The sequence below is a fragment of the Stenotrophomonas sp. YJH_SMC_6 genome, assembly GCF_059371335.1.
This window is the reverse complement of the sequence record NZ_JCAFUM010000021.1, coordinates 1-45138: the sequence shown is the minus strand read 5'-3', so window position 1 is coordinate 45138 and position 45138 is coordinate 1. Positions and strand designations below refer to the sequence as shown.

Sequence of the window (45138 nt, the reverse complement as noted above, 5' to 3'; positions counted from 1 at the left end):
TGGCGACGGGCAATGGCTTTGACCGATGTGGAGGTCTTGCAGGCCTCTTTGGCGACCTGCAGTTTGAAACGTGCGTCGTATCTGTTCATGCATCCCTCGGGGTTGGATCTGACGTCCAACTCCCGGGGGTCACTTCATGGAAGGGTTTACGGCGTCTCCCGCAACCGGACCCACCCCGCCATCCCTCAGGAAACCAGCTTCTGCTGTTGCTGTTGCTGTTGCTGTTGCTCTGGATCGTAGCGGGTGCAGGGCGCAGCCCTGCCAAACCCCTACCCCCTGGCCATTGCCTGCCACCACTGCGACAACAGCTCCGGCCTGCGCAGGCGCTCGCGCCACCAGCGCAATGCGGCGCCATCCTCGCCAGTGCGCCAGGCCAGCCAGAAGGTCTCCTCCGGCTTGTGTTCCTCCACCTCGCGGATCACCAGCTGGCCGCGCGCCACCGCAGCGCGCGCGCACGGTTCGGGCAGGAAACCGAAGCCCACGCCTTCGCACTGCAACTTCAATTTGCTGGCCATGTCCGGCACCGTCAGCATCTCCTGCCCCATCAACAAGCCGACCGTGCGCGGCAGCAGCCTGCGCGCGGAATCAGAGACCGCGATCGCGCAGTGCTCGACCAGCTGCTCGCGACCCAGCACACCCGGCACTGCGGCCAACGGATGACCGGGCGCGACCGCGAACACGAACTCCACCGTGCCCAGCGGCTCGACCACGTAACCACCGCCACTGGGGCCCTCACCCGGCGCACCGACCAGCAGGTCGGCACGGCGGTCCAGCAGGGCCTCCCAGGTGCCGGACAGGGCCTCGCCGATCAATCGCAGACGGGTCGGTGCCTCGGCCTCGCGAAACGCGGCGATGTCCGGGCCGAGCAGCCAGGTCGGGAACACCGAATCCACCGCCAGCGTCAGTTCGGTCTCCCAGCCCGACGCCACCCGGCGCACCCGCAGTTCCAGCTCGCGGGCGGCGCGCAGCAGGTGCCGGCCTTCGTCCAGCAGCGCGCGGCCAGCCTCGGTCGGCTCGGCGCGCGGACCGACCCGGTCGAACAGCTGAACGCCCAGGTCCTCCTCCAGCTTGGCCACGGTGTAGGAGATGGTCGAGGGCACCTTGTGCAGGGCTTTGCCGGCGCCGGCAAAGGAGCCGCGGCGGTCGATGGCATCCAGGATCTGCAGGGCATCGAGGCTGAGCTTGAGCATTCGAATTTTTCGATGATGGCTGTCAAAACTATCCGTTTTTCAAACCCAAGGCGCAAGCGGATACTTCTCTCCAACGGGGAAACACAGCGGCTGCCAGCCCACCCCGCCCCATCGAAGCCATCGAACAAGGAGATTCCATCATGCTGCAGATCCGCAAGAGCGCTACCCGTGGCCTGGCCGAGCATGGCTGGCTGTCCTCGCGCCATACCTTCTCCTTCGCCAACTACTACGACCCGCGCTACGTCAGCTTCGGCCCGCTGCGGGTGATCAACGAAGACAAGGTGATCGGCGGCCAGGGCTTCGGCACCCACGGCCACAGCAACATGGAAATCATCTCCTACGTGCTGGGCGGTGCGCTGGAACACAAGGACTCGATGGGCACCGGCTCGGTGCTGCGTTACGGCGACGTGCAGCGCATGAGCGCCGGCAGCGGCGTCACCCACAGCGAGTTCAACCATTCCGCCGACGATACCGTGCACTTCCTGCAGATCTGGATCTTCCCGGACACCGAGAACATCACGCCGTCGTACGAGGAGACCCACTTCGCACCGGAGACCAAGCGCGGCCAGCTGCGCCTGATCGCTTCGCCGGACGGTGCCGACGGTTCGCTGCGCATCCACCAGGATGCCCGCATCTTCGCCACCATCCTCGATGGCGGCCAGAAGCTGCACCATGCGCTTGGCAACGGTCGTGGCGCCTATGTGCAGGTGGCCCGTGGGCAGCTGCAGGTCAACGGCATCACCCTGGAAGCCGGTGATGCGCTGCAGGTCAGCGACGAAGCCCAGCTGACGCTGGAAAACGGCAACGATGCCGAAGTGCTGGTGTTCGACCTGCCGCTGTAACCACATCGCCCGCGATGCTGCAGAGCATCGCGGGCGCATCTGCGTCAGAACCTGTAATTCAAGCTCAACCGCACGTTGCGCGGCTCACCCCAGGTGTAGGTGCTGTACCAGTTGAAGATCGTGTAGTAACGCTTGTCGAGCAGGTTGTTGACGTTGACCGTGGCCGACAGGCGATCGTTGAACTGGTAGCGCGCCATCGCATCGAGCAACCAGTACGGCTGCGTGCGATGCACCACCTTGGCCCGCGTGGCCGGGTTGGTGATCTCGCCGAAAGTCGAATCCTGCCAGCGTGCGCCACCACCCAGCGTCAGCCCCTGCCAGGCGCCACGCAGACGGTAGCGGGTGTGCAGGCTGAACTGGTTCTCCGGTTCCAGCGTGGTCACCTTGGTGCCCGCCTGGCGGGCAATCTTGTGGGAGAACCCACCCTGCACCTGCCAGCCGTCGGCCAGCTGACCCGACATTTCAAGCTCGTAACCCTTGGTGCGCACGCCCATCAAGGCGCGGTAGGCATCCTGGCCATCCGGTGTCTTGCCGCCGGTAGGCTGGGCGAAGTTGTCCTGATCAAGCTGGAACAGCGCCGCACTGGCATTGAGGCGTCCATCGAAGAACTCAGCCTTCAGGCCAACCTCGTAGCTGCGGCCCTCCAGTGGATCCAGTGCCTTGCCCTGCTCGTCACGCTCGCCCTGCGGCTTGAAGATGGTGCTGTAGCTGGCATACACCGAGTAATGCTCGCCGAGGTCGTAGACCACGCCGGCATAGGGCACATGGACGCCGGTCTCTCGCGTGTCCGGCGAGCGGTAACTGGCCAGGCGGCTGCCGACGATCAGCTTCAACGGATCGGCCAGATCGAAGCGGCCAACCACGTACAGCCCATTCTCGCGGGTCACTTCATTGTTGTCATAGGTGCGCTGCCACTGCGGTTCGGCAATGTCGCCATTCCAGCTTCTGTAGTCCGGCACGGTATCCGGGAACCCCGCCTGCGGGCCGTAGCCGGTATTGGTCCAGCGCTTGCGCGAGGCACTGCCACCGACCACCAGCTCATGCTCGCGGCCGAACAGGCCGAAATGCCCGCTCACATAGAAGTCGGCGGCATTGCTGACGGTCTTGCCGACGTACTTGCCGAGCCACAGGCTGACGCCCTCGCCGGTCAACGGGTCAGGATTGCCGGCAGCGGCACCGGCCAGCGCGGCGTCATAGCCGTTGACCTGGTGGTTGAGCTGCAGCTTGGCAATCCAATCGTTGGCGAACGTGTGCTCCAACGTGGTGAAACCGGTACGCACGTACTGGCGCCAGCCGGCCCATTGCGCACCATTGTTGAACGAGCGCGGCATGCGGTTGAAGTTGCCGGCGCTGTCCAGCAGCGGAATGCCGCCCCACGTCGACCCCTTCGGGTCGCTGTCCATCACGTCGCCACCAACCGACAGCAGCGTGCGTTCGCCCAGATCGGCTTCCAGCACGGCATAGCCGACCTTGCTGGTGCGCTGGTAGTTGTCCAGGTTGGAGTGCTTGTCTTCCCAAGCCCCCACGGCACGGCCACGCACGCGGCCATCGGCAGTCAGCGGACCACCGACATCGAGCTCGGCGCGGTAGTCGTCCCAGCGGCCGACACCCAGTGAGGCGCTGCCGGCGAAGTCCTTGCCCGGCTTCTTGCGCACCAGATTGATGGTCGCACCCGGATCGCCCATGCCGGTCAACAGGCCGGTCGCGCCCTTGAGCACCTCGATGCGGTCGTAGATGGCGGTATCGCTGAGCGTGTTGCCGGCGGAGTACGCCGAATTGCGCGACATCGGAATGCCGTCGTACTGGAAGTTCTGGATCGCGAAGCCGCGCGCGTAGTACTCGGTGCGTTCGCTGTCGTAGGTGACGATGCTGACGCCGGGGGTCACCCGCATCACGTCATCGATGCCGTGCAGGCCGAAGTCATCCATCTGGGCGCGGGTGATCACGCTGATGGTCTGCGGGGTCTGCCGTGGCGTCAGCACCAGGCGGGTCGCGGTGGCAATAGTGCCGGGCGTATAGGCGCCGCTGCCCTCGGTGATGGTACCGAGCAGGTTGGCCGTGACCTGCACGGTCTGCAGGGTCTGTGATGCAGGCGCCTGCGAATCCTTGGCTGGATCCGTACTGGACTGCGCAACAGCAATACCGCTGCTGCCCAGAGCAGCGATCAGCAAACCCCGGGCCAGCGCCTGCGGCAACGCGCGGCGACGCGGCAAGGGGGACGGCGTAGGGACAACAGGCACAGACAGCACGGCAGGACCTCCACGATAGGGTGGGATCCTCTGGCGGCGGCTGGAGGGAAGAGAGGGACGCGGCCGGACAGCCGCGGCGCAGGAGTGTACTCCCCTGCGCCGCGGCTGTCGCGCGGAGTGCTGGCGCGGGATCAGCCGCCGATGGCGGCGCAGGCCTCCAGGATCAGCGCGGTCACTTCCTTCGGCTGCGAAGCCAGCGAGGCATGGCTGGCATCCAGCTCCAGCAGGCGCTTGGGCTGCATCCTTGCGGCCATGGCCTTCTGGTTTTCCGGCGCGATCATGCGGTCCTGGCGGGACAGCTGGTACCAGCTCGGCATGTGCTTCCACGCCGGGTCGCTGACCGCATCACCGAAGGTGCTGGCCAGCGGTGCCTTCTGGGTAACGGCCATCACCCGGCCTTCGTCCTCGCTCAGATCCTGGCAGAAGCTCTCATGGAACTTGTCCGCACGCAGCCACAGGTAGCCATCACTGTCAGGTGCCAGGTTCGGCGCCGCCTCCGGCAGGTGCTGCTGGGTGATGCCACCGGGACTCTCGCCGGCATCAGGCGCGAACGCGGCGATGTAGACCAGGCCCTTCACGTTGGGCTCGTTACCGGCCTGGCTGATCACCGCGCCGCCATAGGAGTGGCCGACCAGCAGCACCGGCCCGTCAATCTGCCGGATCATTTTCCGGGTGCGCCCTGCGTCGTCGGCCAGCGAGGTCAGTGGCAGTTCCACCGCCTGCACACGGTCGTGGCCGTTGCGATGCAGTTCCAGGATCACCTTGGCCCAGTGTGCGGCCCCGCCCCAGAAGCCGTGGACGAGGAGGATGGTCGGTGTCGTGCTCATGTACAGGTCTCCGGCAGCGGCCGGCGGAATGCAGACCGTGCAGCCACTGTCCGCGCGTGGCGTTAATCGCTGGTGACGCAATCGGGTCACTGCAATCGTATGCGTCGCCCGATGTCGCGCATGGCACTTGCCGAGCCGACCTGAAAACGTTTCCATAAACGTCCCTTGGAGCTTCGCATCGCGCATGACGCCTTCATCCCCACGTGCCCAGCAGCACGCCACCCGCGCCGCCTTCTTCATTCCCGGATTCGCCACCGCCGCGTGGGCGCCCATGGTGCCCTACGCCAAGGCCAAGGCCGGACTGTCCGACGCCAGCCTCGGCGCCGTGCTGCTGTGCCTCGGGCTCGGCTCACTGCTGGCGATGCCGTTGGCGGGTGCGCTGACCGGGCGACTGGGCTGCCGCCGGGTGATGGTGATCACCTGCGCGATGATGCTGTGCGCCCTGCCCCTGCTGGTGCTGGCGCCTTCGCCGGTGGCACTGGGCGCGGCGCTGTTCGTGTTCGGCGCCGGCGTCGGTGCGCTGGATTGTGCGATGAACATGCAGGCGGTCGCGGTCGAGCGCGACGCCGGGCGCGCGATGATGTCCGGCTTCCACGCCTTCTACAGCATCGGTGGCTTCGTCGGCGCCGGCTGCATGACCGGCCTGCTGATCCTGGGTACACCGCTGTGGCTGGCCGCGCTGGTTTCGGTGGCGGCACTGCTGCTGGTCGCGGTGCTGTCGGCGCCGCACTGGCGCCCGCAACGGATCCTGCACGAAGGCCCACTGCTGGCGCTGCCGCACGGCGTGGTGCTGTTCATCGGCGTGCTGGCCTTCGTGGTGTTCCTCGCCGAAGGCTCGATGCTGGACTGGAGCGCGGTGTTCCTGGCCGAAGTGCGGCAAGTGCCGCGTGACCAGGCCGGCGCCGGCTTCGCGCTGTTCACCCTGGCGATGACCGCGATGCGCCTGTTCGGCGACGGCATCGTCGAGCGCCTCGGCCGCACCCGCACCCTGGTCTTCGGCGGCATCACCGCCGCAGCAGGCTTCACCCTGGCCACGCTGGTGCCCTCGTTCCCGGTGGCGCTGGCGGGGTATGTACTGGTCGGGCTGGGCTGCGCCAACATCGTGCCGGCACTGTTCTCGATGGCCGGCCAGCAGCGGGTGATGCCGGAGAGCATCGCCATCACCGCAGTCACCACGCTGGGTTACGCCGGCATCCTTGCCGGTCCGGCAGCGATCGGTGCACTGGCACACGGCACCAGCCTCGGCTTCGCCTTCCTGTGCGTGGCCGCGCTGCTGCTGGGCGTCGCGGCGTCTGCCCGCTCGCTGGCACGACGGGTGGCCTGACAGAAAAAGGGGACGGAGGGGATTAAGTCGTTTATGGCCCAGCTGTGCGGGAAACGACTTAATCCCCTCCGTCCCCTTTTTTCAGCGGTGGGCCAGCCACTCGGCCTGGGCCGGCAGCTGTGGGGCCGGGCAGGCGCTCTTCGGGTGGTGTTCGTCGCGCGCCATCCAGTCATCGACCACGCCGGCCAGCAGGTCCAGCCGCAGCGGCAGGGTGATGTGGTCCTCGCCGCGCATCTCGATGTAATGCGCGCGCGGATTGGCCTGGGCCAGTTCGCGGCCCTGGCTGACCGGAATGTGCTGGTCGCCCTGCCCGTGCAGCAGCAGCACGCAGGCGTGGGTATCGGCCAGCGCGCGCGCTACATCCACGCGGTCCAGATCGACGTCGATACGGCGGCTGGCGGCGGCGATCACCTGGTTGATGTCCTGGCCGCCGTAGCGCCAGCGCGCGTACGACGCCATCGCCTGCGCCTTCAGGCCTTCCGGCTGCAGTCCCATCAGGTGTGGAATCATCGTGCGGATCGCCACACCGGCATTGGCGAACGATTCCATCGCCACCACCCCTTCCACCTGGTCGCCGAGCTTGTCGGCGGTGAATACCGCTGTGGCGGCGCCATAGGACACGCCGAACAGGTACAGCGGGCCGGTGACTTCACCACGCGCGCGCAGCTCGCCGATCACATCCACCACATCGTCGGATTCATAGGTGCCATAGCCCGACGGCCCGGTACCGGACTGTCCATGGTTGCGCAGGTCGAGCGTGACCACGCGGTAGCCGGATTCGGCCAACTGCAACGACCACGGCAGCATCGAATCACCGTTCATCATCCAGCCGTGCAGCAGCACCACGGTACCGCGCGGTGCCTGCGCGCGGAACGGCTGCGGTACTGCCAGGCTCAGGCCGGTATCCAGCGGCAGGCCGTTCTCGTGGCGCTGCGGCAGGTAGTGGTAACGCGCGCCGTAATCGCCAGGATCGAACACACGCCAGAAGATCGGCACGCCATCGCGGCCCGGCGCGAAGCCGTGGCGATTGGGCAGTTCGGCAATGGCCGCGGCAATGCGCGGACGATCGAGCAGGGTCGATACGCCACCCGGCGCGATCAGCCGATCGGCAAGCGAGGTGGACGAGGCATTGATCGAGGACGAGCATGCAGCCAGCCACAGGCCGGCGCACGCCAGCAACCACAGCAGGCGCTTCATGGGCAATCGGGGAAAAGGCGCGACAGCGTGGCAGGTTAGCGACGCGCGCGTGGGCCATCTATCGCGCATGGATGACGGCTTGATGACAACGCAGGAACGATTCAGCTTGGTGTACAAGCTGTATCTGTTCAGTCATTGATCCGGATCAATGAACGCGCGCGCGGGATTGCCCACAGTGCCGCCATGCGCACCTCGTTCAAGCTCGCCATTGCCCTGGCCGCCACGCTGGCCGCCGCCTACGGCGTCGCCCGCACCACGCCCTACTGGTTCGCACCGCGACAGGCCGCGCAGGTCGACATCCACGATCCGGCATTGATCGCGCAGGGACAATACCTGTCGCGCGCGGCCGACTGCGCGGCCTGCCACACCGCGCCCGGCGGCAAGCCGTTCGCCGGTGGCCTCGGCATGCAGACGCCGATGGGCACGATCTACTCGACCAACATCACGCCCGATCCGGACACCGGCATTGGCGCCTACGACTACGCCGACTTCGAGCGCGCGGTACGTCGCGGCATCCGCCACGATGGGCAGCCGTTGTATCCGGCCATGCCGTACGCCTCGTACGTGATCGCCAGCGACGCCGAGATCAAGGCGCTGTACGCCTACTTCATGGGCTCGGTGCAACCGGTGAAGCAGGACAACGCCGACAGCACGATCCCGTGGCCGGCCAATATGCGCTGGCCACTGGCCTGGTGGCAGCTGCTGTTCGCACGCCCGCGCACGTTCAACCCGGATCCGTCGCTGGATGCCAGCCAGCAGCGCGGCGCCGAACTGGTGGAAGGCCTGGCCCACTGCGGTGCCTGCCACACGCCACGCGGGTTGGCGTTCCAGGAAAAGGCGATGGCCGATGATGGCAGCCGCCAGTTCCTGTCCGGCTCGGTGCTGGAAGGCTGGTATGCGAAGAACCTGCGCAATGAATCGACCGGCCTGGCCAGCTGGAGCGAGGGCGAGATCGTCGACTTCCTGCGTACCGGCCGCACCGATCGATCGGCGGCGTTCGGCGGCATGGCCGACGTGGTCGAGCACAGCACGCAGTACCTGTCCGACGCCGACCTGCTGGCGATGGCCCGCTACCTGAAGCAGCTGCCCGCCCGCGAAGGACGCAGCGCACAGTGGTCGCCCGGTACCGACACCACCACCGCCGCACTGCGCAGCGGCGACTACCGCGTGGCCGGTTCGCTGGCCTATGCCGAGCACTGCCAGGCCTGCCACCGCGCCGACGGGCGCGGCATGCCGCGCGTCTATCCAGCCTTGGCCGGCAACTCGATCGTGTTCGCCGATGACCCCAGCTCGCTGGTGCAGGTGACCTTGATCGGCGGCCGCACGCCGCATACCCCGCATGACCGCATGGCCTTCACCATGCCCGGCTTCGAGCAGCTGCCGAATGCGCAGCTGGCACAGATCCTGACCTTCATCCGCAGCAGCTGGGGCAACCACGCCAGTGCAGTGAGCGAGGTCGACGTGGCGCGCATGCGCCGGGTGGTGCGCGACAAGCCGGTGCACTACGTTCCGCAGGAGGCCGCACGATGAAACGTTCGCGCAAACGCTCCCGCCTGCTGATCGGCAGTGCGATCACCCTCGTGCTGCTGGCCGGCGCCGGTACCCTCGCTTACCGTCATCTGTACCCGGACCTGGATGCCGCCGTGGCCAGCACGATCGATATCCTCGATGCGCAGGGCAAGGTGGTCGGCCACTACCATGCGCCCAGCGCCGAAGAAATCGCCGGGCTCGGCAATGCCGAATCGGTGATGCTCGGCCGCCGTATCCTCAACGAGACCGCACGGCTGCTGCCGGACAATGTCGGCAACGATCTGAACTGCAACTCGTGCCACATGGCCGAGGGCAAGCGGCCTTTCGGCAATCACTACTTCAATACCGGCGGCGGCGCCTATCCGCGCTACATGCCGCGTCCGGGCAAGGTGATCGGGCTGACCGAGCGCATCAACGGCTGCCTGCAGCGTTCGATGAACGGCAAGCCGCTGCCGAAGGACTCGCCGCAGATGCGCGCGATGCTCGATTACATGACGTGGTTGAGCAGTCCTGTGCCAGAAGGTGCAAAGGTAGCCGCCCCCAGTGAGGGACCGATCGACAGCACGCTGACCCCGGACCCGGTCCGCGGCCAGGCGCTGTACGCCGTGCAGTGCGCCGCCTGCCATGGCGACAACGGCGAAGGACGGCGCGACGACAGCGGTGACATCGCCTTCCCGCCGCTATGGGGCGACCACAGCTTCAACATCGGCGCCGGCATGGCGCGCCTGTACAAGGCCGCCGGCTTCGTCAAGCACAACATGCCACCGGCGGTGACCCGCGAGCCCCCGCTTGGGCAGCAGATGATGCCCGACCAGGATGCGGTGGACATCGCCAGCTACTTCATCAACCAGCCGCGCCCGGACTTCGCCAACAAGGCCAAGGACTGGCCACGCGACCCGAAACCCAAGGACGCGCGGTACTGACAGGCAGGCGGCCGGGGGCGTCGGCCGTCACACAACACGGTTCCTGCATCTCTACGTCATGTCGATGTCATTGGTGCTGTCGACACTCGGGGGCTTCTCTCCCCCCAAGGTCCGGTATCGATGCGAACGATTGCGCGCTTTCCCCGTGTTTCGCTGCTTGCCCTGCTGATCGCCCCCACCCTGGACGCCCTCGCAGAAGCACCGCAGGGCGATACGGGCGAAGCGCGCAGCAGCGATGCGCGTACCCTCGACCAGGTACAGGTGATCGGCCAGGCCACCAGCTATGCGAAGACTTCGGTGCGTGCGGAAACGCTGAACCGGCAGACCGTGATGAGCAGCGTCAACGACGCGCTCAACGAGGTACCTGGCGTGGTGGTCAGCGAAGCCGATGCCACCGGCTCGTCGGTGTGGGGTACGCAGATCAGCATGCGTGGCTTCGTCACCAACCGCGACACCCAGCAGATCGGCACCACCATCGACGGCCTGCCCAACGGCGGCTCCGGCTACGGCGGCGGCTCGCTGGCCAACCGCTACATCGACACCCTCGACCTGGAGACGGTGGAAGTCAGCCAAGGCACCGCTGACATCTCCTCGCGCTCGAACGAAGCACTGGGCGGCACGCTCAACTTCCTCACCAGCGATCCGCTGCAGGACAGCCGCCTGCGCTTCGTGGTCGGCGCCGGTGACAACGAGGCGCGCAAGTACTACGTGCGCTACGACACCGGCCTGCTCGGCGGCCACACCCGCGCGTGGATCAGCGCCTCCTCGTCGAAGGTGCACGACTGGATCGACGGCACCGGCCACGCCAGCAACGACCACATCGCCGGCAAGTTCATCACCGAACTGGATCGCTGGACCCTGACCGGCTACCTGTCCTACAACGATGCCGACGAGCCGGAATACACCAGCGTCTCACCGAAGGGCTTTGCCACCAATCCGGATCGCGACAACCTGGTCGGCACCCTCACCGGCATTCCGTATCTGGACCAGAACTACCGTTCCGGCTCGCGTGCGCTGCGCGAGAACACCTTTGGTTACCTGCGTGCGGCCTTCGACGGCGGCAACGGGTTCAAGGCCTCGGTGGCCGCCTACGGGCACCGCATGCAAGGTCGTGGCGACTGGCTTCCACCTTACCTGGCACAGGTCAGCGATGAGGGTGCGGGCCGCCCCGAATCGGAATATCTCGGTGGCAAAACCGTGTACGGCGGCAGCAACCGCGGCCAGATCTTCTTCGTCAATCCCGATGGCAGCGCCGCGCAGCGCCTGGCCAGCTGCACCCCGCGCCTGGGCTTCACCGCCGAGTACGATCCGAACTGCTACGCGGGCAACGTGCTGGGCGCGCAGTCCTACCGCCACACCCACTACGACAACGACCGCATGGGCGTGACCGCCGACGTCGAATGGCGGCAGACCTTCGGTGCGATCGACAACACCATCCGTGGCGGCCTGTGGGTGGAGAAGCTGGACCGTTCGGCACGCCGTGACTGGCACCGCCTGCTCAACGTCGGCCAGGACATCGCCTTCGACCATCAGCCGTACTGGGTGCAGTTCGAGGACAAGTACAAGGTTGACGAGCAGATGTACTACGTCGAGGACGTGGCCCGCTTCGGGCCGTTCAGTGCCCGCCTGGGCGTGAAGCAGTTCTTCGTCGACCAGTCGCGCCGCCGCGTGATCGGTGCCAGCGAGCACGTGAAATCCGATTCCAGGTCCGATCCGCTGCTGTCCACCGGCTTCACCTGGGCACCGGGCGTGGAAGGCATGGAGCTGTTCGCCGGCTTCTCGCAGAATTTCGCCGCCATTCCTTCAGGCGTACTTGGCGAAACCGACCCGCAGCGCTTCCGCAATGTCGAACCGGAGACCGCCGACAACATCGAAGTGGGCATGCGCATCAGCCGCTGGCCGCTGACCGCCTCGGTGACCCTGTACAACATCAAGTTCGACAACCGCATCGTCTACCTGCCGGCGGGCTTCGTCAGCGGCATCGACTACCTGGGCGAGACCGACGGCGTCTACGAGAACTTCGGTGGCGTGGAAAGCAACGGCCTGGAAGCGGCGTTCGGCTATGGTTGGGACAATGGCTGGCGGATCAACGCGGCCTACACCTACAACCGCTCCAAATACCTGGGCAGTGGCAATGCCGCACGCGATACCCAGCTGGGCATCGTCGACGGTGCCAAGGTGATCGGCCAGCCGGAGAACACCCTGGTGCTGTCGGCCGACTGGCAGGGCGCCAACTGGAACTTCGGCCTCTCCGGACGGTACCTGGGCACGCGCTACCTTGATGCCGCCAACGTCAACAAGCTGCCCTCGGCCACCGTGTTCAATGCCAACATCGGTTTCGACCTGCAGGGCCTGTCGCCGCGCCTGAAGGGCATGGGTGCCAACCTGGTGGTGAGCAACCTCACCGATAAGCGGTATCTTGCGGGGGTGGACGGCCGCGACAACGCCTTCATCGGCGCCCCGCGCACCGTCGGCATCTCCTTCCGCGTGGACCTGTGAGTGAGCCCGTGACCGATATCGGCCGACGCCGGTTGTTGCAGGCCGGCGTTGCCGCCGGCCTTGCCCCGCTGCTGCCCAGCATCGCCCGGGCCGCAGCGATCGCCCCCGCCGCGCAGACGCGCAGCCTCGAAGACCTGCAGCACATCGTGGTGTTCATGCAGGAGAACCGTTCGTTCGACCACTACTTCGGCACGCTGCCGGGCGTACGTGGTTTCGGTGACCGCTTCGTGGCCCCGGCCGCCGCGCTGCAGGCCGGTGGCCGCGCGCGCAACCTGTGGCTGCAGCCCGATGCCAGTGGCACGCGGGCGATCGCACCGTTCCCGCTGGATACCGCCGCGCACTTCGGCTACATGCGGGTGGAAGGCACGCCGCACACCTGGCCCGATGCGCAGCGCGCCTGGGACCACGGCCGCATGGGGCACTGGCCGAAGGCCAAGCAGAACCACTCCATGGGCTACTTCCAGCGCAGCGACATGCCGTTCCAGTTCGCGCTGGCCGATGCGTTCACGATCTGCGACGCCTACCACTGCGCCATGCAGGCCGGCACCAACCCGAACCGGGTGTTCCTGTGGACCGGCCACAACGATGCACAGGCCCGCGCCGGCGGCCCGGTGATCGCCAACTCGCATGACAACTTCCCCGAACACGGCGGGCATCCGGCGTCCTACCGCTGGACCAGCTATGTCGAGCGCCTGCAGAAGGCCGGCGTGTCCTGGCAGATCTACCAGGACATGGCGGACAACTTCACCGACAACCCGCTGGCCGGCTTCGAGGCGTTCCGTCGGGCGTACAGTGCTGCACCCGGGCATGACCCGCAACTGCGCGCACGCGGGGTCAGCACCCGTGGCCTGCCACAGCTACGCCAGGACGTACTCGACGGGCGCCTGCCGCAGGTCAGCTTCATCATCGCCGACGCGGCCGGCAGCGAGCACCCCGGACCCTCCAGTCCGGCGCAGGGCGCGGCCTATACCGCGCGCGTGCTGGATGCGCTGACTGCCGATCCGGAAGTCTGGAGCCGCACCGCCCTGCTGCTGATGTTCGATGAGAACGACGGCTTCTTCGACCACATGCCGCCACCGGCACCGCCTTCGCCGGTGGATGGCGGCTGGGCGGGTGCGTCCTCGGTCAGTACCGAGGGCGAGTACCACCGCCATCCCGCGCCGGGCGACGAGAAGTACGATGCCGCCGAACTGCGCGGCCGCCCGTATGGACTGGGCCCGCGCGTGCCGCTGTATGTGATCTCGCCGTGGAGTCGGGGTGGCTGGGTCGACTCGCAGGTCTACGACCACACCTCGGTCATTCGACTGATCGAACGCCGCTTTGGCGTGCCCGCACCGGATATCTCGCCGTGGCGCCGCGCGGTCTGCGGCGACCTCAGCAACGCCTTCGACTTCGCCCAGCGCGATACCCGCCCGTTCGTACGCGGCCTGCCCGACGTGAGCGCGGTGGCCGCACGCGCCGCTGCGTTGCCAGGGCGAACCGTGCCGGCGCTGCCGGAGGGGCTGAAACCAGCGAAGCAGGAAGTCGGCATACGCCCGGCGCGCGCCCTGCCCTATCGGCCGCAGGCATCGATGGCTGCGGTGGACGCTTCGGGCGTGGATCTGGCGCTATCCTGCGAAGGCGCGGCGGCAGTGCTGCATGTCTACGACCGGCTGCGGCTGGATGCGGTGCCGCGCCGCTACACGCTGCTCCCGGGCATGGCGCTGCGCGAGCGCTGGCCGCTTGATGCCCAGGGCCGCTATGACCTGTGGCTGCTGGGCCCGAACGGCTTCCACCGCCACTTCCAGGGGGCGGCCAAGGATCCTGCGCTGCAGGCTTCAATTGATCGCACGGATGGCCAACTGAGGCTGCGGCTGCGCAACCTGGGTGACGGCGCGCAGCAGGTGCGTGTGCAGCCTGGTGCCTATGCCGGGCACATGCCCGATCAGGCGCTGGTACTACCCGCACACGCAGAAACCGCGTTGGCGTGGGACGCAACGCCCACGGCGGGCTGGTATGACCTGCAGATCGGCGCGGGCGAGAGCATGCTGCGCCTGGCCGGTCGCGCCGAGGATGGGCGCCCCGGCACGAGTGACCCGGCGATGGGCAGCGAACCACTGCGGTTCGAGCAGGATTGAGGAATCCCTGCAGAGCCGAGCCCACGCTCGGCTGCTTCTCGTCCGGGTCGCATTGCCCCGAGAAAGCAGCCGAGCGTGGGCTCGGCTCTACAGCGCAGACCGGTAGATTCAGGCCTCCTGCAGCCCCGGCCGGCCGTGCTCCACCGCATAGCGCTTCCAGCTCTGCACCGCGCCATTCGGCTGCATCACGGTATCCAGCGTCTTCATGTCGCCGATCCACGCATCGCGGGTGACATCGCACAGCACGTAGCCACGCTTGTCGGTGGTCGCCTTCAGATAGGGGCTGTGCGCAAGCTGGTTCCTGGCATACGCGTCCACACCCTGGCCATCGGCGCCGGAGGTGATCGACGTGGCGAGGAACTCGCTGGAGACCACGCCCGAGTCACGGTGGTCCTGCACCAGATCGCTGGCATAGTGGCGATGCGCGTCGCCGCAGGCGGTCACCACGTTGCCGAAGCCCACCTTCTGGATGTGGTCGAGCAGGCGCCGGCGGCTGTCCAGATAGCCCGACCACTGGTCGTCGGACGACTGCACCACCCCATCCTTCTCGCGCATGTAGTTGCCCAGCGCCACCTGGTGGGCGATGGTGTGCCAGCGCGGTGCGGCATCGGCCAGGCCGTCGAACAGCCAGCGCTCCTGCTTCGCCCCCACGATGCTGCGCTCCGGCGATTCCACCTCCTCACGCAGCGCCATGTTCACCTGCTTGCTGCGGTACTGGCGGGTGTCGAGCAGGTGCAGGTCCATCAGCGTGCCGTAGCGTGCACGTCGGTACATCTGCATGTGGCCATCGCGCGGGAATGCCGAACGGCGCAACGGCATGTTCTCGTAGTAGGCCTGGAACGCCTGTGCGCGGCGCAGCAGGAATACTTCGCTGGGCGTGTCATCCTGGTCTTCGGCGCCGGCCCAGTTGTTGTCCACTTCGTGGTCGTCAAAGGTGACGAACCACGGTGCCGCCGCATGCGCGGCCTGCAGGTCCGTATCGCTCTTGTACTGGGCGTAGCGGCGGCGGTAATCATCCAGCGTGTAGATCTGCGGGCCGACGTGGTTGCGCAGGTTGGTGAACGGCTGGCCGTTCATCTTCCGCAGGCCCGGCTGACTTTCGCCTTCGTAGATGTAGTCACCATAGTGGAAGACGAAATCGAGCGGTTCCTCGGCAATGCGCCGCCACGCGGTGTAGTGGCCTTCTTCGTAGTGCTGGCAACCGGCCACCGCAAAGCGCACGCGATCCACCGCGGCCGTGGCTGCGGGCAGCGTGCGGGTGCAACCAACCGCACTGGCGTGGCCACCGACGCTGAAGCGGTACCAGTAGGGCCGTCCGGGCGCCAACCCGTCCAGCTCCACGTGCACGGCGTGGCCGAGTTCGGGATGCGCCATCGCCGTCCCCTGGCGTACCACCCTGCGCATGCCTTCGTCTGCGGCCAGTTGCCACTCGACCAGCATCGGCCGGGTCGGCATGCCGCCGCCGAACACCAGCGGTTCGGTCGCCAGGCGCGTCCACAGCACCATGCCATCGGCCGAGGGATCACCCGAGGCCACGCCCAGGGTGAAGGGTGTGCTGGCAAAGCGCGGCTTGGCCAGCAGGTTGCGCGGGTTCAGCGCGGTGGCATCGCCCTGCGCGGCCAGCGCGTGTGCCGTGCCCATCCAGGCACCGGCAGCGGACAGGCCGGCCAGGGCCAGGAATCGCCTGCGATTGATCGTCTCCACGGCTGTGCCCTCAGTTGTAGATGATGTGGAAGTAGAAGAAGCGGCCATAGTCGTCGATCTCGGTACGGAAGCGCCCGTTCGGGCCGGTGCTGTAGGTCGGCTGGGTGTTGAACAGGTTCTTGGCCTCGTACTTCAGCGTCACGTGCTTGCTGACCTTGTGGCTGAAGCCCATGTTGAAGGTCATGTACGGGTCGTAGTACGAATCCAGCCACTGGGTGTCGCCGAAGTCGACCAGCATCCGGCTGCGGTAGGTGCCGGACAGGCGCAGTTGCGCGCTCTTCCACGGCATGCGCCAGATCACCGAACCGTTGAGCGACCAGTCCGGCTGGTACAGCAGCCGGTCCAGGCGGCGCTCGGTGCCATCACTGATGCGGTAGTTGGTCTGGCCTTCCAGCCGCGTGGCGTTGAAGTACATGTCGAAGCGCTGGCGGCCCCACTGCAGGTTGCGGTTGGCCACCGCGAACTCGACACCGCGCAGCTTGGACTCATCGGTGTTCATCGGCTGGGTCACCCGGTAGCGGGTATCACCCACGTCCTCGAAGGTGGTCAGGGTGTAGATGTCGTCCTTGATCACCTTGTCGAACAGCGCCACCGAGACCAGGCCGTTGTTGCCGTTGAAATACAGGTCCCACGCCAGGTCGATGTTGGTGGAACGGCGCGGCTGCAGGTCGGCATTGCCCTGCTTGATGCTGCAGAAGCCCCTGCCCTCCTCGTCATCGCCACAGTTGGTGCTGGTGGCCTGGGCGATGTTGCTCGGCGTCGGCCGGCCCAGCGTGCGGCTGGCGGAGAAGCGCAGGCGCTGGTCCTCGGTGAGCTTGAAGGTTGCGTTCAACGAGGGCAGCAGATTGTTGTAGCCACCGCTCGTGTTGCGGAACGCAGAGGTATAGGTAGTGCCGCCATCATCGCTGAACGGACTGTAGGCATCGAAGCGGGTGTGGTCGTAGCGCAGGCCGCCGATCAGCAGCAGCCGGTCCCAGGCGTAGTGCGCGGACACATAGGCATTGGTGATGTCCTCCACGTACTTGTAGTCACTGGTGAAGTTGGCATTCGGATACGCCGCATTGTTGTTGCCCAGTTTCGGCAGCAGTTGCTCGTTCCACTTGCGGTTGTCGATCAGCGGGAAGCCCGGCACGCTGCCCAGCAGCGTCGAACCCGGATACAGGTAGTCGTTGAGCGTGGCACTGCTCTTGAAATAGTCGAAGTCGATGTCCTGCCAGATCTTCAGGTGGCGGTACTCGGCGCCGGCGGCCAGGCCGAAACCTCTCGCATCGGCGTCGATGTTGTAGCTGAAGTCGGCGCGCAGGTTGTCGATGCTCTCCTTGGCATCGCGCGGGGAGACGTAGGCCTGCGCCGGATTGAGCTTGAATGCGGAACTGGTCAGCAGGCTGGAATCGGAAACGGCCACCGCGTTGGGGAATCCGTGGCTGTCGTTCTCGTAGTCGACGAACAGGTTGCTCGGGTAGGCGCGTACCCCCCAGTAGACCTGGCTGTTGTGGAAGGTCTCTTCGGTATGGCCACCGCGCAGGGTCAGCCGCGAACGGTCACCCATGTCCCAGTTGAAGCTGGCGATGGCGCCACGGTTGCTGCGGTCCCAGCGGTCGTGGCGGTTCTTGATGTAGATGCTGTTGATCTGGGTGGTGCCGCTGTCTTCGGTCTGGTTGCGGACCGGAAACTTGGCGTTGCCGTACAGATCCGTCTTGTTCATCGTCGAGTTCTCGTAGAACCGGTACGAATACACCAGCAGCGATGCGTAGAACGGATCATCCGACGGCTTCCACTCAAGCTTGGCGGAGCCACCGAAGTTGGTGATGAAGTTGGTATAGGTGCCAGTGCTGAAGTTGCCAGGCGCACGCAGCCCGTTCCAGCCCTTGGCCTCGTCCGGACCCGTGGTACCGTCGGTGAGGTATTTGCCAGCGTCGTTGTAGTAGTAGTTCGACTCCACCCAGCGCTTGACGCTGTTGCGCGAACGCTGCTCGTAGCGTGCCACCGCAACGATGCCGAACTCCTGGTCGACACCAAACTGGTTGGAGAACACCATCTTGGCGCTCTTGCCGAAGTGACCCAGGGTCTCGTGGTTGCCGCCTGCGCTGCGCTCGACGTTGGTCTCGGCGGTGGAGTAGATGCCTGCCACATCGGCAAACACGTACTTGCCTGACCGGTCGAAGGCACTGCGGCTGATGATGTCGATCACGCCGCCGATCGCATCCGGTGCCTGCTCGGCACTGAAGCTCTTGTAGATGTCGGTACGGGTGCCGATGTCGCTGGGAATCAGCTGCAGGTTGTTCATGCGCTCGCCGGAGCCACTGCCCCCCACGCTGGCAATCGCGATGCCATCGATGGTGGTGTAGTTGAGGTTGGCCTGCACGCCGCGCACGGTCACGTAACGTGGCTCGCCGGCATCCTCCACCGCACTCAGCCCTGGAGCGGCCATCAGGCTCTCGGCCAGGGTCTCGTCGCCGTAGCTGTCCATCTCGTCATACACCACCGAATCCTTGATCACCGGCGACGACTTCTTCTGGTCGATGACCTCATGTGCGGCAATCACCTTCACCGTGTCCAGGGTCGGCGCCACCATTGCCTCGGCCTCGCGCGGCTTCGGCGCGGCCGGCTTCGGTTGGTTGCGAGCTGGCGCCGGATCGATGGCGATGACATTGCCATCCACCACGGTGTACCCCAGGCCGGTACCGGCCAGCAGCGCGTCCAGCGCCTGCCTGACGGTGGCACCGCGCGGCACCGCACCGGCCATGCGGGCATCACCGCCGGCCGAGTACAGGAACTGCACCCCGGAACCGCGCGACAGCTGCTCCAGCGCACGCGCCAACGGCTGCGCCGCGATCGGCGTGGATACACGCGCCTCCAGGCCATCGGCACCGGCGGCGAAGGCCAGCGGCACGCTGCAGGGGGACAGGGCGAGGATGATCGACAGGTAGAGCGTGTTGCGCATCACGGGTCCTTGGAAGAGAGAAGGCAGCAGGCGCCGCTGCGCGGATCGGCAGCGGCTTCTCCCAAGTAAGAGCCGGCATCCACCGAAGTGGAGAACGCGGATTCGATGAATTTTTTCTGACAGTCCACGACCGCACGGGCCTCAGCGGCTGCCAACCCGCACGGTGTCGCCTTCGCGCCTCACCACGAAGCGCGGGTCGCGTTCGAGGAAGGCCTGCAGCGCACCGATGCGATGCGCATCGAGGCTGCCGGACAACCGTGCCGATGCCGCACCTTCGTCCAGCACGCGTACCTGCACCTGGTTGTGCCGGTTGAAGGCAGCGGCCACCTCGTCAAGCCGCTCGTCGAGGAAGGACACTTTGCGCTGCTGCCAGTCCAGCAGCATCGACAATGGCAGGTCCAATGACTCGACCGCATGGCTGCGCGCGTCGACCTGCACCACCCGGCCTTCGCGCAGTTGCGCAAGACGCCGGGGGTCCACACCCTGGCTCCATACCTCCACCTCGCCGGAGACCACGCCGATGCGCGTGCTCTGCAGCCGTCGCGATACATCGAACACCGTGCCGATGTCGCGGATCTCCAGGCCGTTCACCGCCACCTCGAACGGACGGCGGTCGCGGGCGATGTCGAACGTTGCCTCACCCTGCAGCAGCTCCACCTTGCGGCTGAACCAGCCCATGCGTACCCGCAGGCGGCTGTCCGCGTTGAGCCGCACCTGGGTCTGGTCGGGCAGCACCAGGTCGCGAAGTTCACCCTGTCCGGCACTGTAAAGCTGCTCGGTGGGCATCACCTGCGGAACCAGGCCCACGCCGAGCAGGGTGATACAGGCTGCGGCCGCCGCCACCCACCAGCGCGCACGACCGCGACGCGGCACAGCGCGCGGCGGCGCGTGCACGCTACCGAACAGCGGCACCACCTTGGCGGCGACCTGCCGCGGTGGAACCGCCGCGTCGTCAGGCAACGGCGATTGCAGCGCCTCGCCCACCTGCCGGTGCAAGGCAAGGGCGTGCATGTAGGCGCGCACGTGCTCCGGCGAGCGCTTCATCCAGTCCAGGAACGCGAGGCGCCCGGCCTCATCCAATGGCCCCTCGCGATTGCGCAGGAACCAGTCCATGGCCTCGCAGGCGATCGTGTCGTCGGCCACGGGCGATGAGGTCCGGTTCATGTGAGCTCCCTGGCGCCCAGCGCCTTCCTGCAGGCCTCCAGCCCCTTGCCGATGTGCTTGCGCACCATGTGCACCGACACCTGCAGCTGCTGGCTGATTCGCGGGCAGTCCAGCCCGTCGCGGTAGTGCAGTTCCATCACCCGCCGCGTGGTCGCCGGCAGTCGTGCGATGGTGCTGCGGATATCGTTCCAGCGCTGCGCACGCTCGAATTCACCTTCGATGTCTTCTTCGCTTTTCAGCACTTCGGCCAGCAGGTCGACGTCTTCCAGCGGCGGCAGCGACGACCGCGCGCGCGCATGCTCGCGCGCCAGGTTGGCCGCCACGGTGAACAGGTAGGCTTCCGGGTTCTCGACCGCATCGGCATCCTCGCCGGTGCTGCGCAGCAGGCGCAGGTAGACCTCCTGCGCCAGGTCTTCGGCATCCTCGCTGGCCGAACCGCGACGCAGGAAGAAGCCACGCAGCAGCCGGCGCCGCAGTTCGTAGCTCTTCTCCCAGATCCTCACGCTGTTCACGGCCGGCCAACCACCCCGAGGCTGGAAAGCCCCGCAGGGTGACCGCCATCGATGACAGTGGCGTTTCAACGACCGGCAGGCAGCCGCTAGAATGCGGCCCCTGCAATGTCCCGGCAGCCCGCACAAGGAGTGCTCCCATCAACGCACGCACCGCCATCAACACCCTCAGCAGCCTGCTGTTCCTGCTGCTGGTCGCCCACACCACCGCCTACCAGCAGCAGATGTGGCCACCCAGCCGGGTCATCCATGTGCATCCGGTGATCGTCGTCCTCGCCTATGCGCTGGGTGTGCTCACGCTGCTGTTGTGGATCGGCGGCCGTCGTGCGCCGGAACCCGCCCAACGCCTGGCGCGCTGGTTGCCCATCGTCGCCTGGTGCCTGCTGGGCATCGGCGTGGCGATCATCCCGGTGTTCCTGCCGGGGCTGTCCCCGGCCTGATCAGCGGCCGCGCCCAGCGCATCGGCCCATGATACGGCGCGCGGCACCAACCCTTGCTTGCCAGAGACCCAAGCCCCGCCCGCCTACCGAAGCGTGGGGGGCAGGCCTACGCTTGTCTTCTCGGTGGCCGCCACGGTCGCCCTTCGCGTCACGGCGCCCGCCGTTGCGACCCCGCTCCAGTGCCGTGCGCCCTGCCGGTGTTGTCGCCCAGGCAGACGTCCGACCGGCGCCCTCTGGAGACAGCCATGAACCAAGCCCTCATTCCCTTCGATACCGATCCACTGGAAACCCAGGAGTGGCGTGAATCGCTGGAGGCGGTGATGCAGGCCGGCGGCCGGCCGCGCGCGCACTACCTGATCGACCAGCTCAGCGATCTGGACGCCCGGCAGCACGGCGACCTGCATACCCGTGCCTGGACCGCCTACGTCAACACCATCCCGCCCGAGCGCCAGCCGGCCTACCCGGGTGACCTGGCCATCGAGCGCCGCCTGAACGCGATGATCCGCTGGAACGCGATGGTGATGGTGCTGCGTGCCGGCAAGCACTCCAACGTCGGCGGCCACATCGCCACCTACCAGTCGGCGGCTGTGCTGTACGACGTGGGCTTCGATCATTTCTTCCGTGGCCGTACTGACACCTTCGACGGCGACATGATCTACATCCAGGGCCACTCCGCGCCGGGGATCTACGGCCGCGCGTACGTGGAAGGCCGCATCGATCCAGCGCGCATGGACAACTTCCGCCGCGAAGCCGGTCGCGAAGGCCTGTCCTCGTATCCGCACCCGCGATTGATGCCGGAGTTCTGGCAGTTCCCCACCGTGTCGATGGGGCTGGGCCCGCTGACCGCCGCCTACCAGGCGCGCTACATGCGTTACCTGGAATACCGCGGCCTGAAAGAACACCAGGGCCGCAAGGTCTGGGCCTTCCTCGGCGACGGCGAGATGGACCAGCCCGAATCGCTGGCGGCAATTTCCCTGGCCGGCCGCGAGCGGCTGGACAACATCGTGTTCGTGGTCAACTGCAACCTGCAGCGCCTGGACGGTCCGGTACGCGGCAACGCCAAGGTCATCCAGGAACTGGAAGGCACCTTCCGCGCGGCCGGATGGAACGTGATCAAGCTGATCTGGGGCAGTGGCTGGGACGACCTGCTGGCCCGCGACCACAGCGGCCTGCTGCGCCAGCGCATGATGGAATGCGTGGACGGCGACTACCAGACCTTCAAGTCGCAGAGCGGCGCCTACGTGCGCGAGCATTTCTTCGGCCGCTACCCGGAGCTGCTGGAGCTGGTCGCGCACATGAGCGACGACGACATCTGGGCGCTGGCACGTGGTGGCCACGATCCGCAGAAGGTGTACGCCGCCTACCAGCAGGCGGTGAACACCAGCGGCCGGCCGACGGTGATCCTGGCCAAGACGGTCAAGGGTTTCGGTATGGGCGAAGCCGGCGAAGGCCAGAACATCAACCACCAGCTGAAGAAGATGAGCGCCGACGCGGTGCGCGCTTTTCGCGACCGCTTCAACCTGCCGGTCAGCGACGACCAGCTGGAGGAGATGCCCTATCTGCGCCCGGAACCGGGCAGCGCCGAAGCGGCCTACTTCGCCGAGCGCCGCCGCATCCAGGGCGGGCAGCTGCCGGCGCGCCTGGCCAAGGTCGATCCGCTGCCGCTGCCGCCGCTGTCGATCTTCAACACCCAGCTGCAGGGCAGCGGCGATCGCGGTCAGTCCACCACCATGGGCTTCGTGCGCATCCTCACCAGCCTGCTGAAGGACCCGGAGCTGGGCAAGCTGGTCATTCCGATCGTGCCCGATGAATCGCGCACCTTCGGCATGGAAGGCCTGTTCCGCCAGATCGGCATCCACTCCTACCTGGGCCAGCTGTACACCCCGCAGGACGCCGGCCAGCTGAGCTATTACAAGGAAGCCAAGGACGGCCAGATCCTGCAGGAAGGCATCAATGAATCCGGTGCGATCTGTTCGTGGATCGCCGCCGGTACCGCCTACAGCAACCACGGCCTGGCCACGATCCCGTTCTACATCTTCTATTCGATGTTCGGCCTGCAGCGCGTCGGAGACCTGGCCTGGGCCGCTGCCGATGCGCGTACCCGCGGTTTCCTGCTCGGTGCCACGTCGGGCCGCACCACGCTGATGGGCGAAGGCCTGCAGCACGATGACGGCCACAGCCACGTGCTGTCGTCGGTGATTCCCAGCTGCGTGTCCTACGACCCGACCTACAACTACGAGCTGGCGGTGATCATCCATGACGGCCTGCGCCGCATGTATGTCGACCAGGAAGACATCTACTACTACATCACCGTACTCAACGAGAACTACCCGCAGCCGGCACTGCCCGAAGGCGCCGAGGCCGGCATCCTGAAGGGCCTCTACCTGCTGCGTCCGGCAGCCGCCGATGCCGCCTCGCATCCACGCGTGCAGCTGATGGGCGCAGGCTCGATCCTGCGCGAGGTGGAAGCTGCGGCAGAACTGCTGCAGCAGGACTTCGGCATCGCCAGCGATGTGTGGAGCGCGACCAGCCTGACCGAACTGCGCCGCGATGGCCTGGCCGCCGAACGCTGGAACCTGCTGCACCCGGCTGAGGAACCGCGCGTACCCTACGTGCAGGAGTGCCTGCAGGGCCATGATGGCCCGGTGGTGGTGGCCACCGACTACATGAAGATCGTCGGCGACCAGATCCGTCCCTTCATCAACGACCGCCGCTTCATCGCACTCGGTACCGATGGCTTCGGCCGTTCCGACACGCGTGAGTCGCTGCGCACGTTCTTCGAAGTGGATCGCCACTTCATCGTGCTGGCCGCCCTGAAGTCGCTGGCCGACGAAGGCCGCATCGAGCGCTCGCGGATGCAGGAGGCCATCGACAAGTACGGCATCGACACCGGCAAGCGCGACCCGGCCTCGGTGTAAGGCTGCCGGTGCCATGCCCGCGGATTCCCTCCCCGTGGGCATGGCGCAGGCGGCGCCGCTACGGTATCCGCTTGAACAGGTTGGTCTGCAGGATCGGCGTGCCGTCGTGGCCGTAGAACGCCTTGGTCTCGGTCATCGTCGTACGGTCCGCCGCCACGGTATAGATGCGGGTGGAGGCCGGCGTGCCATGGTCCACCAGCTGCATCACCAGGGTATTCGGCGCCGGCAGTTTCAGGTTGGCCTTGTCCGCGCCGTAGGTGCCGGACAAGGGCCCGGGCGTACCGTCCAGCGCCAACGTGCCGTCGGATTTCATCGTCTTGCCGTCGTGCAGGACGATGTCAACGTGTGAACTCCACCGCCCCGCACCGGCGTCCTTGAACTCCAGCACCACCTGCTTCGGGCGCTGTGCTTCGGGTAACGCAGACGTGGCGATATCCAGCGACCAGCGCCCCAGCAGCGGTGAGGGCGAAGCTTCCACCGCCAGCGCCGGAACGGCGGAGAGCGAAAGCGCAGACAACAACACAGCGGACAACAGCTTCATACGGGGCTCCGTTCGAATGAGGAAGCTCTGCGTGGGGCGTTGCGGGGCAGTGCCCAGATCGTGCCGGTCGCCAGCAGCACGCGCAAGGCGGTGCGCTGAACGAGGGAGACTCCGTCCCATCCCGAGAGGCAAAAGCACCCTGCCCCATTGAATCGAGGCGGTTTCCGCTCTTGTTGACCTGAATAGTTACGTTATAACATTTCACGTCAATTTCACGGACCGCGCCATGCGTCGCCATCTCCTTGCTACCGCCCTTCTGTTCGCCGTCCACAGCGCCCAGGCCGCGGACGAACCCACCCTCCCCACCCTCCAGGTCCAGGCCAGCCAGCCCTCCCGTATCGACAGCCGGGTCACCGTCGACAACCCACAGGCGCAGAACCGCACCCTGGGCGGCCTGCTCGAACACGTCTCCGGCGTGCAGAACAGTGCTTTCGGGCCGAACGCGGGTGCCCCGGTCATCCGCAGCCTCAGCGGCAACCGCGTGCAGATCCTGCAGGACGGCCAGTCCATCCTCGGGATGAACGCGATCAGCGGCGACATCAACATCCCGTTCGATCCGCTGTTCGTACGCAGTGTCACCGTCAACAAGTCTTCCGACACCGTGCGCTACGGCGGCAATGCGATCGGCGGCAGCGTGGAGATCGATTCGGGCCTGATCTCGCGCAGCATGGAAGACAAGGACCAGTCGATGGAACTGGTCCTGCGCAAGGGCTTCAACGCCGCCGACGCGCAGGGCTTCCGCATGAACTTCAACAACCAGCGCAACTTCTCGACCAACCTGCAGGTCTCGCGTCAGCGCATCTCGCACTACGACATCCCCGGCAACAGCAAGGCCAGTGTCTGCAACACGCGCCTGTTCCCGCCGACCGGTGGCGTGAACTCTGCGCTGGCCGACAGCTGCCAGAAGGAAGCGCGCGTGCAGCAGATCTACAACAAGGCGTCGCAGCCCTACATCGACCAGTTCATGACCGAAAACCCGGACTGGGCCGACGGCGATTTCTCCTTCTACACCAACAATCCGACTTCGGTCTGGCAGCGCCGCACCTACATCAATCCGGTCAATCCTGCCTATGTCGCTGGCACGCCGTCGTACGTGCAGAAGCAGATCAACAACGACGTGACGCCCGATTACCATCACCGGTTGGGCAACAGCTACGCGAGAAATTCGCAGGTGGCGCTCGGGTCGACCCTGTTCTTCGACCGTGGTTACGTGGGTATCAGCATCGATGCCAAGGACAGCGAGTACGGCGTGCCGGGGTTCTCGATGCAGAACCTGTCGTTCGGTTCCAACTATGCCAACGGGCTGCCGGTGGGGGTGGTGATCAAGCAGGAACGCTATGCACTGGAAGCCCTGCTGCGCGATCCGCTGCCGTGGTTCGAGCGCGCCGAACTGCGCGTTTCCAAGCTGGACAACACCTCGGGCGAGCGGCTGGGTGCCACCCGCGCCAACGACTACGATTTCGAGAGCACCCAGGCCGAGCTGCTGCTCAGCCATCAGCGCGTCGGTCCGCTCAGCGGCATGCTGGGTTTCAGCCACCAGTCGCGTGATGTCACCGGCAGTGGCTCGCTGCGCTACCTGCCTGACGTCGACACCCGCAGCAACGCGGTGTTCCTGAAGGAGACGCTGGACTTCGGCTGGGCCAGTTTCGACGCTGGCGTGCGCCACGAGCGCGTTGACCATGACCTGCAACCAAGCCGCTTCAAGACCGCGCGCAATGCCGCCAACGCGAAACTGCAGGACCGCGACTACCGGCTCAACAGCTACAGCCTGGGATCGTATGTCGAGCTCGGTCCGTTGTTCGCCGCCAAGGTGCGCTACTCGTCTTCGCAGCGCGCACCGGAGATCAACGAGTTGTATGCGAGCAATGCTCACTATTCGGTGATGACCCAGGAAGAAGGCAACCAGAACCTCGAGCCGGAACGCGCGAAGAACCTGGAACTGACCGGCCTGTTCCACCTTGGTGGTTTCGAACTGTCGGCCACCGCGTACCGGATGAAGTACGAGAACTATCTGTACCTGGGTTACTCGGGCATGCAGACCGCCAACCGCCTGCCGCTGAAGTACTGGAAGCAGGCCGACACCACGGTGAAGGGCTTCGAGATCGATGCCTCGCAGGCATTGGACCTGGGTCGCTACGGCACGTTGAACGTGTCCGCCTTCGCCGACCTGGTGAAGAACAAGGCCGACCGCCCCGATTCGTTGCATGCCCACAATGACGGCGAGTACCTGCCGAACATGCCGACCAACCGCTACGGTGCCACCCTGCAGTGGCAGCGCGAGGGCTGGAAGGCGCGGCTGTCCAGCACCTACTACGACACGCAGAAGTACCTCGGCCGCAACGTGAGCGAGGAAGTGCCGCTGGATGCATTCAACCTGGTCGACCTGCAGGTCAGCCGTGAGCTGCCGGTACGCAACAGCTACATCGCCGGCATGGAGGTGTTCGCCAACGGCAGCAACCTGCTCAATCAAGAAGCACGGCCGCACAACTCGCCGCTGAAGTACATCGCGCCGCTGCCCGGGCGCGGTTTCCAGGTGGGCGTGACGGTGAAGCTCTGAGGATCGAACGCGTCGATACGCGCCTGCGGGCAAATGGCCTGCAGGCGTTCTCCCCCCCCCTGCGTGGTTGCGCCACACGCGCCGGTTGATTCACCATCGGCAAAAGAGGAGAGCGTGATGAACTGGAAGCATGCGGTTTCACTGGCGCTGTTGTTGTCCGTTTCATCAGCCGCAAGTGCTGCGTCTGCGATCACCTACGACAAGGATGGCCGCTACGGCTATTCGATGAACCAGTCTTCCCTCACCACTGCGATGCAGCAGTCGCTGCACTACTGCGCAGCGCGATCGCGCAATTGCGGTCAGTCCGCCAGCACCACCAGCGAAGGCTATTCGGCCATAGCGACCGGCACGATTGCGTTGGGCTTTGCACTGGGCGAGAAGACGGCGGACGCCGCGCAGCGGAAGGCCGAAAGAATGTGCAGGGAACGTGCCAACGACTGCACGCTCGCGTTGCTGTGGCGGGAAATTCCACCTCGTCACATTGAACCGCCACAGCTGCCGGGTACACCCGCTCCGGCACCGGCGATGACACCCACGCCCATGCCAACGCCTGCCTCCCGCACCGATCAGCCAGGATAGTCAGCTCCACGCTGCGAGTGTCGGATAAAGAAAAACGCCTGCAGATCGAGGATCTGCAGGCGCTTCTTTGTATCTGGCGGAGTGAGAGGGATTCGAACCCTCGATAGAGCTTTTGACCCTATACTCCCTTAGCAGGGGAGCCCCTTCGGCCACTCGGGCATCACTCCGGGGTTTTCTCCGCGTCTGGTGCGTTGCACCTCAGCGGGGCGTGAATCATAACGTTAATCGAGTGCGAAGGTAAAGCGTTATTCGGCAGAATTTTCACTACCGGTGCCACCGGCTTCGTCACCGCGCTGGATGCGCTGATAGATCTCTTCGCGATGCACAGCAACGTCCTTCGGCGCGGTGATGCCGATACGCACCTGGTTACCCTTGACGCCAAGCACGGTGACGCTCACCGAGTCTCCGATCATCAGGGTTTCGCCGACGCGGCGAGTCAGGATCAACATTTTTGTAAGTCTCCATGGAACCGTGTGGAAGGGTATCCCCCACCGGCTTGACGCTCCGTCAAGAAGCGCTACCACGACAAAGGGAAAAGATTCGCAATGGTACCGTCAGCCGTCCCGCTCCTACAAGGAGGGGGACGGCCAGGTTCATCACAGGCGGGGGCTGACCCATTCGACGACTGCAGCCAGCGCAGTGGCAAGGGCGGGCCCGTCCTCGCCACCACCCTGGGCGAGGTCCGGGCGTCCGCCGCCCTTGCCCCCGATCTGACTGGCGATATGGGACAACAGTTCCCCGGCCTTGACCTTGCCCATTGCACTGCCGTTCACACCCGCGACCAAGGCGGCCTTGCCGTCCTGGGCGCCGGCCAGCACGATCACCGCGTCGCCCAGCTGCTGCTTGAGGCGGTCCATGGCGTCACGCAGGGCCTTGGCGTCGAAGCCCTCCAGGCGGGCAGCCAGTACCTTCACGCCAGCAACCTCGACGGCCTGGCCGGACAGATCGGCCGTGGCACCGGCGGCGACCTTGGCCTTCACGGCCTCCAGTTCGCGCTCCAGCTGCTTCTGGCGCTGGCCGAGGGCACGGATCTTCTCGACCACGTCGGCAGCGCTGCCACCGAGCAGTTCAGCGGCCTCGGCCAGGCGGGCCTCTTCGGCGTCCACGTAATCCAGCGCACCCTGGCCGGTAACAGCCTCGATGCGGCGCACGCCCGCGGAGACGCCGCCCTCGGAGGTGATCTTGAACAGGCCGATGTCGCCGGTACGGTTGACGTGGGTACCACCGCACAGTTCGGTGGAGTAGTCACCCATCTTCAGCACGCGCACGTGCTCGCCGTACTTCTCGCCGAACAGGGCCATCGCGCCGAAATCCAGCGCCTCCTGCATGCCCATGTTGTGTACTTCAGCGGCGTTGTTGGCGCGCACCTGCTGGTTGACCTTGCGCTCGATCACGGCAAGCTCTTCCGCGCTGATCGGCTGGAAGTGCGAGAAGTCGAAACGCAGGCGGTCCGGAGCGACCAGTGAGCCCTTCTGCTGCACGTGGCTGCCCAGCACTTCGCGCAGGGCGGCGTGCAGCAGGTGGGTGGCCGAGTGGTTGAGGATGGTGGCGCCACGGCGCTCGCCATCGACCTGGCCGGAGAGCACGTCGCCGACCTTCAGGCCGCCTTCGGACAGGGTGCCGACATGGCCATGGAACTGGCCGGCGAACTTCTGGGTGTCGTCCACCGCCAGGCGCACGCCGTTGCCGGTCAGTACGCCGGTGTCACCGACCTGGCCGCCGGACTCGGCGTAGAACGGGGTCTGGTTGGTGATGACGATGACTGCGTCACCGGCATCGGCCGACTGCACCGGACGGCCGTCCTTGAGCAGGGCCAGCACGGTCAGGCCGTCAGCCTGCAGGCGATCGTAGCCCAGGAACAGGGTCGGGCTCAGGGTCGCCACCAGCTCGGCGGGCAGGGTCACGCCACCACCGAACTTGCCGGCCGCGCGCGCGGTCTCGCGCTGCTGCTCCATCGCGGCATCGAAGCCGGCAATGTCGACGGTCAGGTCGCGCTCGCGGGCGATGTCCTGGGTCAGGTCGAGCGGGAAACCATAGGTGTCGTACAGGCGGAAGGCGTCAACGCCCGGGATCACGCCATTGCTGGCCTTGCCCGCGACGTCCTCGAAGATCTTCATGCCGGCATCGAGGGTTTCGGCGAAACGCTCTTCTTCGGCCTGCAGCGCACGGGTGACGGTGTCCACCGCCGCCGGCAGTTCCGGATAGGCTTCGCCCATCTGCTCGACCAGGGTCGGCACCAGCTTGCTGAAGAACGGCTGGCGCACGCCCAGCATCCAGCCGTGGCGCAGTGCGCGGCGGATGATACGGCGCAGCACGTAACCGCGGCCTTCGTTGGACGGCAGCACGCCATCGACGATCAGGAACGAACAGGCACGGATGTGGTCGGCGATCACGCGCAGCGACTTGTTTTCCAGGTCGGCGGTGCCGGTCAGCTCGGAGGCCTTGCGGATCAGCGCCTGGAACAGGTCGATCTCATAGTTGGTGTGCACGTGCTGCAGGATCGCCGCCAGGCGCTCCAGGCCCATGCCGGTATCCACGCACGGCGCCGGCAGTGGTACCAGGGTGCCGTCGGGCTGGCGGTCGAACTGCATGAACACCAGGTTCCAGATTTCGATGAAGCGGTCGCCATCTTCATCCGGGGAACCCGGGGGGCCACCGGCAATATGGTCACCGTGGTCGTAGAAGATCTCGGTGCACGGGCCGCACGGGCCGGTGTCGGCCATCTGCCAGAAGTTGTCCGAGGCGAACGGTGCGCCCTTGTTGTCGCCGATGCGCACGATGCGCTCTTCCGGCACGCCGACCATGTCGCGCCACAGCGCGTAGGCTTCGTCATCGGTCTGGTAGACGGTGACCAGCAGGCGATCGGCCGGCAGCTTCCAGACCTGGGTCAGCAGTTCCCAGGCCCAGGCGATCGCGTCCTTCTTGAAGTAGTCGCCGAACGACCAGTTGCCCAGCATTTCGAAGAAAGTGTGGTGGCGCGCGGTGTAGCCGACCTGGTCGAGGTCGTTGTGCTTGCCGCCCGCGCGCAGGCAGCGCTGGACGTCGGCCGCGCGCACGTAGCTGCGCTTTTCCGCGCCAAGGAACACGTCCTTGAACTGCACCATGCCGGAGTTGGTGAACAGCAGGGTCGGATCATTGCCCGGCACCAGCGGCGCCGACGGCACGATGGTGTGGCCTTTGCCCTTGAAGAATTCAAGGAAGTCGCTGCGGATCTGGGAAGTCGTGAATTTGGCGGATGCGTTCATTGGGGGCTGGCAGTCTGCGGGCCGGCGGACCCGGACCACCGGCCGCGTTGGCCAGGGTCGCGAGGGACCGCCGAAAACCTAAAGGGTATCAGGCCCGGCGCCGCCAGTCTCAGTCATCCGGGTCGTAGCGGGTCGCGCGGCGGATGCTGTCGCCGTCGAAGCCCCGCCGGGCCAGCAGATCGGCAGCCTTGCGCCGCTGTGTCAGGTCCTGCGGGCCGGCCTCGCCAAAGCGTCGGCGGACCAGATCACGGGCGTTTTCCTGCCAGTCGCCTTCGTAGCTGTCCATCGCTGCGGCAATCGCGGCACTGTCCAGGCCGTGGGTCCCCAGCTCGGCGCGGACATGGATCGGCCCATAACCGGTGTTGGCGCGCATCCTCACCAGGTTCTCGGCAAAACGGGTGTCGTCCTGCCAGCCGGCCTCGGTCAACTTGGCGACAGCGGCCTGCGCGGCTTCGTCTTCGATGCCACGGGCGGTCAGCTTGCGGGTGAGTTCCTTGCGCGAGTGCTCGCGGCGGACCAGCAGGCCCAGTGCCCGTTGCACGGGGGTCTGCTCACGCGGCCGGCGCTTGCGGCCGGTCGGAATGTCTTCGGCGTCGGACATGGGTACTCCAAGGGTGGCGCCATCCGTGGCGCCCAGCCCATCCCTGGGCGATTCGAACCTGCGGGACAGGGCAACGTCACTGACGGCGCCACCCTGCCCCACAGCAAGCCTTATTCGTCTTCGCCTTCGTCGTCGCCTTCCTCGCGGGCCGCTTCGGCCGGCTGGAATTTCTCGCGCAGCTCGGCCTCGAGCTTGGCGGCGACAGTCGGGTTGTCGCGCAGGTAGCCGCGGGCGTTGTCCTTGCCCTGGCCAATGCGTTCTTCACCGTAGCTGTACCAGGCGCCAGCCTTCTCGACCAGCTTGGCATCCACACCCATGTCGATCAGCTCGCCTTCACGGCTGATGCCTTCGCCATACAGGATCTCGGTGATGACCTGCTTGAACGGAGGTGCCAGCTTGTTCTTGACGACCTTGATCTTGGTCTGGTTACCGATGATCTCGTCACCCTTCTTGATCGCGCCGATACGGCGGATGTCCAGGCGGACCGAGGCGTAGAACTTCAGCGCGTTGCCACCCGTGGTGGTTTCCGGGCTCTGGCCCGGCATCATCACGCCGATCTTCATGCGCAGCTGGTTGATGAAGATCACCAGGGTGTTGGAGCGCTTGATGTTGCCGGTCAGCTTGCGCAGCGCCTGGCTCATCAGGCGGGCCTGAAGGCCTGGCAGCTGGTCGCCCATCTCGCCTTCGATTTCGGCCTTCGGGGTCAGCGCGGCAACCGAGTCGATCACCAGGATGTCGACCGAACCCGAACGGACCAGCATGTCGGCGATTTCCAGCGCCTGCTCACCGGTGTCCGGCTGCGACAGCAGCAGGTCGTCCACGTTCACGCCCAGCTTGGCGGCGTAGATCGGGTCCAGCGCGTGCTCGGCGTCGATGAAGGCCGCGGTGCCGCCCATCTTCTGGCATTCGGCGATGGCCTGCAGGGTCAAGGTGGTCTTGCCCGAGGATTCCGGCCCGTAGATCTCGACGACACGGCCCTTCGGCAGACCACCAATGCCCAGCGCGATGTCGAGCATCAGCGAACCGGTCGGGATGGCTTCGACGGGTTCGACCACGCGGTCGCCCATGCGCATCACCGAGCCCTTGCCGAACTGCTTTTCGATCTGGCCCAGAGCTGCAGCGAGGGCGCGCTTCTTGTTCTCGTCCATCGGATTGGTCCTTGCAGAGGTCGTGTCGTTGGAGGTGCTGTCTTTGGGGGTCTTCTTTGCCATGGGTTCACTTTAAGTCGGACGTATCGCACAGGCTGAGATTCTGCCCGGCGCTCTGAAAAGAATTATCGGACATCCGTACCAACCTCAGTGGAACCAGAGAATCGCCACAAAAGACCGCGGGGTAATGCGCTATGGAACGGGTCAACGGTTGGGCCGCAGCAGGCCGCAATAGAGCCCCTCGATCGCGAAGTCCTGATCCGGCAGTACCTCGATCGGCTTGTAATCGGGATTGCGCGGCAGCAGGCGGATGCGATCCTTGGCGATCTTCAGCAGCTTGACCGTGATCTCGTCATCGATGCGGGCCACCACGATCTGCCCGGAATGGGCGTCGCGGGTGCGGTGCACGCCGATCAGGTCACCGTCGAAGATGCCCTCGTCGATCATCGAATCGCCCTGCACCTTCAGCAGGTAGTCCGGCGCTGGCGAGAAGAACACCCGGTCCAGCACCACGAAATCGTCCGAGCCGATGTCGGCGCCGATCGGCAGGCCGGCCGCAACCCGGCCCAGCACCGGCAGGCGCAGCACACTGTCGGGCAGGCCCGGCTCGGCCAGCTTCTCGACCGGCGGCGCCTGCACCAGGCGGATGCCGCGGGCCTGGCCGGGGATGCGACGGATCGCACCGGCCTGCTCCAGGGCTTCCAGGTGGTACTGGGCCGCGCGCACGCCCTTGAAGCCGAACGCACGTGCGATTTCAGTCTGCGAGGGCGGCGCGCCTTCGCTCTCGATACGCTCGGCGATCAACTGCAGGATCGCCTGCTGGGTGTCGGTCAGGTCCATGGTTAGTAGTATTACTACTAATATCCGGGACTGCAAGTGCCGCAAACGACATGGAGTGGCGCGGGCCTGTTGGGCCGAGGCATGCTCGGCAAGCGTCGCCGGGTATGGCCCGGCACCAGGAGCAAAGGCAGCCGACCAGCGGTCGGCTCTACAGGAATCGCGCAGCGATTCCGCGGTTCCCGCTGGGAACCGCTGCGGTAAACACACTCAGGTGTGTTTACCGCTTCTCCATATCGAGAACAGGATCCACACGCCGCAGAAGCCGGCGCCGATGAAGCCGCAGACGCCCAGCGCCAGCAGCCAGCGGCTGGAGACGCCGCCGACGCTGTGCATCACGATCGAGGAACCGATGATCAGCGCAGCAGTGACGATGCCCATCACCAACCGGTTCGCTGCGCGGTTCACCTGTTCGCCGAAGCCCTGCAGCGCCGTGGTTTCCACCTTCAACTGCAGGCGTCCCCGGCGCGCCGCCTGCACCAGCTTGCGCAGGTCGCGGGGAAGCTCACCGGCGAAGTCGACCAGGCCCAGCAGGCTGCGGCGGCCGCGCTTGAGCAGCGCCTTGGGCGCATAGCGCTGCAGCACCACCCGCTCCAGGAACGGGCGCGCGGCACTGGCCATGTCGAAATCCGGGTCCAGCTGCCGGCCCATGCCTTCCAGGGTCAGGAACGCCTTGATCATCAGCGCCAGGTCAGCCGGCAGGGTCAGGCTGTAGCTGCGCAGCAGCTGGGTGATGTCGCCCAGCATCAGGCCGATGCGCAGGTCCTTCAGCGGCACGCCACGGTATTGATCTACGAACTGGCTGATGTCGTGCTGCAGCCTGTTCTCGTCCACCTCAACACCGCCGGCCCAGTCCAGCAGCACGTCGGCCACGCCCTGCGGATCCTGCTCGACCAGCCCGTGCAGCAGCTGCGCCACCTGGAAACGCCGGACTTCCGACAAGGCGCCGACCATGCCGAAATCAATCACGCCGATGCGGCCATCACGTACATAGATGATGTTGCCCGGGTGCGGATCGGCGTGGAAGCTGCCGTCCTCCAGCACCATTTTCAGCACGATGCCGGCGCCACGCCGTGCCAGCTCGCGCCGGTCCAGGCCCGCCGCATCGACGCCGGCCAGGTCTCGGCCAGGAATGCCCTCGACGAAGTCCTGCACGTTCAGGCTCTCGCAGGTCCACTGCCAGTGCACCTTCGGAATCAGTATGTCGTCACGGCCGCTGAAGTTGCGCGCGATGCGCTCGGCATTGCGGCATTCCGCCGCGAAATCCAGTTCGCGGCGCAGCGACACGGTGAACTGCTGCACGACCTCGGCCGGGCGGTAACGACGCAGGTCCGGCAGGCGCGCCTCGACGATCTCGGCCAGGCGGGCCAGCAGACGCAGGTCGGCCTCGACCACATCGCGGATGCCGGGGCGCCGCACCTTCAGCACCACCTCGCGACCATCATGCAGGCGCGCGCGATGGGCCTGCGCCAGCGAGGCGGCAGCCATCGGGGTTTCATCGAGGAACGCGAACACCTCTGCAGGCGGTGCGCCAAGGTCGGCCTCAAGCTGCTCACGGATGTCCGCATACGGCAGCGCAGGTACCGCGTTCTGCAGTTCGGACAGCTCAGCGATCCATTCCGGCGGCAGCAGGTCAACGCGCGTCGCCAGCACCTGCCCGAGCTTGACGAAAGTGGGACCGAGATCCTGCATCGCGCTGCGCACGCGCACTGGTGCGGTCATCCGCAACAGTTCCTGCCGCTCCTCGTTCCAGTGCAGAAGGCGCCCTGCCCGCTCCAGCGTACTGGCCAGGCCGATGCGCCGCACCACGTCGCCGAAGCCATAGCGGATCAGGACGACGGCGATTTCCTGCAGTCGGCCCAGGTCACGGACCGTGCCCAGCGTTTCCCACATCATGCGTGCTCCGGACGATTACCGGAGCAGCATGTCACAGCTGGGCGTCGATACCGCGCAATGCCGCTGCCACGGTTTGCCGGCGGATGGCTTCGCGGTCGCCATCGAACTGGAACAGCTCGGCGCGGGCATAGCCGCCACGGCGCTTCCAGCCGATCCAGACACTGCCGACCGGCTTGTCCGGGCTGCCGCCGCCGGGACCGGCGATGCCCGTCACCGCGACGGCGATGCCGGCACCCGAATTGACCAGCGCACCGGACACCATTTCCAGCACGGTTTCGCGGCTGACCGCGCCGAACTGCTCCAGCGTCTGCGCGCGCACCCCCAGCAGGCGCTGCTTGGCCTCGTAGCTGTAGACCACCATGCCGCAGTCGAAGAACGCCGAGGAACCGGCGATGTCGGTCATGCATTTGGCGATCCAGCCACCACTGCAGCTTTCAGCGGTCACCAGCTGCAGCGAAGCCTGCTGCAGGCGCTGCCCGAGCGCGGCGGACTGGGCGTTGAGGTCGGCGTCGGTGGGAATGGACATCGGCATGACGGTGGGGTGAAGAACCTGCACGTTGTACCGCAGATGACAGGCGGATGTCGCGCCCCTCCAGCACGGTCGCTGCCGGCCAGCGACCGGCACTACCGGGGATTGGCCGCTACCTCACCACTCCGGCAGCTTCTCCGGCAGCAGCGCCCGGATCGGCGCGCCGTCGGCACTGGCGGCCAGCTTTTCGGCTTCGGCGATCGGCAGGTCGACCTGCAGCAGCCAGCCGTCTTCATCGGCCTGCTCGCTGCGGATCACTTCCAGCTGGTGCAGGCGCGCGCGCAGGCGGCCGGCATCGGGTGGCAGGCGCAGTTCGCCGGTGACGTGCTGTAGGCCCAGGCGCTTGCCCAGCACCGCCTGCAGCAGCTCCAGGCCCTGCCCGTCGCGTGCGGAAATCCACACCCGCTCGCGGCGCGATTCGTCCGGGATGCCATCCTGGCCGTCGTGGCGGACGTCGGCACCGTCGATGCGGTCGATCTTGTTGAACACCAGCAGCTGCGGCAGGTCGCCGGCACCGACCGCGGTCAGCACCTCGTCGACTTGGGCGATGCGCTCCTCGCGATGCGGATCGGCGGCGTCGACCACGTGCAGCAGGAAATCGGCCTCGCGCGCTTCGGACAGGGTCGAACGGAACGCGGCGACCAGGTCATGTGGCAGGTCGCGGACGAAACCGACGGTGTCGGCCAGCACCACGTTGCCCCCCGGCACCGCAATGCGGCGCACGGTTGGGTCCAGCGTCGCGAACAGCTGGTCGGCGGCATAAGCCTCGGCGCCGGTCATGGCGTTGAACAGGGTCGACTTGCCTGCGTTGGTGTAGCCCACCAGGGCCACGCGCGGCAGTTCGCTGCGCACGCGCGCACGGCGCATCTGGGTGCGCTGCACTTCCACCTTTTCCAGGCGTTTCTGCAGCTGTTCGACCCGCTTCTGCAGCAGACGGCGGTCGGTTTCCAGCTGGGTTTCACCCGGGCCGCGCAGGCCGATCGAACCACCGCGCTGGCGCTCCAGGTGGGTCCAGCCGCGCACCAGCCGCGTGGCCAGATGCCGCAGCTGCGCCAGCTCGACCTGCAGCTTGCCCTCGTGGCTGTGCGCACGCTGGGCGAAGATGTCCAGGATCAGGCCGGTACGGTCGATCACCCGGCGCTCCAGGAATCGTTCCAGGTTGCGCTCCTGGCCCGGGCTCAACGCATGGTTGACCAGGATCAGGTCGGCACCGCTGGCATCGGCTGCGGCCTTGATCTCGTCCAGCTTGCCGCTGCCGATCAGGGTCGACGGATTCGGACGGTCCAGGCGTGCAGTGATCGTCGCGGCGATGCTGGCCCCAGCCGAGCGGGCCAGATCACCGAATTCTTCCAGCACATCGTCTTCCAGCTTGCCGAAATGGGGCTGGATCAACAAGGCGTGTTCGCCCTTTTTCGAGCGGTCAAACATTCACCGCTCCGGTCTTACTCGTCTGCTTCATCACCTGCCTGACCACCTTCACCCGACTGCACGTAACCACCGCCCGGACCGACCTTCACGTTGCGTGCCGGAACGACCGTGGAAATGGCGTGCTTGTAGACCATCTGACTGACCGTGTTGCGCAGCAGGACCACGAACTGGTCGAACGACTCGATCGTGCCCTGCAGCTTGATGCCGTTGACCAGGTACACCGAAACCGGCACGCGCTCGCGCCGCAGTGCGTTCAAGAAAGGATCCTGCAGCGATTGCCCCTTGGACATTGCACACTCCTGATTATTGTTCTTATTGGGTTGCCGACGGTTGCCACGGCCCCCGAGCCGCCCGCCGACCGATGATGTTACACGGCTGGCGGGGGTTCAGCGTGCGACGAAGGTCGACACCGCGCCGGCCAGGCGCTCCCCATCGACATGGGGGTCGAACCAGCGCGCATCAAGCTCGCCGCGCAGCCAGGTCAGCTGGCGCTTGGCCAGCTGCCGGGTGGCGAAGATCGCCTTGTCACGGAAACGGGCGGCATCACCCTCCCCGTCCAGGTATTCCCAGGCCTGGCGATAGCCAACCGCGCGCACCGCCGGCAGGTCCAGCGGCGCCGTCACGGCGGCCATTTCCGGCATTGCACGCAGTGCCCGCACCTCGTCCAGGAAGCCCTGCGCCAGCATGGCGTCGAAGCGCGCCTCGATGCGCTGGTGCAGTACCGCGCGGTCACGCGGGGCGAGGATCAGCTTGAGGGTGCGCACCGGCAATGGCGCGACGCCCGGCCGGCGCTGCCATTCACTGATCGGCGTGCCGGTGAGGCGATAGACCTCCAGCGCCCGCTGGATGCGTTGCGGGTCGGTGGCATGGATACGTGCGGCTGCGGCTGGATCGACCTTGGCCAGTTCTGCGTGCAGTGCCGCCCAGCCCCGCTCGGCCGCCTCGGTGCTGAGTGCTTCGCGCATCACCGGGTCGGCCTCCGGCATCGGCGACAGGCCCTGCAGCAGGGCCCGGAAGTACAGCCCCGTGCCACCTGCCAGGATCGGCGTTTTGCCGCGTGCCACGATGTCGGCCACGACGCGGCCGGCATCGGCGGCGAACTCGGCCGCCGAATAGGTCTGCCACGGATCGCGCAGGTCCAGCAGATGGTGCGGCGCCTGCGCCCGCTCGGCCGCATCCGGCTTGGCCGAGCCGATATCCAGATGCCGGTAGACCAGCGCCGAATCGACGCTGACGATCTCGCCATCCAGCTGCTTCGCCAGGGCGATCGCGGTGGCGGTCTTGCCACTGGCGGTCGGCCCCATCACGGCGATCGCCAGTGGCCGCCGGTCGATGCCCATCAGTCTTCGTCCGGCCAGCGGATCGTCGGCGTGGCGTCGGCGCGCGGCGTTGGCACGGCCTCGACTGCCTGCCAGATCTTCAGTGCATCAACGGTGGCGGTCACGTCATGCACGCGCACGATGCGTGCGCCGCGCTGCACCGCGATCAGGTGCGCGGCCACCGAGGCGGCCACGCGCTCGGACGGCGTGTCGCGACCGGTCAGTTCGCCCAGGCTGCGCTTGCGCGACAGGCCAGCCAGCATCGGCACGCCCAGCTCCAGGAACCGCTCGGAGCGTGCCAGCAGGGTCATGTTGTGGGCAGTGGTCTTGCCGAAACCGAAACCGAGATCGATCAGCAGGTTCTTCTTCGAAATGCCCGCCATCTCGGCAGCGAACAGGCGCTGGACCAGGAAGCCGTGCACCTCGGCGACCACGTCGTCGTAATGTGGATCGGCCTGCATGTGGCCTGGCTCGCCCTGCATGTGCATCAGCACCACCGGCACGCCGGTTGCAGCGGCGGCGTCCAGCGCCCCTTCCTGACGCAGGCCGTAGATGTCATTGATCATGCCGGCGCCAGCCGCCACCGCCGCGCGCATCACTTCCGGCTTGAAGGTGTCGATGCTGATCGGCACCCGGGTGCGTGCGGCCAGCTGCTCGATCACCGGAATCACCCGGCGCAGTTCCTCCTCCACCGATACCGGCGCAGCGCCCGGCCGGGTCGATTCGCCGCCGATGTCCAGCAGGTCCGCGCCCTCCTCGACCAGCTTGAGGCCATGTGCGACCGCGGCCTCGGTGGTGTCGTGCGCGCCGCCATCGGAGAAGGAGTCCGGGGTGACGTTGACGATGCCCATGACCCGGGCACGGTCGAGGCGCAGGATGCGGCCGGCGCAATCGAGCTGGGGCGAGGTATCGAACATGGGCAATCCTGCAGGGACAACGGCGGGTAGTTTAGTTCGGCAGGGCGGCGCCCTGCACCCGCAGAGGCCAGAGCAACAGCAACAGCGGGTTTCCTGTGGGATGGCGGGGTGGGTCCAGTTGCGGGGGACGCCGTAAATACGTCCATGTAGGCTCGGTCGCCGCATCCATGCGGCTCACGCCCCCGCAACCGGATCCACCCCGCCTTCGACAGATCTCCGCGATCTGCAGTAGATCCACGCCATGCGTGGATGAATCTCCATCGGAATCGAATATTTCGAATTGGAATCGAAATGCATCCACGCATGGCGTGGATCTACCGTGTCGACCAAGGTCGACACCTACCAACAGCAGCAGGAATCTGTCAGAGGTGGGGCGGTGTGGGCTGGCAGGACCGTTGGCGCCATGGATGGCGCCATCGAGCCCCCAGGGACGGGTTTACGGCGTGTCCTGCCAACCCACACCGCCCCGCCAAACCACGGAATGCCGCTGTCGCTGTTGCTGTTGAGGTTGCCGGCCAGCGGCCGGCACTACCACGGGTGCAGGGCGAAGCCCTGCCGACACCCCCTCAACGGCGGCGGCGCTTGCGGTCCACGTACAGGGTCTTGGCAATGCTCAGCACGATGCCGACCCCGATACCCACCACGCAGCCCAGCAGCAGGTTGTCGGCCCCCAGGCCCACACCCACGCCGACCACGGTGGCGATCACCATTTCGGCAGTGTGGGAAATCGGTTCGGGCTTCGGGGCGGACATGCGGGCTCCAGCGTCAGATCGGATCTTCGGGATGGGCCAGTGGCCCGGAAACGACGAAGCCGGGTTGCCCCGGCCTCGTCTGGTGTCACCTGCAGCGGGCCGTCAGTGCGATTCGGCCGGGCCTGCGATCGGCGGCAGCGGACGGGCGTCGCCGCCCTTGTCGTTGCCGCCATCCTTGTTCGACTTGCTCCAGCCCGCCGGCGGCGGCGGATCGCGGCCTTCCATGATCGCGTCGATCTGCGGCGCGTCGATGGTCTCGTACTGCAGCAGCAGCTGCGACATCGCGTGCAGCTTGTCGATGTTCTCGGTCAGCAGCTGGGTCGTGCGGGCGTAGGCCTTGTCGAGGATGTTGCGCACTTCCTCGTCGATCCGGCGCGCCGTGTCGTTGGACACGCTCTTGTGCTGGGTGACCGAACGGCCCAGGAACACCTCGTCGTCCTCTTCGCCATACGCGATCGGGCCGAGCTGCTCGGACAGGCCCCACTTGGTGACCATGTTGCGGGCCATTTTGGTGGCACGCTCGATGTCGTTGGAGGCGCCGGTGGTGACCTTGTCCTCGCCGAAGATCAGCTCTTCGGCGACGCGGCCGCCGTACAGCGAGCACAGCTGCGACTGGATCGCCACGCGGTTCATCGAATACTTGTCGCCTTCCGGCAGGTACATGGTCACACCCAGCGCACGGCCGCGCGGAATGATGGTGACCTTGTAGACCGGGTCGTGCTCGGGCACCAGGCGGCCGACGATGGCGTGGCCGGCCTCGTGGTACGCGGTCAGGGTCTTCTCGTCCTCGCTCATGGCCATCGAGCGGCGCTCGGCACCCATCAGGATCTTGTCGCGGGCACGGTCGAAGTGGTCCATGCGGACTTCCTTCTCGTTGCCGCGCGCGGCGAACAGGGCCGCCTCGTTGCAGAGGTTGGCCAGGTCCGCACCGGAGAAGCCCGGGGTACCACGCGCGATCACCATCGGCTCGACGTCGTCAGCCAGCGGCAGCTTGCGCATGTGGACCTTGAGGATGTGCTCGCGGCCCTTCACGTCCGGCAGGCCGACCACGACCTGGCGGTCGAAACGGCCCGGGCGCAGCAGCGCCGGGTCCAGCACGTCCGGACGGTTGGTCGCGGCGATCACGATCACGCCTTCGCCACCCTCGAAACCGTCCATCTCGACCAGCAGCTGGTTCAGGGTCTGCTCGCGCTCGTCGTGACCGCCGCCCAGGCCGGCGCCACGGTGGCGGCCGACGGCGTCGATTTCGTCGATGAAGATGATGCACGGCGCGTGCTTCTTGGCCTGCTCGAACATGTCACGCACGCGGCTGGCGCCGACGCCGACGAACATTTCCACGAAGTCCGAACCGGAGATCGAGAAGAACGGCACCTTGGCTTCGCCGGCGATGGCCTTGGCCAGAAGCGTCTTGCCGGTACCCGGCGGGCCCACCATCAGCACGCCGCGCGGAATCTTGCCGCCCAGCTTGGTGAACTTGGACGGGTCGCGCAGGAAGTCGACCAGTTCGCCCACTTCTTCCTTGGCCTCGTCGCAGCCGGCGACGTCGGCGAAGGTGACCTTGATCTGGTCTTCGCCCTGCAGCTTGGCGCGCGACTTGCCGAAGGACATCGCGCCCTTGGCACCGCCGCCACCGCCCTGCATCTGGCGCATGATGAACAACCAGAAGCCGATGATCAGGATGACCGGCAGGAAATTCATCAGGATCGCGCCGAGGGAAATGCCGCTGGACGGCTCCTCCTGCACGATCTCCACGTTCTTGGTACGCAGCACGTTGATCAGGTCACGATCGAACGGCGCGGTGATGGTGGACGACTGCCCACCGCGGGTGGTGTAGGTCAGCTGGCTGGTGCCGCCACGCATGTCGCCGCCAAAGGCGACCTTCTGCACGTTGCCGCTGTCCACCTGGTCCAGGAACTGCGAGTAAGACGCGCCCTGCGCGCCGGCCCCGGAGGACTTCGGCGAGAAGCTCTGGAAGACCACCATCAGCACGACGGCGACGACCACCCATAGCAGGAGGTTCTTGGTCAAGTCGTTCATCCTCATTGGCTCCGGTGTTCCTCTCAGTGCTGGCGTTGCGTTGGGGTCGAACTTGCGTACGTTGCGAGCTTACTTCATGTGGGCGCGTTTTCCCTGACCCAAGGCATACACCTCGGGAGAGCGCTTGCGCGACGCTTCCGGCTTGCGGATGGAGACCTTGTCGTACCGGCGGCGCATGTCGCGCACGTAGTCGTCAAAGCCCTCACCCTGGAACAGCTTGATCAGGAACGCCCCACCGGTCTTCAGGTGGTTGTCGGCAAAATCCAGGGCCAGCTCCGCCAGGTGCATCATCCGCGGCTGGTCGACCGCGCCTACACCACTCTTATTGGGGGCCATGTCCGACAGCACAAGGTCTACCGGCTGATCCCCGAGCATGGCTTCAAACTGCGATAGGACGGCTTCTTCCCTGAAGTCACCATGAAGGAACTCCACGCCGGCCAGCGGCGGCATGTCCAGGATGTCCAGCGCCAGCACGCGACCGGTGTCGCCGATCTGTCTCCGCACCTGCTGAGACCAGCCACCCGGGGCGGCACCGAGGTCGACCACCACCATGTGCGGCTTCAGCAACCGGTCACGTTCCAGCAGCTCTTCGAGCTTGTAGGCGGCGCGCGAGCGCATGCCTTCGGCCTGGGCCTTCTTCACGAAGGGGTCGGAGAAGTGTTCCTTGAGCCAGCGCTGGCTGCTTTTGCTGCGGGTAGCCATTGAAAATAGGGGCTGATGGGGTCCTCATGATACCCTGATCGCCCCATTCAACCGTGTTTTCCTGCATGTCCATCGCCCTGACCGCCTCCCAGACCCGTTTCCTGCGCGGCCAAGCCCACGAGCTGAAGGCCCTGCTGCAGACCGGCGGCAAGGGTGTGACCCCGGCCTTCATCGCTGAGCTGAACGAAGTGCTGGAGCGCCACGAGCTGGTCAAGGTGAAGGTCGCTGCCGAAGGCCGCGACGCCCGTGACGTGATGATCGTCGAGATCGTCGAAGCCACCGAAAGCGCGCTGGTGCAGCGCATCGGCCACGTCGCCGTGCTGTACCGCCCGAGCAAGGAACAGCGCCAGATCGTGCTGCCGCGCGGCTGATCGCCCTACTGCCATGCAGCTGAACCACGAACCGCCGGATTACGCCTATAGCCTCCGTGCCGCCGATGGCCGCTCGGCCAAGGTGAATGACCAGGCACTGGGCAGCAGTTTCTTCCTGACCCCGGACCAGCTGGTCACGCAATGGCCGGTGGTGAGCGCCACTGCGCTGCAGCTGGCTGACCTGGAGCCGATCCTGGCGCTGAACCCTGCGCTGATCGTGCTCGGCACAGGTGACCGTCAGGTGTTCCCGCCGGCGGTGGTGATGGCCGCCTGCCTGTCACGCGGCATCGGCCTGGAAGTGATGAACAATCCAGCCGCCGCGCGCACCTTCAACATCCTGGCCGGCGAAGGCCGCAAGGTCGCCGCCGCCTTCATTCTGGAAGGCTGAGGTCGAATCGCCGGGTGGCTCCCGGCTAGCTGCCCGAAGGTGTGCAGCGGAATGCCGAGAACGCCTTGAGCCGGCCAATCAGGTTGCCGCCCTGCCCCCAGCGTATATCCATGACCTTCCAGTCCCGGTCCTGCCGCTGCAGCAGGACCCGGTCGGTCCAGCGATAGTCGCCCACGGCCATGTCGACATGGATCCAGGTGGCGTCACCGCTCGATCCGGGCATTCCCACGGATATCGTTTCCGGTCGATCCGGCGCCAGCAGATACGGGCTCTGGTCCAGCATGTGCGGCTTTTCATCGGGCGCCGCCAGTGCGGTGCAGGCCTGTTCATATGCACGCTGCCCAGCGATGGCTGAGCGGAGGGCCTCACCCAGCAGCGGGGAAATGGCCGTCTCGTTCGACGTCGGTGCCTGGATGGCGTCGTAGAGACGGGTGACCACGTCACGTGGATCGCTGCTAGCGGCGGCCGCCAATGGCGCGACGATGAGCAGCACGAAAAGGGCTGTTGGGCGAGACATGCGGCACCGGATTGGGGGGCCGTTGAAGCATGCCGCTTCCCTGGCTCGCCGGGAAGCTTGAGATGCGCCACTCATGGTCGCAAATGGCCACCCACGGCGGCCAGCGTACAGCGAGTCGAGCATGGCTCGACGCTACAGGTCGGGAACGCCGAGCATTGCCCGGCGCCACCCGACCCCACGACCTCAACGCGCCGGCAGGTATTGCTGCGGGTCCACCGGCTTGCCGTTGTAGCGGGTGAGCTGACGGCGTTTGCGGCCCATGGGCCGCACCGTTGGCGAACGCCCGGCGCGCTGCGCCGGGCCGGGGATCCGCCCAGATGGCGAATCGACGATCAGCGTGCCGGCAGGTATTGCTGCGGGTCCACCGGCTTGCCGTTGTAGCGGGTGAGCCGAGGGC

The 45138-nt window shown here is 66.3% G+C and carries 37 protein-coding genes and 1 tRNA gene; 12 read left to right on the top strand and 26 right to left on the bottom strand.

Annotated features, from left to right (window positions below):
* Positions 1-269: 269 nt before the first annotated feature.
* Complete coding sequence (locus AC5P9N_RS20735; protein ID WP_005409044.1) at positions 270-1190, bottom strand: LysR family transcriptional regulator; 921 nt, start codon at positions 1188-1190, stop codon at positions 270-272.
* Positions 1191-1330: 140 nt separating this feature from the next.
* Here AC5P9N_RS20735 and AC5P9N_RS20730 point away from each other — a divergent pair, with 140 nt between their 5' ends.
* On the top strand, positions 1331-2032 hold the full coding sequence (locus AC5P9N_RS20730; RefSeq protein ID WP_012479752.1) for a pirin family protein: 702 nt from the start codon (positions 1331-1333) through the stop codon (positions 2030-2032).
* A 44-nt stretch (positions 2033-2076) separates the two neighbouring features.
* Here the strand turns inward: AC5P9N_RS20730 and AC5P9N_RS20725 are convergent, their stop codons facing one another.
* Positions 2077-4281, bottom strand: coding sequence for a TonB-dependent siderophore receptor (locus AC5P9N_RS20725; protein WP_099485101.1), 2205 nt, complete (start codon positions 4279-4281; stop codon positions 2077-2079).
* Between the two features lie 131 nt (positions 4282-4412).
* Positions 4413-5108 (bottom strand): alpha/beta hydrolase, encoded by a 696-nt coding sequence (locus AC5P9N_RS20720; protein WP_099472929.1) that lies wholly within the window; start codon positions 5106-5108, stop codon positions 4413-4415.
* 184 nt (positions 5109-5292) lie between these two features.
* Here AC5P9N_RS20720 and AC5P9N_RS20715 point away from each other — a divergent pair, with 184 nt between their 5' ends.
* A complete protein-coding gene (locus tag AC5P9N_RS20715; RefSeq protein WP_099485100.1) occupies positions 5293-6432 on the top strand; it encodes an MFS transporter in 1140 nt (379 codons plus the stop codon).
* Between the two features lie 81 nt (positions 6433-6513).
* Here the strand turns inward: AC5P9N_RS20715 and AC5P9N_RS20710 are convergent, their stop codons facing one another.
* Complete coding sequence (locus AC5P9N_RS20710; protein ID WP_099485099.1) at positions 6514-7629, bottom strand: alpha/beta fold hydrolase; 1116 nt, start codon at positions 7627-7629, stop codon at positions 6514-6516.
* A gap of 183 nt (positions 7630-7812) precedes the next feature.
* Between AC5P9N_RS20710 and AC5P9N_RS20705 the strand changes: the two genes are divergently transcribed.
* From AC5P9N_RS20705 to AC5P9N_RS20690, 4 genes are all read left to right on the top strand, one after another.
* A complete protein-coding gene (locus AC5P9N_RS20705) occupies positions 7813-9159 on the top strand; it encodes a c-type cytochrome (RefSeq protein WP_088610881.1) in 1347 nt (448 codons plus the stop codon).
* The gene (locus tag AC5P9N_RS20700; protein WP_043035012.1) at positions 9156-10082 is read left to right on the top strand and encodes a c-type cytochrome; all 927 of its coding nucleotides are present in this window, start codon (positions 9156-9158) and stop codon (positions 10080-10082) included. The genes AC5P9N_RS20705 and AC5P9N_RS20700 overlap by 4 nt, the downstream gene beginning before the upstream one ends.
* A gap of 120 nt (positions 10083-10202) precedes the next feature.
* On the top strand, positions 10203-12581 hold the full coding sequence (locus tag AC5P9N_RS20695; protein WP_062607609.1) for a TonB-dependent receptor: 2379 nt from the start codon (positions 10203-10205) through the stop codon (positions 12579-12581).
* A gap of 8 nt (positions 12582-12589) precedes the next feature.
* Positions 12590-14698: a phosphocholine-specific phospholipase C gene (locus AC5P9N_RS20690; RefSeq protein ID WP_062607607.1), complete on the top strand. Its 2109-nt coding sequence runs from the start codon at positions 12590-12592 to the stop codon at positions 14696-14698.
* A 108-nt stretch (positions 14699-14806) separates the two neighbouring features.
* Here the strand turns inward: AC5P9N_RS20690 and AC5P9N_RS20685 are convergent, their stop codons facing one another.
* From AC5P9N_RS20685 to AC5P9N_RS20670, 4 genes are all read right to left on the bottom strand, one after another.
* Positions 14807-16402 carry an alkaline phosphatase D family protein gene (locus AC5P9N_RS20685; RefSeq protein WP_099485098.1) on the bottom strand — a complete coding sequence of 532 codons (1596 nt, stop codon included), beginning with the start codon at positions 16400-16402 and terminating at the stop codon, positions 14807-14809.
* 10 nt (positions 16403-16412) lie between these two features.
* Positions 16413-19346, bottom strand: a complete 2934-nt coding sequence (locus AC5P9N_RS20680; RefSeq protein WP_099485097.1) for a TonB-dependent receptor — start codon at positions 19344-19346, stop codon at positions 16413-16415.
* A 141-nt stretch (positions 19347-19487) separates the two neighbouring features.
* Positions 19488-20510: a FecR family protein gene (locus AC5P9N_RS20675; protein ID WP_099485096.1), complete on the bottom strand. Its 1023-nt coding sequence runs from the start codon at positions 20508-20510 to the stop codon at positions 19488-19490.
* Positions 20507-21022: an RNA polymerase sigma factor gene (locus AC5P9N_RS20670; RefSeq protein WP_005409031.1), complete on the bottom strand. Its 516-nt coding sequence runs from the start codon at positions 21020-21022 to the stop codon at positions 20507-20509. Before AC5P9N_RS20670 ends, AC5P9N_RS20675 begins: the two co-directional genes overlap by 4 nt.
* A 38-nt stretch (positions 21023-21060) precedes the next feature.
* Between AC5P9N_RS20670 and AC5P9N_RS20665 the strand changes: the two genes are divergently transcribed.
* Both AC5P9N_RS20665 and aceE read left to right on the top strand, forming a co-directional pair.
* Complete coding sequence (locus AC5P9N_RS20665; RefSeq protein WP_087803283.1) at positions 21061-21459, top strand: hypothetical protein; 399 nt, start codon at positions 21061-21063, stop codon at positions 21457-21459.
* A 245-nt stretch (positions 21460-21704) separates the two neighbouring features.
* Entirely contained in the window at positions 21705-24377 is a 2673-nt protein-coding gene (gene aceE / locus AC5P9N_RS20660) for a pyruvate dehydrogenase (acetyl-transferring), homodimeric type (RefSeq protein ID WP_087803285.1), read from the top strand.
* Between the two features lie 58 nt (positions 24378-24435).
* Here aceE and AC5P9N_RS20655 read toward each other — a convergent pair whose 3' ends face one another.
* Entirely contained in the window at positions 24436-24918 is a 483-nt protein-coding gene (locus tag AC5P9N_RS20655) for a hypothetical protein (RefSeq protein ID WP_033834139.1), read from the bottom strand.
* Positions 24919-25144: 226 nt separating this feature from the next.
* Between AC5P9N_RS20655 and AC5P9N_RS20650 the strand changes: the two genes are divergently transcribed.
* Both AC5P9N_RS20650 and AC5P9N_RS20645 read left to right on the top strand, forming a co-directional pair.
* Positions 25145-27475 carry a TonB-dependent receptor domain-containing protein gene (locus AC5P9N_RS20650; RefSeq protein WP_099594709.1) on the top strand — a complete coding sequence of 777 codons (2331 nt, stop codon included), beginning with the start codon at positions 25145-25147 and terminating at the stop codon, positions 27473-27475.
* Positions 27476-27592: 117 nt separating this feature from the next.
* The gene (locus tag AC5P9N_RS20645) at positions 27593-28054 is read left to right on the top strand and encodes a DUF4189 domain-containing protein (RefSeq protein ID WP_005409026.1); all 462 of its coding nucleotides are present in this window, start codon (positions 27593-27595) and stop codon (positions 28052-28054) included.
* Positions 28055-28128: 74 nt separating this feature from the next.
* Here AC5P9N_RS20645 and AC5P9N_RS20640 read toward each other — a convergent pair.
* The 15 genes from AC5P9N_RS20640 to rlmE all read right to left on the bottom strand — a co-directional run bounded on the left by AC5P9N_RS20640 (position 28129) and on the right by rlmE (position 43465).
* Positions 28129-28221: transfer RNA gene (locus tag AC5P9N_RS20640), tRNA-Ser, on the bottom strand.
* A gap of 78 nt (positions 28222-28299) precedes the next feature.
* Positions 28300-28503: a carbon storage regulator CsrA gene (gene csrA / locus AC5P9N_RS20635; protein ID WP_004152909.1), complete on the bottom strand. Its 204-nt coding sequence runs from the start codon at positions 28501-28503 to the stop codon at positions 28300-28302.
* 147 nt (positions 28504-28650) lie between these two features.
* The gene (alaS, locus tag AC5P9N_RS20630; protein ID WP_099485103.1) at positions 28651-31299 is read right to left on the bottom strand and encodes an alanine--tRNA ligase; all 2649 of its coding nucleotides are present in this window, start codon (positions 31297-31299) and stop codon (positions 28651-28653) included.
* Between the two features lie 109 nt (positions 31300-31408).
* Entirely contained in the window at positions 31409-31900 is a 492-nt protein-coding gene (gene recX, locus AC5P9N_RS20625; RefSeq protein WP_005409024.1) for a recombination regulator RecX, read from the bottom strand.
* Positions 31901-32010: 110 nt separating this feature from the next.
* A complete protein-coding gene (recA, locus tag AC5P9N_RS20620) occupies positions 32011-33048 on the bottom strand; it encodes a recombinase RecA (protein WP_005412937.1) in 1038 nt (345 codons plus the stop codon).
* 204 nt (positions 33049-33252) lie between these two features.
* Positions 33253-33888 carry a transcriptional repressor LexA gene (gene lexA, locus AC5P9N_RS20615; protein WP_005412936.1) on the bottom strand — a complete coding sequence of 212 codons (636 nt, stop codon included), beginning with the start codon at positions 33886-33888 and terminating at the stop codon, positions 33253-33255.
* Between the two features lie 207 nt (positions 33889-34095).
* Complete coding sequence (gene ubiB, locus AC5P9N_RS20610) at positions 34096-35778, bottom strand: 2-polyprenylphenol 6-hydroxylase (RefSeq protein WP_049459647.1); 1683 nt, start codon at positions 35776-35778, stop codon at positions 34096-34098.
* Positions 35779-35812: 34 nt separating this feature from the next.
* The gene (locus AC5P9N_RS20605) at positions 35813-36307 is read right to left on the bottom strand and encodes a CinA family protein (RefSeq protein WP_005409020.1); all 495 of its coding nucleotides are present in this window, start codon (positions 36305-36307) and stop codon (positions 35813-35815) included.
* 120 nt (positions 36308-36427) lie between these two features.
* The gene (gene hflX, locus AC5P9N_RS20600) at positions 36428-37738 is read right to left on the bottom strand and encodes a ribosome rescue GTPase HflX (protein ID WP_005412934.1); all 1311 of its coding nucleotides are present in this window, start codon (positions 37736-37738) and stop codon (positions 36428-36430) included.
* A 14-nt stretch (positions 37739-37752) separates the two neighbouring features.
* Positions 37753-38028: an RNA chaperone Hfq gene (hfq, locus tag AC5P9N_RS20595; protein WP_004152891.1), complete on the bottom strand. Its 276-nt coding sequence runs from the start codon at positions 38026-38028 to the stop codon at positions 37753-37755.
* Between the two features lie 96 nt (positions 38029-38124).
* Positions 38125-39078 (bottom strand): tRNA (adenosine(37)-N6)-dimethylallyltransferase MiaA, encoded by a 954-nt coding sequence (miaA, locus tag AC5P9N_RS20590; protein ID WP_012479733.1) that lies wholly within the window; start codon positions 39076-39078, stop codon positions 38125-38127.
* Complete coding sequence (gene folP, locus AC5P9N_RS20585) at positions 39078-39974, bottom strand: dihydropteroate synthase (protein WP_087803289.1); 897 nt, start codon at positions 39972-39974, stop codon at positions 39078-39080. Before folP ends, miaA begins: the two co-directional genes overlap by 1 nt.
* 566 nt (positions 39975-40540) lie before the next feature.
* On the bottom strand, positions 40541-40726 hold the full coding sequence (locus tag AC5P9N_RS20580; protein WP_005409016.1) for a hypothetical protein: 186 nt from the start codon (positions 40724-40726) through the stop codon (positions 40541-40543).
* A 102-nt stretch (positions 40727-40828) separates the two neighbouring features.
* Positions 40829-42763, bottom strand: coding sequence for an ATP-dependent zinc metalloprotease FtsH (gene ftsH, locus AC5P9N_RS20575; RefSeq protein WP_005409015.1), 1935 nt, complete (start codon positions 42761-42763; stop codon positions 40829-40831).
* Positions 42764-42832: 69 nt separating this feature from the next.
* A complete protein-coding gene (gene rlmE, locus AC5P9N_RS20570) occupies positions 42833-43465 on the bottom strand; it encodes a 23S rRNA (uridine(2552)-2'-O)-methyltransferase RlmE (RefSeq protein WP_005409014.1) in 633 nt (210 codons plus the stop codon).
* Positions 43466-43530: 65 nt separating this feature from the next.
* On the opposite strand from rlmE, the gene yhbY reads away from it, so the two are divergent.
* Positions 43531-43836 (top strand): ribosome assembly RNA-binding protein YhbY, encoded by a 306-nt coding sequence (gene yhbY, locus AC5P9N_RS20565; RefSeq protein WP_099485102.1) that lies wholly within the window; start codon positions 43531-43533, stop codon positions 43834-43836.
* Positions 43837-43849: 13 nt separating this feature from the next.
* Positions 43850-44224: an Mth938-like domain-containing protein gene (locus tag AC5P9N_RS20560; protein WP_005412930.1), complete on the top strand. Its 375-nt coding sequence runs from the start codon at positions 43850-43852 to the stop codon at positions 44222-44224.
* Positions 44225-44249: 25 nt separating this feature from the next.
* Here the strand turns inward: AC5P9N_RS20560 and AC5P9N_RS20555 are convergent, their stop codons facing one another.
* Together AC5P9N_RS20555 and AC5P9N_RS20550 are read right to left on the bottom strand one after the other, a co-directional pair.
* Positions 44250-44741: a hypothetical protein gene (locus tag AC5P9N_RS20555; RefSeq protein WP_044569804.1), complete on the bottom strand. Its 492-nt coding sequence runs from the start codon at positions 44739-44741 to the stop codon at positions 44250-44252.
* Positions 44742-44924: 183 nt separating this feature from the next.
* Positions 44925-45138, bottom strand: a 214-nt coding sequence (locus AC5P9N_RS20550) for a hypothetical protein (RefSeq protein ID WP_495223880.1), incomplete at its 5' end; no start/stop codon positions are given.

Coding starts and splice junctions, on each gene's coding strand:
- AC5P9N_RS20735 (WP_005409044.1), bottom strand. CDS start 1,190: ATGCTCAAGCTCAGCCTCGATGCCCTGCAGATCCTGGATGCCATCGAC.
- AC5P9N_RS20730 (WP_012479752.1), top strand. CDS start 1,331: ATGCTGCAGATCCGCAAGAGCGCTACCCGTGGCCTGGCCGAGCATGGC.
- AC5P9N_RS20720 (WP_099472929.1), bottom strand. CDS start 5,108: ATGAGCACGACACCGACCATCCTCCTCGTCCACGGCTTCTGGGGCGGG.
- AC5P9N_RS20715 (WP_099485100.1), top strand. CDS start 5,293: ATGACGCCTTCATCCCCACGTGCCCAGCAGCACGCCACCCGCGCCGCC.
- AC5P9N_RS20710 (WP_099485099.1), bottom strand. CDS start 7,629: ATGAAGCGCCTGCTGTGGTTGCTGGCGTGCGCCGGCCTGTGGCTGGCT.
- AC5P9N_RS20705 (WP_088610881.1), top strand. CDS start 7,813: ATGCGCACCTCGTTCAAGCTCGCCATTGCCCTGGCCGCCACGCTGGCC.
- AC5P9N_RS20700 (WP_043035012.1), top strand. CDS start 9,156: ATGAAACGTTCGCGCAAACGCTCCCGCCTGCTGATCGGCAGTGCGATC.
- AC5P9N_RS20695 (WP_062607609.1), top strand. CDS start 10,203: ATGCGAACGATTGCGCGCTTTCCCCGTGTTTCGCTGCTTGCCCTGCTG.
- AC5P9N_RS20680 (WP_099485097.1), bottom strand. CDS start 19,346: ATGCGCAACACGCTCTACCTGTCGATCATCCTCGCCCTGTCCCCCTGC.
- AC5P9N_RS20675 (WP_099485096.1), bottom strand. CDS start 20,510: ATGAACCGGACCTCATCGCCCGTGGCCGACGACACGATCGCCTGCGAG.
- aceE (WP_087803285.1), top strand. CDS start 21,705: ATGAACCAAGCCCTCATTCCCTTCGATACCGATCCACTGGAAACCCAG.
- AC5P9N_RS20655 (WP_033834139.1), bottom strand. CDS start 24,918: ATGAAGCTGTTGTCCGCTGTGTTGTTGTCTGCGCTTTCGCTCTCCGCC.
- AC5P9N_RS20650 (WP_099594709.1), top strand. CDS start 25,145: ATGCGTCGCCATCTCCTTGCTACCGCCCTTCTGTTCGCCGTCCACAGC.
- AC5P9N_RS20645 (WP_005409026.1), top strand. CDS start 27,593: ATGAACTGGAAGCATGCGGTTTCACTGGCGCTGTTGTTGTCCGTTTCA.
- csrA (WP_004152909.1), bottom strand. CDS start 28,503: ATGTTGATCCTGACTCGCCGCGTCGGCGAAACCCTGATGATCGGAGAC.
- alaS (WP_099485103.1), bottom strand. CDS start 31,299: ATGAACGCATCCGCCAAATTCACGACTTCCCAGATCCGCAGCGACTTC.
- recX (WP_005409024.1), bottom strand. CDS start 31,900: ATGTCCGACGCCGAAGACATTCCGACCGGCCGCAAGCGCCGGCCGCGT.
- recA (WP_005412937.1), bottom strand. CDS start 33,048: ATGGACGAGAACAAGAAGCGCGCCCTCGCTGCAGCTCTGGGCCAGATC.
- lexA (WP_005412936.1), bottom strand. CDS start 33,888: ATGGACCTGACCGACACCCAGCAGGCGATCCTGCAGTTGATCGCCGAG.
- ubiB (WP_049459647.1), bottom strand. CDS start 35,778: ATGTGGGAAACGCTGGGCACGGTCCGTGACCTGGGCCGACTGCAGGAA.
- AC5P9N_RS20605 (WP_005409020.1), bottom strand. CDS start 36,307: ATGTCCATTCCCACCGACGCCGACCTCAACGCCCAGTCCGCCGCGCTC.
- hflX (WP_005412934.1), bottom strand. CDS start 37,738: ATGTTTGACCGCTCGAAAAAGGGCGAACACGCCTTGTTGATCCAGCCC.
- hfq (WP_004152891.1), bottom strand. CDS start 38,028: ATGTCCAAGGGGCAATCGCTGCAGGATCCTTTCTTGAACGCACTGCGG.
- miaA (WP_012479733.1), bottom strand. CDS start 39,078: ATGGGCATCGACCGGCGGCCACTGGCGATCGCCGTGATGGGGCCGACC.
- folP (WP_087803289.1), bottom strand. CDS start 39,974: ATGTTCGATACCTCGCCCCAGCTCGATTGCGCCGGCCGCATCCTGCGC.
- AC5P9N_RS20580 (WP_005409016.1), bottom strand. CDS start 40,726: ATGTCCGCCCCGAAGCCCGAACCGATTTCCCACACTGCCGAAATGGTG.
- ftsH (WP_005409015.1), bottom strand. CDS start 42,763: ATGAACGACTTGACCAAGAACCTCCTGCTATGGGTGGTCGTCGCCGTC.
- rlmE (WP_005409014.1), bottom strand. CDS start 43,465: ATGGCTACCCGCAGCAAAAGCAGCCAGCGCTGGCTCAAGGAACACTTC.
- yhbY (WP_099485102.1), top strand. CDS start 43,531: ATGTCCATCGCCCTGACCGCCTCCCAGACCCGTTTCCTGCGCGGCCAA.
- AC5P9N_RS20560 (WP_005412930.1), top strand. CDS start 43,850: ATGCAGCTGAACCACGAACCGCCGGATTACGCCTATAGCCTCCGTGCC.
- AC5P9N_RS20555 (WP_044569804.1), bottom strand. CDS start 44,741: ATGTCTCGCCCAACAGCCCTTTTCGTGCTGCTCATCGTCGCGCCATTG.